55 protein-coding genes and 1 pseudogene (1 of these 56 cut by a window edge) are annotated in these 56,473 nt (G+C 72.1%); 18 read left to right on the top strand and 38 right to left on the bottom strand.

The window, feature by feature from the left end; all coding sequences use genetic code 11:
• A protein-coding gene (locus SZN_RS01635) for an Lrp/AsnC family transcriptional regulator (RefSeq protein ID WP_007490897.1) crosses the window boundary here: on the bottom strand, nt 1-64 show its beginning. 392 nt of this gene lie to the left of the window's left edge; only the first 64 of its 456 coding nucleotides appear in the window; its start codon is at nt 62-64; its stop codon lies off the left edge, out of view.
• Between the two features lie 162 nt (nt 65-226).
• Nucleotides 227-910 carry a UbiX family flavin prenyltransferase gene (locus tag SZN_RS01630; RefSeq protein ID WP_078508351.1) on the bottom strand — a complete coding sequence of 228 codons (684 nt, stop codon included), beginning with the start codon at nt 908-910 and terminating at the stop codon, nt 227-229.
• A gap of 87 nt (nt 911-997) precedes the next feature.
• Between SZN_RS01630 and SZN_RS01625 the strand changes: the two genes are divergently transcribed.
• Complete coding sequence (locus SZN_RS01625; RefSeq protein WP_007490893.1) at nt 998-1,630, top strand: rhomboid family intramembrane serine protease; 633 nt, start codon at nt 998-1,000, stop codon at nt 1,628-1,630.
• 29 nt (nt 1,631-1,659) lie between these two features.
• On the opposite strand, the gene mqnP is transcribed toward SZN_RS01625, so the two are convergent.
• The gene (mqnP, locus tag SZN_RS01620; protein WP_007490891.1) at nt 1,660-2,562 is read right to left on the bottom strand and encodes a menaquinone biosynthesis prenyltransferase MqnP; all 903 of its coding nucleotides are present in this window, start codon (nt 2,560-2,562) and stop codon (nt 1,660-1,662) included.
• Nucleotides 2,559-4,016, bottom strand: coding sequence for a menaquinone biosynthesis decarboxylase (locus SZN_RS01615; RefSeq protein WP_007490889.1), 1,458 nt, complete (start codon nt 4,014-4,016; stop codon nt 2,559-2,561). The genes mqnP and SZN_RS01615 overlap by 4 nt, the downstream gene beginning before the upstream one ends.
• A gap of 87 nt (nt 4,017-4,103) precedes the next feature.
• Between SZN_RS01615 and SZN_RS01610 the strand changes: the two genes are divergently transcribed.
• Nucleotides 4,104-4,415: a PLD nuclease N-terminal domain-containing protein gene (locus SZN_RS01610; RefSeq protein WP_007490887.1), complete on the top strand. Its 312-nt coding sequence runs from the start codon at nt 4,104-4,106 to the stop codon at nt 4,413-4,415.
• Nucleotides 4,416-4,588: 173 nt separating this feature from the next.
• Here the strand turns inward: SZN_RS01610 and SZN_RS01605 are convergent, their stop codons facing one another.
• Nucleotides 4,589-5,107: a hypothetical protein gene (locus SZN_RS01605; RefSeq protein ID WP_007490884.1), complete on the bottom strand. Its 519-nt coding sequence runs from the start codon at nt 5,105-5,107 to the stop codon at nt 4,589-4,591.
• A gap of 183 nt (nt 5,108-5,290) precedes the next feature.
• On the opposite strand from SZN_RS01605, the gene SZN_RS01600 reads away from it, so the two are divergent.
• Nucleotides 5,291-5,827: a DUF4240 domain-containing protein gene (locus tag SZN_RS01600; protein WP_007490881.1), complete on the top strand. Its 537-nt coding sequence runs from the start codon at nt 5,291-5,293 to the stop codon at nt 5,825-5,827.
• A 421-nt stretch (nt 5,828-6,248) separates the two neighbouring features.
• A complete protein-coding gene (locus SZN_RS01595; RefSeq protein WP_007490879.1) occupies nt 6,249-6,698 on the top strand; it encodes a nucleoside deaminase in 450 nt (149 codons plus the stop codon).
• Nucleotides 6,699-6,932: 234 nt separating this feature from the next.
• Here the strand turns inward: SZN_RS01595 and ccsB are convergent, their stop codons facing one another.
• The 7 genes from ccsB to hemL all read right to left on the bottom strand — a co-directional run bounded on the left by ccsB (nt 6,933) and on the right by hemL (nt 14,674).
• The gene (ccsB, locus tag SZN_RS01590; protein ID WP_007490877.1) at nt 6,933-8,033 is read right to left on the bottom strand and encodes a c-type cytochrome biogenesis protein CcsB; all 1,101 of its coding nucleotides are present in this window, start codon (nt 8,031-8,033) and stop codon (nt 6,933-6,935) included.
• Nucleotides 8,030-9,775 carry a cytochrome c biogenesis protein ResB gene (gene resB / locus SZN_RS01585; RefSeq protein WP_007490875.1) on the bottom strand — a complete coding sequence of 582 codons (1,746 nt, stop codon included), beginning with the start codon at nt 9,773-9,775 and terminating at the stop codon, nt 8,030-8,032. The genes ccsB and resB overlap by 4 nt, the downstream gene beginning before the upstream one ends.
• Nucleotides 9,776-9,778: 3 nt before the next feature.
• A complete protein-coding gene (locus tag SZN_RS01580) occupies nt 9,779-10,552 on the bottom strand; it encodes a cytochrome c biogenesis CcdA family protein (protein WP_007490873.1) in 774 nt (257 codons plus the stop codon).
• Between the two features lies 1 nt (nt 10,553).
• Nucleotides 10,554-11,156: a TlpA family protein disulfide reductase gene (locus tag SZN_RS01575; RefSeq protein ID WP_007490871.1), complete on the bottom strand. Its 603-nt coding sequence runs from the start codon at nt 11,154-11,156 to the stop codon at nt 10,554-10,556.
• A gap of 66 nt (nt 11,157-11,222) precedes the next feature.
• Entirely contained in the window at nt 11,223-12,527 is a 1,305-nt protein-coding gene (locus tag SZN_RS01570) for a polysaccharide deacetylase family protein (RefSeq protein ID WP_007490870.1), read from the bottom strand.
• A 111-nt stretch (nt 12,528-12,638) separates the two neighbouring features.
• Nucleotides 12,639-13,343 (bottom strand): histidine phosphatase family protein, encoded by a 705-nt coding sequence (locus tag SZN_RS01565; RefSeq protein WP_007490868.1) that lies wholly within the window; start codon nt 13,341-13,343, stop codon nt 12,639-12,641.
• Nucleotides 13,340-14,674: a glutamate-1-semialdehyde 2,1-aminomutase gene (gene hemL / locus SZN_RS01560; RefSeq protein ID WP_043727442.1), complete on the bottom strand. Its 1,335-nt coding sequence runs from the start codon at nt 14,672-14,674 to the stop codon at nt 13,340-13,342. The genes SZN_RS01565 and hemL overlap by 4 nt, the downstream gene beginning before the upstream one ends.
• Before the next feature lie 441 nt (nt 14,675-15,115).
• Here hemL and SZN_RS01550 point away from each other — a divergent pair, with 441 nt between their 5' ends.
• Complete coding sequence (locus tag SZN_RS01550) at nt 15,116-15,790, top strand: hypothetical protein (RefSeq protein WP_208865745.1); 675 nt, start codon at nt 15,116-15,118, stop codon at nt 15,788-15,790.
• Between the two features lie 454 nt (nt 15,791-16,244).
• Here SZN_RS01550 and SZN_RS01545 read toward each other — a convergent pair whose 3' ends face one another.
• Both SZN_RS01545 and SZN_RS01540 read right to left on the bottom strand, forming a co-directional pair.
• The gene (locus SZN_RS01545; protein WP_007490864.1) at nt 16,245-16,790 is read right to left on the bottom strand and encodes a flavoprotein; all 546 of its coding nucleotides are present in this window, start codon (nt 16,788-16,790) and stop codon (nt 16,245-16,247) included.
• Entirely contained in the window at nt 16,787-18,058 is a 1,272-nt protein-coding gene (locus SZN_RS01540) for a helix-turn-helix domain-containing protein (protein WP_208865744.1), read from the bottom strand. The genes SZN_RS01545 and SZN_RS01540 overlap by 4 nt, the downstream gene beginning before the upstream one ends.
• A 175-nt stretch (nt 18,059-18,233) precedes the next feature.
• On the opposite strand from SZN_RS01540, the gene SZN_RS01530 reads away from it, so the two are divergent.
• The 3 genes and pseudogenes from SZN_RS01530 (at nt 18,234) to SZN_RS41215 (ending at nt 19,524) form a co-directional block, all read left to right on the top strand.
• Nucleotides 18,234-18,677, top strand: coding sequence for an ATP-binding protein (locus tag SZN_RS01530; RefSeq protein ID WP_007490861.1), 444 nt, complete (start codon nt 18,234-18,236; stop codon nt 18,675-18,677).
• A gap of 293 nt (nt 18,678-18,970) precedes the next feature.
• Nucleotides 18,971-19,225 (top strand): annotated as a pseudogene (locus SZN_RS01525) (hypothetical protein); the annotation flags it as partial.
• Nucleotides 19,226-19,383: 158 nt separating this feature from the next.
• Nucleotides 19,384-19,524, top strand: coding sequence for a hypothetical protein (locus SZN_RS41215; protein WP_007490859.1), 141 nt, complete (start codon nt 19,384-19,386; stop codon nt 19,522-19,524).
• 313 nt (nt 19,525-19,837) lie between these two features.
• On the opposite strand, the gene SZN_RS01520 is transcribed toward SZN_RS41215, so the two are convergent.
• From SZN_RS01520 to SZN_RS01490, 7 genes are all read right to left on the bottom strand, one after another.
• Nucleotides 19,838-20,455 carry a DUF1349 domain-containing protein gene (locus SZN_RS01520; RefSeq protein WP_007490857.1) on the bottom strand — a complete coding sequence of 206 codons (618 nt, stop codon included), beginning with the start codon at nt 20,453-20,455 and terminating at the stop codon, nt 19,838-19,840.
• A gap of 82 nt (nt 20,456-20,537) precedes the next feature.
• Nucleotides 20,538-21,803 (bottom strand): ArgE/DapE family deacylase, encoded by a 1,266-nt coding sequence (locus SZN_RS01515; RefSeq protein WP_043727432.1) that lies wholly within the window; start codon nt 21,801-21,803, stop codon nt 20,538-20,540.
• A 285-nt stretch (nt 21,804-22,088) separates the two neighbouring features.
• Nucleotides 22,089-23,495, bottom strand: a complete 1,407-nt coding sequence (locus SZN_RS01510) for a sensor histidine kinase (protein WP_043727522.1) — start codon at nt 23,493-23,495, stop codon at nt 22,089-22,091.
• Nucleotides 23,496-23,603: 108 nt separating this feature from the next.
• A complete protein-coding gene (locus SZN_RS01505) occupies nt 23,604-24,383 on the bottom strand; it encodes a response regulator transcription factor (protein ID WP_007490851.1) in 780 nt (259 codons plus the stop codon).
• 74 nt (nt 24,384-24,457) lie between these two features.
• The gene (locus tag SZN_RS01500; RefSeq protein ID WP_007490849.1) at nt 24,458-25,114 is read right to left on the bottom strand and encodes a CE1759 family FMN reductase; all 657 of its coding nucleotides are present in this window, start codon (nt 25,112-25,114) and stop codon (nt 24,458-24,460) included.
• Complete coding sequence (locus tag SZN_RS01495; RefSeq protein WP_007490847.1) at nt 25,111-26,205, bottom strand: LLM class flavin-dependent oxidoreductase; 1,095 nt, start codon at nt 26,203-26,205, stop codon at nt 25,111-25,113. Before SZN_RS01495 ends, SZN_RS01500 begins: the two co-directional genes overlap by 4 nt.
• A gap of 303 nt (nt 26,206-26,508) precedes the next feature.
• The gene (locus SZN_RS01490) at nt 26,509-26,955 is read right to left on the bottom strand and encodes a TIGR03086 family metal-binding protein (protein WP_007490845.1); all 447 of its coding nucleotides are present in this window, start codon (nt 26,953-26,955) and stop codon (nt 26,509-26,511) included.
• Nucleotides 26,956-27,028: 73 nt separating this feature from the next.
• On the opposite strand from SZN_RS01490, the gene SZN_RS01485 reads away from it, so the two are divergent.
• Complete coding sequence (locus SZN_RS01485; RefSeq protein WP_007490843.1) at nt 27,029-27,805, top strand: SDR family NAD(P)-dependent oxidoreductase; 777 nt, start codon at nt 27,029-27,031, stop codon at nt 27,803-27,805.
• Between the two features lie 68 nt (nt 27,806-27,873).
• Here SZN_RS01485 and SZN_RS01480 read toward each other — a convergent pair whose 3' ends face one another.
• Nucleotides 27,874-29,067 (bottom strand): RtcB family protein, encoded by a 1,194-nt coding sequence (locus SZN_RS01480; RefSeq protein WP_007490842.1) that lies wholly within the window; start codon nt 29,065-29,067, stop codon nt 27,874-27,876.
• Nucleotides 29,068-29,285: 218 nt separating this feature from the next.
• Here SZN_RS01480 and SZN_RS01475 point away from each other — a divergent pair, with 218 nt between their 5' ends.
• From SZN_RS01475 to SZN_RS01465, 3 genes are all read left to right on the top strand, one after another.
• A complete protein-coding gene (locus SZN_RS01475; RefSeq protein ID WP_007490840.1) occupies nt 29,286-30,143 on the top strand; it encodes a hypothetical protein in 858 nt (285 codons plus the stop codon).
• A 137-nt stretch (nt 30,144-30,280) separates the two neighbouring features.
• A complete protein-coding gene (locus SZN_RS01470) occupies nt 30,281-31,168 on the top strand; it encodes a DUF3558 family protein (RefSeq protein ID WP_007490838.1) in 888 nt (295 codons plus the stop codon).
• 166 nt (nt 31,169-31,334) lie between these two features.
• Nucleotides 31,335-32,717, top strand: a complete 1,383-nt coding sequence (locus tag SZN_RS01465; protein ID WP_043727427.1) for a DUF2637 domain-containing protein — start codon at nt 31,335-31,337, stop codon at nt 32,715-32,717.
• 152 nt (nt 32,718-32,869) lie between these two features.
• Here the strand turns inward: SZN_RS01465 and lysS are convergent, their stop codons facing one another.
• Complete coding sequence (lysS, locus tag SZN_RS01460) at nt 32,870-34,609, bottom strand: lysine--tRNA ligase (protein ID WP_007490834.1); 1,740 nt, start codon at nt 34,607-34,609, stop codon at nt 32,870-32,872.
• A 144-nt stretch (nt 34,610-34,753) separates the two neighbouring features.
• Here lysS and argS point away from each other — a divergent pair, with 144 nt between their 5' ends.
• Both argS and SZN_RS01450 read left to right on the top strand, forming a co-directional pair.
• Entirely contained in the window at nt 34,754-36,508 is a 1,755-nt protein-coding gene (gene argS / locus SZN_RS01455) for an arginine--tRNA ligase (protein WP_007490832.1), read from the top strand.
• A 93-nt stretch (nt 36,509-36,601) separates the two neighbouring features.
• Entirely contained in the window at nt 36,602-37,381 is a 780-nt protein-coding gene (locus SZN_RS01450; protein WP_007490830.1) for a DUF4253 domain-containing protein, read from the top strand.
• 173 nt (nt 37,382-37,554) lie between these two features.
• Here the strand turns inward: SZN_RS01450 and SZN_RS01445 are convergent, their stop codons facing one another.
• Nucleotides 37,555-38,385 (bottom strand): arylamine N-acetyltransferase family protein, encoded by an 831-nt coding sequence (locus SZN_RS01445; protein ID WP_007490829.1) that lies wholly within the window; start codon nt 38,383-38,385, stop codon nt 37,555-37,557.
• Between the two features lie 188 nt (nt 38,386-38,573).
• On the opposite strand from SZN_RS01445, the gene SZN_RS01440 reads away from it, so the two are divergent.
• Entirely contained in the window at nt 38,574-38,804 is a 231-nt protein-coding gene (locus SZN_RS01440; protein WP_007490828.1) for a hypothetical protein, read from the top strand.
• A 16-nt stretch (nt 38,805-38,820) separates the two neighbouring features.
• On the opposite strand, the gene hemB is transcribed toward SZN_RS01440, so the two are convergent.
• From hemB to SZN_RS01410, 6 genes are all read right to left on the bottom strand, one after another.
• Nucleotides 38,821-39,816 (bottom strand): porphobilinogen synthase, encoded by a 996-nt coding sequence (gene hemB / locus SZN_RS01435; protein ID WP_007490827.1) that lies wholly within the window; start codon nt 39,814-39,816, stop codon nt 38,821-38,823.
• Between the two features lie 113 nt (nt 39,817-39,929).
• Nucleotides 39,930-41,633: a bifunctional uroporphyrinogen-III C-methyltransferase/uroporphyrinogen-III synthase gene (locus SZN_RS01430; RefSeq protein ID WP_007490826.1), complete on the bottom strand. Its 1,704-nt coding sequence runs from the start codon at nt 41,631-41,633 to the stop codon at nt 39,930-39,932.
• Entirely contained in the window at nt 41,630-42,589 is a 960-nt protein-coding gene (gene hemC / locus SZN_RS01425; RefSeq protein WP_007490825.1) for a hydroxymethylbilane synthase, read from the bottom strand. The genes SZN_RS01430 and hemC overlap by 4 nt, the downstream gene beginning before the upstream one ends.
• Nucleotides 42,586-44,301: a glutamyl-tRNA reductase gene (locus SZN_RS01420; RefSeq protein ID WP_007490824.1), complete on the bottom strand. Its 1,716-nt coding sequence runs from the start codon at nt 44,299-44,301 to the stop codon at nt 42,586-42,588. Before SZN_RS01420 ends, hemC begins: the two co-directional genes overlap by 4 nt.
• On the bottom strand, nt 44,298-45,074 hold the full coding sequence (locus SZN_RS01415; protein WP_043727421.1) for a redox-sensing transcriptional repressor Rex: 777 nt from the start codon (nt 45,072-45,074) through the stop codon (nt 44,298-44,300). Before SZN_RS01415 ends, SZN_RS01420 begins: the two co-directional genes overlap by 4 nt.
• Before the next feature lie 283 nt (nt 45,075-45,357).
• Nucleotides 45,358-45,645: a glutaredoxin family protein gene (locus SZN_RS01410; protein ID WP_078508350.1), complete on the bottom strand. Its 288-nt coding sequence runs from the start codon at nt 45,643-45,645 to the stop codon at nt 45,358-45,360.
• A gap of 120 nt (nt 45,646-45,765) precedes the next feature.
• On the opposite strand from SZN_RS01410, the gene SZN_RS01405 reads away from it, so the two are divergent.
• From SZN_RS01405 to SZN_RS01395, 3 genes are all read left to right on the top strand, one after another.
• Nucleotides 45,766-46,686: an HAD family hydrolase gene (locus SZN_RS01405; RefSeq protein ID WP_078508360.1), complete on the top strand. Its 921-nt coding sequence runs from the start codon at nt 45,766-45,768 to the stop codon at nt 46,684-46,686.
• A gap of 384 nt (nt 46,687-47,070) precedes the next feature.
• Nucleotides 47,071-47,844 carry an ECF subfamily RNA polymerase sigma factor, BldN family gene (locus SZN_RS01400; protein WP_007490817.1) on the top strand — a complete coding sequence of 258 codons (774 nt, stop codon included), beginning with the start codon at nt 47,071-47,073 and terminating at the stop codon, nt 47,842-47,844.
• 260 nt (nt 47,845-48,104) lie between these two features.
• Nucleotides 48,105-49,343, top strand: a complete 1,239-nt coding sequence (locus SZN_RS01395) for a DUF5667 domain-containing protein (protein ID WP_007490816.1) — start codon at nt 48,105-48,107, stop codon at nt 49,341-49,343.
• 78 nt (nt 49,344-49,421) lie between these two features.
• On the opposite strand, the gene SZN_RS01390 is transcribed toward SZN_RS01395, so the two are convergent.
• The 8 genes from SZN_RS01390 to SZN_RS01360 form a co-directional block, all read right to left on the bottom strand.
• Nucleotides 49,422-50,483: a lysophospholipid acyltransferase family protein gene (locus SZN_RS01390; protein WP_007490814.1), complete on the bottom strand. Its 1,062-nt coding sequence runs from the start codon at nt 50,481-50,483 to the stop codon at nt 49,422-49,424.
• A 14-nt stretch (nt 50,484-50,497) separates the two neighbouring features.
• Nucleotides 50,498-51,559 (bottom strand): NAD-dependent epimerase/dehydratase family protein, encoded by a 1,062-nt coding sequence (locus SZN_RS01385; protein ID WP_007490811.1) that lies wholly within the window; start codon nt 51,557-51,559, stop codon nt 50,498-50,500.
• A gap of 259 nt (nt 51,560-51,818) precedes the next feature.
• Entirely contained in the window at nt 51,819-51,917 is a 99-nt protein-coding gene (locus SZN_RS38030; RefSeq protein WP_003948845.1) for a 30S ribosomal protein bS22, read from the bottom strand.
• 156 nt (nt 51,918-52,073) lie between these two features.
• Nucleotides 52,074-52,286, bottom strand: coding sequence for a helix-turn-helix domain-containing protein (locus SZN_RS01380; RefSeq protein WP_004984898.1), 213 nt, complete (start codon nt 52,284-52,286; stop codon nt 52,074-52,076).
• A gap of 129 nt (nt 52,287-52,415) precedes the next feature.
• Nucleotides 52,416-53,231: a phosphatase gene (locus tag SZN_RS01375; RefSeq protein ID WP_043727414.1), complete on the bottom strand. Its 816-nt coding sequence runs from the start codon at nt 53,229-53,231 to the stop codon at nt 52,416-52,418.
• Between the two features lie 91 nt (nt 53,232-53,322).
• Nucleotides 53,323-54,495 (bottom strand): acetoin utilization protein AcuC, encoded by a 1,173-nt coding sequence (locus SZN_RS01370; protein ID WP_043727411.1) that lies wholly within the window; start codon nt 54,493-54,495, stop codon nt 53,323-53,325.
• Nucleotides 54,446-55,660 carry an MFS transporter gene (locus SZN_RS01365; RefSeq protein WP_043727406.1) on the bottom strand — a complete coding sequence of 405 codons (1,215 nt, stop codon included), beginning with the start codon at nt 55,658-55,660 and terminating at the stop codon, nt 54,446-54,448. The genes SZN_RS01370 and SZN_RS01365 overlap by 50 nt, the downstream gene beginning before the upstream one ends.
• Nucleotides 55,661-55,726: 66 nt before the next feature.
• Nucleotides 55,727-56,395, bottom strand: a complete 669-nt coding sequence (locus SZN_RS01360; protein ID WP_007490804.1) for an HAD family hydrolase — start codon at nt 56,393-56,395, stop codon at nt 55,727-55,729.
• Between the last annotated feature and the right edge of the window lie 78 nt (nt 56,396-56,473).

The raw sequence follows: 56,473 nt of genomic DNA, 5'->3' as shown, positions 1-56,473 counted from the left end.
CCGCGTAGGAGGCCCGGCCGTTCTCCCTCAGGGCCTGGATGAGCTGCCTGTCCACCGCGTCCATGCGATTCGAAGCCTTCCGCTGAAGAGGTCTGACGTTTTTCACGAAGTCGTGCCTGAAGTCGGTGCCTGAAGTGGTGCCTGAAGCGTTGGTGCCGAGGTGGTGCCGTGTTGGTGCCTGAAGTGGTGAGCGCCGGGGGTGGCGTGTGATGCGCCGGCGGGGCGCTCAGGTGGGGCGGGCGCCGCCGCCGAGTTCGCCCTTCCAGCGGCGGTACAGCCCGTGTTCCACCCCCGCCGCGTCGAGGACGCGTCCGGCCACGAAGTCCACCAGGTCCTGGATGTGGGTGGCCCCCGCGTAGAAGGCGGGCGAGGCGGGCAGGACGGTGGCGCCCGCGTCGTCCAGTGACACCAGGTGCCGCAGCGTCTGCCCGTTCAGAGGGGTCTCCCGTACGGCGACGACGAGCCGGCGCCCCTCCTTGAGGGTGACGCTCGCGGCCCGCTGCAGCAGGTCCTTGGACAGTCCGAGCGCGACACCGGCGACGCAGGCCGTGGAGGCGGGCACGATCAGCATGCCCCGGGTGGCGTACGACCCGGAGGACGGCCCGGCGGCGAGGTCCCCGGCGTTCCAGTACCGGACCCCGGCGAGGTCCGTCACGAAGGTGCCGGGCTTGCCGTCGGCGCCCCGCGCGAGCCACTCCCGCAGGTCGTCGCGCCAGTGGGCGTCCCGGAAGGAGATCCCGGTCTCGTCGAGCAGGGTGAGCCGCGAGGCCCGGCTGACGACCAGGTCGACGCTCTCCCCCGCGGCGAGGAGCCCGCGCAGCACCGCGGCGGCGTATGGGGTGCCGGAGGCGCCGGACACCCCTACGATCCAAGGCGTACGCGCCGTCTCCCCTGGCTTGGCTGGGTTCACGACTCCGAGCCTATCCGGCGGCGCGGGGCGGGAACCGACCAAGGGGGGTCAGGCGTTCTCCTTCCGGGACGAGCGGGACGGGTGGGGATGGCCATGGCGGATTCGTGGAGCACGCGGCGGGCGTGGACGCGCGGTGACCGCGCGCTGTCGGCGGCCAAGCTCATGCTGGGCTGGGTGGCGCTGCTGTGGCTGCTGGAAGCGGTGGACGCCGCCACCGGCAACGCGCTGGACGGCTTCGGCATCGTGCCGCGCACCCCGTCCGAGCTGGTGGACGTGGTCCCGGCCGCCTTCATCCACTTCGGCTTCGGCCATGTGGCGTCCAACACCGTGCCGTTGCTGGTCCTCGGCTTCCTCGCGGCGCTCGGCGGCATCCGCCGGTTCCTCGCCGTGTGCGCGCTGATAGTCGTGGCCGACGGTCTCGGCGTGTGGCTGCTGTCCCCCTCCGGCACCAACACCGCGGGCGCCTCCGGCCTGATCTTCGGCCTCTTCGGCTTCCTGCTGGTGACGGGGTTCGTGGAGCGCCGCCCGCTGGGGGTCCTGGTCGGTGTGCTGGTGGCCGCCGTGTGGGGCGGCTCGTTCCTCGCGGGCCTGGCGCCCACCCAGTCCGGCGTGAGCTGGCAGGGGCACCTGGTGGGCCTGGTGGCCGGGGTGGTGGCGGCGTTCGTCCTGCGCCGCCGCGACCCCGGGCCCGCAGCCGCGGGCGTGCTGCGGGCCCCGTAGCACCGCCCGCCGGGGAGCGGCGGGGCGCGCTACAGCGTGAGCCCGCGCACCATCAGGTCCAGCAGGGCGGACACGAACAGGGCGATGCCGATGAAGCCGTTGACGCTGAAGAACGCCCGGTTCAGGCGGGACAGGTCGTGGGGGCGCACGATCGAGTGCTCGTAGACGAAGGCGCCGGCGACGATGAGCAGTCCCAGCCAGAAGAAGGCGCCCGCGTCGGTGACGACGGCGTACCAGGTCAGCAGGGCCGTGGTGACGGCGTGACAGGCGCGGGCGCCCCAGATCGCCGCCGGGACGCCGAAGCGGGCCGGCACCGATCCGACGCCGACCTCGCGGTCGGCCTCCACGTCCTGGCAGGCGTAGATGAGGTCGAAGCCGCCGATCCAGATGCCGACGGCCAGGCCCAGGATCACCGCGTCCCAGGACCAGGTGCCGGTGACGGCCAGCCAGCCGCCGACCGGGCCCATGGCCTGGGCGAGTGCGAGGATGGCCTGCGGGAAGTTCGTGAACCGCTTGCCGTAGGGGTAGACCACCATCGGGATCACGGCGATCGGGGCCAGCGCCAGGCACAGCGGGTTCAGCAGGGCCGCCGAGCCGAGGAAGACCGCCAGGGCGATCAGGGCACCGGTCCAGGCGTGCCGTACGGACATCGCGCCGGTGACCAGCTCGCGCTGCGCGGTGCGCGGATTGCGGGCGTCGATCTCGCGGTCGATGATCCGGTTCACGGCCATCGCGAAGGTCCGCAGGCCCACCATGCAGACGGTGACCAGGAACAGCCGGACCCAGTGGACGTTCCCGTCCCACCGGAACATCGCGGTGAGCGCGGCGATGTAGGCGAAGGGCAGCGCGAACACCGAGTGCTCGATCATGACCAGCCGCAGGAACGCCCTGGTCCGTCCCGGCTGCGGGATCGCGGCGGAGGCGCTGATCACAGCCCGTACTCCTTCCAGCGGCGGTCGACCTTCGCCGCCGTGCCGGGGTCGGACTCCACCATGTCCGGCCAGCCGCCGTCGCGGGTGTAGCCCTCCTCGGGCCACTTCCTCGTCGCGTCGATGCCCGCCTTGCCGCCCCAGAACTGCTGGTAGGAGGCGTGGTCGAGATGGTCGACGGGTCCCTCGACGAGGGTGAGGTCGCGGCCGTAGTCGGTGTTGCCGAGCGCGCGCCAGGCGACCTCGTGCAGATCGTGGACGTCGCAGTCGGAGTCGACGACCACGATCAGCTTCGTCAGGGACATCATGTGCGCGCCCCAGATCGCGTGCATCGTCTTCTGCGCGTGCTTGGGGTACTTCTTGTCGATCGAGACGATCGCGCAGTTGTGGAAGCCGCCCGCCTCGGGCAGGTGGTAGTCCACGATGTCCGGGACGATGATCTTCAGCAGGGGCAGGAAGAAGCGTTCCGTCGCGCGGCCGAGGGGTCCGTCCTCCGTCGGCGGCCGGCCCACCACGATCGACTGGAGCAGGGGCCGGCGGCGCATCGTCACACAGTCGATCGTCAGGGCCGGGAACGGCTCCTGCGGGGTGTAGAAGCCGGTGTGGTCGCCGAAGGGGCCCTCCGGCAGCATCTCGCCGGGCTCCAGCCAGCCCTCCAGCACGACCTCCGCCTGCGCGGGCACCTGGAGCGGCACCGTCTTGCAGTCCACCATCTCGACGCGCCTGCCGGAGACGAACCCCGCGAACAGGTACTCGTCGATGTCGCCGGGCAGCGGGGCGGTGGAGGCGTAGGTCACGGCGGGCGGGCAGCCGAAGGCGATGGCGACGGGCAGCCGCTCGCCGCGGCGCGCGGCCACCTGGTAGTGGTTGCGGCTGTCCTTGTGGATCTGCCAGTGCATGCCGATGGTGCGCCTGTCGTGGCGCTGGAGGCGGTACAGGCCCAGGTTCCGGATGCCGGTCTCGGGGTCCTTGGTGTGCGTGAGGCCGAGGTTGAAGAAGGAGCCGCCGTCCTTGGGCCAGGTGAACAGGGCGGGCAGCTGCTCCAGGTCGACGTCGTCGCCCTGGAGGACGACCTCCTGCACGGGGGCGGCGGACGGCTTCACCTTCTTCGGCGGCACGTGCGTCATCGCGCCGAGCTTGCCGAACGCCTCGCGCACGCCGACGAACCCGTGCGGCAGCTCCGGCCGCAGCAGTCCGCCGATCTTGTCCGAGATGTCGCCGTAGGACTTCAGCCCCAGGGCCTTCAGCAGCCGCCGGTCGGTGCCGAAGACGTTCATCGCGAGGGGCATCGCCGAGCCCTTCACGTTCTCGAAGAGCAGCGCGGGGCCACCGGACTTCTGGACCCGGTCGACGATCTCCCCGACCTCCAGGTACGGATCGACCTCGACCTTGACGCGCTTGAGGTCGCCTTCACGTTCCAGTGCCCTGAGCAGGGACCGAAGATCGTCGTAAGCCATGGGTCCAGTATCCCCGAGCGGTTACCCTGGCCATTGACCCGGGGGTCCGTGCCCCCGGCCCGACGACTGATTGGCTGGAGAGGATCCATGCTGCGGGTGCTGATGTTCCTCGTGCCACTGGCGCTGAGCGTGTACGCGTTCATCGACTGCATCAGCACGAAGGAGGACGACATCCGCCACATGCCCAAGCCGCTGTGGGCGATCCTCGTCCTGGTGTTCCCGCTGGTCGGCTCGGTCTCCTGGCTGATCGCGGGCAAGCGGCGCAGTCCGGCCGCCGAGGGCTGGTCGGGGGTCCGGGACCGCCGGCGCCGGCAGTGGGTGGCGCCCGACGACAACCCCGAGTTCCTCAAGTCCCTCGACGAGGACGACGACGAGAAGAAGAAGCGCGACGACACCTGACGGGGCCGCCGGGCGGACGGGGTGGCGCCACGGCGGATCGCTCCGGCCCGTCGGGCGGACGGGCTGATCGCTCCGCCCGTCCCCCGGGGCGCCGCCGCGCCCCGCCGGTTCCGCCCCCGGCCCCCTCGCCGCGCCGCGCCGCGCGGCTCCCGAGTCAGGGGCGGGCGGGCGGCTCAGCCGCGGGCGAAGGCCGTCAGCGCGGCGAAGTCGACCTCGCCCAGGCCGAGTCGGGGGTCCACGCGCAGGAGCAGGGCGGGCCCGTCGTGGTGGGCGGCGACGAAGTCCCGGTCGGGCGGACCGAGTTCGTCGTCGACCCAGGCGAAGGCCCGTCCGGCGGCGTGGGCGACGAGATGGCGGGTCTTCCAGAAAGTGCCGTCGGGCCGGTCGTCGCACCGGGCGGGCAGGTCCACCACCGCCAGCTCGGGCAGTCCGAGGACCGGCGCTATGAAGGTGTTGGCCTCCGCGCCCCAGGTCGTGGCCCACACCAGCTCGTACCGCTCCCCCAGGCCCAGCAGCCGCCGGCCGTGGTCGGGATGGAGCCAGACCCGGAGGGGGCGCACCCGGTGCGCCGGGGTGTCGCCGTGCCGGGCGAGCCAGCCCGCGGGCTTCATCCGGTGGGTGGTGAAGCCGTCGGGGCGGCGCTCGGGTTTCGCGGCGTACGGGTTCAGCGGGCTTATGCGGGCATGAGACATGTCCATACCTCTCGGTGGCCGGGCAGAGAAGAAGACAGAGGGAACGGATCGTCCGCACCGTCAGGCACGGACGAGGTCGCCCGCGAGGTCGGCTGTCCTTGCGGGCGATCATGGGGGCGTGTGGTCGAGTCACGCCATTGAGGTCAGCGGGAATGTCAGACCCCGGTGCCATGCTGTGCGGTCATGGATCTCGAACAGTTCTGGAACCTTGTTGAACAGGCCCGCGGCAGAGCCACCGATGCAACAGATGCCGAGGACGTCGCAGGCCAGGCCACCGCACTACTGGCTGCCCACGAGCCCCAGCAGATCATCGATGCCCAGCAGATTCTGTGGGACCTGATGGCTGCCTCTTACCAAGCGCCCCTTTGGGCTGCGGCCTACCTCATCAACGGTGGATGCTCCGACGACGGCTTCGACTACTTCCGTGGTTGGCTGATCACTCAAGGCCGTACGGTTTTCGAGCAGGTCATCGCAGATGCCGACCAACTCGCCGACCTGCCCGTTGTCCGGGCGGTGGCAGCCGAGGGCATCGATCTGGAAAACGAGCAGACCCTGAGCATCGCCTGGGACGCCTACAAAGCAGCAACCGGTGACGAACTTCCCGGTGACGCCTTCACAATCGACTATCCCGCTCTCGATCCTGCCTGGAGCTTCGACTTCGAGGACGACAGCAAGATCGCCGCCAGACTGCCGCGCATCGCGGCGCTCTACCTGGGCTGAGGGAAGGAGATCATCATGGGCACCTGGGACACCGGTCCCTTCGACAACGACACAGCCGCATGAGGGGGCGCAACGGAAGGCCCCAGTTCTCCCAGTCAGCGGGGGAGAAGAAGGGCAGGATCACGCACGGCACGTTATGTGAGACGTAGCGGAGTGCAAGCGATAACAGCTGGATTATCACCCTTGCGAGTGAGACAGCGAGACACGCTCAAACCGCAAAGCCAAGCGGGCCGTCGACGTCGAGGTAGAGCAGGGGGCGCGGCACGGGACTGCTCCTCCCGGCGGAACGGGCACGAGGGTGTGGGGGTGAGCGTAACTCCGCGCCCCGCCCCAGGGCTTGGCTTTCGGCTCGTCCGGCCGCGCCGGGCGGCATACCCCCGTGCCGTTGCCCCCGTGCCCCGGTCCCCGCGAGAGTGGGCGCATGGATGCGACACAGGCACGCCGCTGGCTCGCCACCGCCGTCTCGGAGGCGCGGGCCGGTCTGGCCGAGGGCGGCATCCCCGTCGGTGCCGCGCTGTACGGGCCGGACGGCGCGCTGCTGGGCCGCGGCCGCAACCGGCGGGTGCAGGACGGCGACCCGTCCACGCACGCGGAGACGGCCGCCTTCCGGGCCGCGGGACGGCAGCGGTCGTACCGCGGCACGACCATGGTGACCACGCTCTCGCCCTGCTGGTACTGCTCCGGCCTGGTCCGGCAGTTCGGGATCTCCCGGGTGGTGATCGGCGAGGCCGTCACGTTCCGGGGCGGACACGACTGGCTGGCCGGGCACGGTGTGGAGATCGTGCTGCTCGACGACCCCGGATGCGTCGCCCTCATGCGGGACTTCACCGCGCGCCACCCCGACCTGTGGAACGAGGACATCGGGGAGTGAACCGGCCCGCGGCGGCGGACCCGGGGCCTCGCGCCCGACGGCGCCCGACGGCTCCCGCGGGCTCCCGCGGGCTCCCGCGGCGGACACCCGCTCCCGGGCGCGCGCCGGACCCCGCGCTCCGCGGAACGCACCTGCGACCACCCCTGACCTGGGGTTCCGCCCTCGGCGGCGGACGAGAGAGGCCGACTCCCGCGACGGTGGTCGCGAAGAGCCGGCCCCGGGGCGCGCGGCGGGTCAGACCCCGGCGTAGGAGTGCTTGCCGGAGACGAAGATGTTGACGCCGTAGTAGTTGAACAGCCAGCAGCCGAAGGCGATCAGGGCCAGGTAGGCGGCCTTGCGGCCCTTCCAGCCGGCCGTGGCGCGCGCGTGCAGGTAGCAGGCGTAGGCGACCCAGGTGATGAAGGACCAGGTCTCCTTGGGGTCCCAGCCCCAGTAGCGGCCCCAGGCGTCGCCCGCCCAGATCGCGCCCGCAACGATCGTGAACGTCCACAGCGGGAAGACGGCGGCGTTGACGCGGTAGGCGAACTTGTCGAGCGAGGCGGCGGCGGGCAGCCGGTCGAGGACCGAGCTCGCGAAGCGGCCGGGGGTGCCGCCGGAGGCGAGCTTGCTCTCGTAGCTGTCCCGGAACAGGTACAGGATCGTGGCGACGGCGCCGAGGTAGAACACCGCGCCGCACAGGATCGCCGTGGACACGTGGATGTACAGCCAGTACGAGTGGAGCGCGGGAACGAGCTGGTCGCTCGCGGTGTACAGCACGGTGACGGCGAGGCCGAGGTCGAGGAGGACCGAGGCGGTCAGGAACAGGCCGAGCCAGCGCACCTTCTTCTTCAGCGCGAGCAGCGTGAGGTACACGCCGACGGCGACCGTGGAGAAGGTCAGGTTGAACTCGTACATGTTGCCCCACGGCGCCCGCTGCACCGACAGGGCCCGGGTGAGCACACCGCCGAACTCGATCACGAAGGCGAGGGCGGTGAGGGAGATGGCGATCCGCCCGTAGAGGTCGCCCTGTGCGTCGCCGCCGTGCGCGCCGGGCCCGTCCGGGACGTCGCGCTGCCCGGCCGCGGACCGCACGACGACCTTCGGCCGCTCCAGTACGGCGGTGCCGCCGGCCTTCTTGACCGTGACGGCCGGGCCGGCGGAGGCGCCGGCCTTCGCCGGGGTGAGCGCGGCGGCCGTGCGGCCGACCTTGCTGCGGCCGCCGAGGAGCCACTCGGCGATGTGCGCGAAGAAGGCCAGGGCGTACACGGCCATCGAGGAGTAGATCAGCGTGTTGCTGATACTGGCCAGGTTCTCGTTGGTGGCTGCGGCCAGCTCGGTTGCGGCGGCGAGAGTCACTTCTCAGCCCCTTCGGCAGAGACGACGTGGGAGTCGGGGGTCCGGGCGGAGTCGTCGTTCTCGTCGCCGGGGGCGGCGGCTCCGGGAGCCTGGTCGTAGAGCGTACCGGCGAGGTCACCGAGTTCCTCGGGCACCTTGGCGGACTCGCTGCGGCCGAGGCCGGCCATCTCGACGACCGTGACACCGTCGGCGCCCCGCGTGGCCCGCACCCAGACCCGGCGGCGCTGGATGAACAGGGAGGCGGCCAGGCCGAAGATGGCGGCGCCCGCGCCGGTGAGCGCCCACGCGCTGCCGGGCTGTCGGGTGACCTGGAAGCCGGCCCACTCCTTGATGTCCTTCTCGAAGGTGATCGAGCCGGCGCCGCCGGGCAGCTGCATGGTCTGGCCCGGCCGCAGGTTCTTCCGCAGCTGCTTGCCCTTGGCGTCCTTGAACGCCGTGAGGTTCTTCTTGTCGAGCTGGTAGACGCTCTGCGGGATGCCGGAGTCCACGCCCAGGTCGCCGCGGTAGGCCGTCAGGTTCAGGATCGGGTTCAGCAGGGCGGGGAAGTCCGAGCTGACCTCGTTGCCCCTGACGTAGGTGGGCAGGAAGGCCGCCTGGAAGCCGAGCTGCTCGGGGCGGCCCTCGGGGTCGCGGTAGCCGTCCAGGACCTTGATCACGCCGGTGGAGGTGACGTTGCCGTCGAGCGGGAGCAGGGGCACGGCGTCGCGCAGCACGACCTCGCCGCGGGCGTCGCGGACGGTGAAGACGGGGGCGTAGCCGTGGCTGACCAGGTACAGCTTGGAATCGCCCACCACCAGCGGCTGGTTGACCTTGATGGTGGTGTCCCGCTCCTTGCCGTAGGCGCCCACGCTGTAGGTGAGGTCGGCCTGGAAGGTGCGCGGGGTGCCGCGGCTGGGTCCGGTCCGCTCGTAGGTGCCGTCGAACTCCTTCAGGGTGAAGCTGAAGGGGTCGAGTTCCTCCTGGTCGAAGAGGTTGCCGGACTTGAAGTCGTCGTACTGCGTGAGGGTGTTGGCGAAGCCGCCGCCCTCGACGATCAGCTTGTTGCCCTCCATCTTGAACAGCTGGCCCCAGGCGAACGCGGTCAGCAGCACGATCAGGGCGACGTGGAAGGCGAGGTTGCCGACCTCGCGCAGATAGCCCTTCTCGGCGGCGACGGCGTCCCCGGTGAGGTGGGCGCGGAAGCGGCGCTTCTTCAGCAGGGCGAGGGCGGCCTCGCGGACCTGCTCGGGCTCGGCGTCGGTGCGCCAGGTGGTGTAGGCGGGCAGCCGGGTCAGCCGGCGGGGCGCGGCCGGCGGCCGGCCGCGCAGCTGGCCGACGAACTGCCAGGTGCGCGGGACGATGCAGCCGATCAGGGAGATGAACAGCAGGAGGTAGATGGCGGAGAACCACACCGAGCTGTAGACCTCGAAGAGGCCGAGCCTGTCGTAGAGGGGGGCGAGGGTCCGGTGGATCCTGCGGAAGTCGTCGACCTTGGTCTGGTCGTTGCCGCTCTGCGGGATCAGCGAGCCGGGGATCGTGCCCAGGGAGAGCAGCAGGAGCAGCAGCAGGGCCACCCGCATCGAGGTGAGCTGGCGCCAGAACCAGCGGAGCCAGCCGACGACGCCGAGCGAGGGCAGGTGGGGCGCGTCCTCGGCGGGGGCGGTGGAGAGCTGGGACCCGGCGGCCCCCAGGTCCTGGTCCCGCTCCTGGTCGGGGCCCGCGGGGGCGGCCGCCGGGGCGGCCTTGTCGCTCGTGTCGCTCATGGATCAGATCCCCACAATGAAACCGTTTGACCAGACCTGCATCTGCTGCACCATGCGGTCCCAGATGCCGGTCAGCAGGAGCACACCGGTCAGGATCATCATGATGCCACCGACGCGCATGACCCAGACGTAGTGCCGCTTGACCCATGCGAACGCGCCGAGGGCCCTGCGGAAGGCCACGGCCGCCACGACGAACGGGATGCCGAGCCCCAGACAGTAGGCGACCGTCAGTATGGCGCCCCGGCCGGCACTGGCCTGCTGCATGGCGAGCGTCTGCACAGAGGCGAGCGTCGGGCCGATGCAGGGCGTCCAGCCGATGCCGAACAGCACGCCGAGCACGGGCGCGCCCGCCAGTCCGGTGGCGGGCCGCATGTGCAGGCGGAACTCCCGCTGGGTGAACCGGGGCAGCAGCCCCATGAAGAACACGCCCATGATGATCATGAGCACGCCCAGAATCCTGGACAGCAGGATCTTGTTGTCCTGGAGCGTCTGCCCGAAGTAGCCGAACAGGGCACCGCCGGAGACGAACACCGCGGTGAAGCCGAGCACGAACAGCGAGGCACCGGCGGCCATCCGGCCGCGTCGCGCCTCACCGAGGTCGGTGCCGCTGACGCCGGTGACGTACGACAGGTAGCCCGGCACGAGCGGCAGGACGCACGGGGAGAAGAAGGAGACGAGTCCGGCGAGCACGGCGATCGGCAGGGCCAGCAGGAGGGCGCCGCTGTAGACCGTGGTGTTGGGGTCGGTGACGGCGGCGAGTACGAACTGTGCGCTCACGTCACTTCTCCGCGAGGACGGGCTCGATCATGCTGCGCAGCTTCTCCTCGCTGAGCGCCTGGAGCGCGCGGGCGGCGATCTTGCCGTCGCGGTCGATGACCAGCGTGGAGGGGATCAGCTGCGGGTTGAGCGTGCCCTTCTTGAAGCGGAGCATCAGCTTGCCCGAGGGGTCGTACAGGCTGGGATAGGTGATGCCCCAGCGCTTCTCGAAGGCCAGCGCGGGGGTGGTGCTGGTGTCGCGCGTGTTGATGCCGACGAACTGCACGCCCTGGCCCTTGGTGTCCTGGTAGACCTTCTCGAAGTACTTGGCCTCCAGCCGGCACGGCCCGCACCACGATCCCCAGACGTTGACCACGAGGATCTTGCCCTTGAAGCGGTCGGTGCTGAGCTGTTCGCCTTCCAGCGTCTTGCCGGACAGCTCCGGCGCCGCGGTGCGCTTGCCCTGCGCGACCGTGGCGATGCCGTTGTTGCCGGTGACGAAGTTGGTGTCACCTCCTCCGCCGGACACACCGCCCGAACCGCACGCGGACAGGACCAGCGCGGCGACGGCGGCGCCGGCGGCAGCGAGCAGGGAGGTGCGGCTACGGACACGACGGGCACTCATGTGAAAAGTTTCGCATGTCTCATCAGGCGATCTTGCGCGCCCCCCTCCGGGGTGTGAACCCGCATTTCAGGCGGCGTTCCGCGCGCTTTCGGAGCCGCTCGCGGCCCCGTTCGTGAACGCCTTCCAGCCACCCTCCGGCCGCTCCCCCACCTCCAGGGAGCGCAACCTGTCGAGAATGTCCGGCTTCTGGACGTCCAGCCAGTCGACGAACTGCCGGAACGAGACAAGCCGTACGTCGCCGCCCTTCTCCCGCTCCCGCGCGATGTGCTTGACGGCCTCCTCGACGGCGTCCATGTAGATGCCGCCGTTCCACTGCTCGAAGTGGTTGCCTATGAAGAAGGGCGCGCGGTTCGTCTCGTACGCCCGCCTGAAGCCCTGGATGTATGCCTGCGCCGCCTGCCTGCGCCAGCCCGGGTAGTTGCCGCTGGGGGCGTTCGTGGAGTTCACCGACTGGTTGGCGAGCACGTTGTAGTCCATCGACAGGACCTCGAACCGGTGTCCGGGGAAAGGTATCTGCTGCAACGGCAGGTCCCACAGCCCCTGCTTCTTGTCCGGCCACACCTGGCGTCCGCCGGGCGAGGAGGCGTCGTAGCGCCAGCCCAGCTCCCGCGCGGCGGGCAGCAGGTTGTCCTGGCCGAGCAGGCAGGGCGTGCGGCCGCCGGCGAGTTCCTTGTCGTAGTCGAAGGGCAGCGAGGGCAGATCGGTCCACCCGCTGTTCGTGCGCCACTCCTTGACGAACGACGCGGCCTGGTCGATCTCGCTGCGCCACTGCCGCGGGGTCCAGCGGGCGACGCTGCCGGCGCCGCCGCAGAAGTGGCCGTTGAAGTGCGTGCCTATCTCGTGCCCGTCGAGCCAGGCGCGGCGCACGCCCTTCAGGGTCTCCTTGATGTGCTCGTCGGTGAGGTAGCCGATGTCGGAGGCGCCGCGCGGGTTGTTCGGCGGGTCGTAGAGCCGCTTCTTCGACTCGGGGAGCAGATAGACCCCCGAGAGGAAGAAGGTCATGTGGGCGCCCTGCTCCCGGGCGAGGTCGAGGAAGCGCGGGAAGAGGCCGTTGCCGACCTCGCCGGCTCCGTCCCAGGAGAAGACGACGAACTGGGGCGGCTCCTGGCCGGGCTCCAGCGGCTCGGGCCGGTCCGGCTGGTTGGGCTGCCTGCCGGTGTACGAGGTGGAGCCGTCGCCTATGGGGCGGGGGCGCGGGGGCCGCTTGCCGGGCTTGTCCTTCGCGCCGCCCTTGCCGCCCTCGCCGTCCGCGGAACCACCGGCGCTGCCGGGGCCGTCTGACGACGTGAGCGTGCCGCATCCGGCCAGGCCGAGGCCGGCGGCCGCTCCGGCCCCGAGTCCGATGGCTCCCCTTCGGCTGAAGTTGCGCATTGCTGCCCCGTCCGTCGTGCTGCTGAGGTGGTCACCCAGTCAGAGGGCACGACGAACGGGGAGGTTCCTGTGAATCAGCTGATGATGCGCAATAAATGTCACAAAAGAGCGCTAAGCGCCGAACGCCTTGCTCTTGCCCCGCACCGGCTTGGCCCCCGCGCGCAGATGCTCCGGCACGAGGTCGATCGCGGGCTCGGAGTAGCCCACCGACACGATCCGGTCGCCCTGGTACGTGAACGTCGTCAGCGAGGCGAGCGTGCACTGCCGCTTGCGCGGGTCGTGCCACAGCCTGCGCTTCTCGACATGGCTGCGCACGATCCAGACCGGCAGCTGATGGCTCACCAGGACGGCCTCGTGCCCGCGCGCGGCGTCCCTGGCCGCGTCCAGCGCGCCCGTCATACGGATGACCTGCTCGGCGTACGGCTCGCCCCAGGACGGCCGGAACGGGTTGACCAGGTGCTTCCAGTTCGCGGGCTTCTTCAGCGCGCCGTCGCCCACACCGAAGGTCTTGCCCTGGAAGACGTTGCCCGCCTCGATCAGCCGCGCGTCGGTGGCGAGGTCGAGGCCGTGCGCCTTGGCGATCGGCGTCGCGGTCTCCTGCGCGCGCTCCAGCGGGGAGGCCACGACATGGGTGATGTCCCGGGAGGACAGGTGCTCGGCGACCCGTTCGGCCATCTGCCGTCCCCGCTCGGACAGGTGGTAGCCGGCGAGCCGGCCGTAGAGGACGCCGTCCGGGTTCTCCACCTCGCCGTGCCGCATGAGGTGGACGACGGTGACGTCGTCGGCGCCGCTCTCGTTCAGGGGGGTCCCGCTCATGCCGCCGTCGCCTCCGCCGCCGCACGGGCCGCCGCCGGGAGGGCGTCGGCGATCCGCTGAAGGGCCCGCTCGTCGTGGGCCGTCGACACGAACCAGGACTCGAAGGACGAGGGCGGCAGGTACACGCCCTGCGCCAGCATCGAGTGGAAGAACGCGGTGAAGCGGAACGACTCCTGCCGCCTCGCGTCCTCGTAGGTGCGCACCTCGCGGTCGGTGAAGAACACCGAGAACATGGTGGAGGCGCTCTGCAGCCGGTGCGCGACGCCCTCCTTGGCGAGGGCCTCGGTGACGAGGTTCTGGACGCTCTGCGACACCGCGTCCAGCGTGCGGTAGGCGTCCTCGTCGAGGAGCCGCAGCTGGGCGAGGCCGGCGGCGGTGGCGACCGGGTTCCCGGAGAGGGTGCCGGCCTGGTAGACGGGTCCGGCCGGGGCGAGGTGGGCCATCACGTCGGCGCGGCCGCCGAACGCCGCGGCCGGGAAGCCGCCGCCCATCACCTTGCCGAAGGTCATCAGGTCCGGTACGACGCCGTCGACGCCGTACCAGCCGGCGCGGGAGGTCCGGAAGCCGGTCATGACCTCGTCGGAGAGGTAGAGGGCGCCGTTCTTGCGGCAGGCGTCCTTCAGCCCCTGGTTGAAGCCGGGCAGCGGCGGGACGACGCCCATGTTGCCGGGCGCGGCCTCGGTGATGACGCAGGCGATCTCGCCGGGGTGGCGGTGGAACGCCTCCTGGACGGCCTCCAGGTCGTTGTACGGCAGCACGATGGTGTCGCCGGCCTGCGCGCCCGTGACGCCGGGAGTGTCCGGCAGGGCGAAGGTGGCCACGCCGGACCCGGCCGCCGCGAGCAGCGAGTCGACGTGCCCGTGGTAGCAGCCGGCGAACTTGATCACCTTCGTCCGCCGGGTGAAGCCGCGGGCGAGCCGGATGGCGGACATGGTGGCCTCGGTGCCGCTGGAGACCAGCCGCACCTGCTCCAGCGGCCCGATCCGGCCGACCATCTCCTCGGCGAGCGCGACCTCGCCCTCGCCGGGGGTGCCGAAGGAGGTGCCGCGCGAGACGGCCTCCCGGACGGCGGCGAGCACGGCCGGGTGGGAGTGCCCGAGGATCATCGGACCCCAGGAGCAGACCAGGTCGACGTACTCGCGTCCGTCGGCGTCGGTCAGGTACGGGCCGCTGCCGGACACCATGAACCGGGGCGTACCGCCCACCGCGCGGAAGGCGCGCACGGGCGAGTTCACACCACCGGGCGTCACGGCGGCCGCACGGTCGAACAGGGCCTGCGAGGCAGGCGCATCGTATGGATAGGGCGTTCCTGTAGCGGGCGCTTCGCTCATGACCTGCGACTACTCCGACCTTCTCTGACCTTCTCCGACGATCTCGGACTCCGGTTGCCAGTGACTTCCTCAGGGTAGGCCAGCGGGCCGCGACGGCAGCGGCCCCCACGGACCAGCCGGCCCCGCCCCGTCTCTTCCGGCTCTCTTCCGGCTCTCTTCCGGCTCCCGTCCGGCTCCCTTCCGGCTCCCGTCCGGCTCCTCACCCCGCCGTCGTCCGGCCCCCTCGCCCCGCCGCCGTCCCGCCGTCACCGCCGCGCGATCTGCGAGACTGGTCGTGATACACACGGCTCATGCGGGGCGTGTTGGCCGAGGACCGGGGTGAACCTGCGGACAGGTGTTTCACCGCACGTTTCGGCGGGCGGCCGTGGGGGAGGTCACTGACACGATGATCGGGTTGCGCGGCGGGCGCCACGCGTCCCAGAAAAGCAGTCGGGTGGAGATATGCATCGCGGTGGCGGACTGGGCGAGGGGACTGATGACCTGGGTCCTCGACGTGCCCGGCGGGGAAAGCACCGGCGCGAGGCGGAAGATTCGAACGAAGCACGCCAGGAACACGTTGTACCAGGTATGCCAGATGCAACGGGTGCACCGGGTGTTCCGAGCGAGCACGAGCCGTTCGACCGGCGGATCGACAGCCAGGTCGACCGCCTGCGGGCGGAGAGCAGGAATGGTGGTCGGGTGGGGGTGACGTACAAGTACTTCGGCGCACCGGACGGCGCCACCGCGGCCCGCGTCCCGATCTCGATGCGCCCCGAGGAACTCGGCGGCGACGAACTCGGCATGAACGGCATGTTCACCAAGATCAAGCCGGAGACCATGGCCGCGATGGTCCTGACGGGCATCGAAGGCGTCCCCCTGCACAAGGTCCCGCCCCTGGAACTCGTCGTGCTGCACCCCGACTACGCGGTGGTCAAGCTCCCGATGACGGTGGTCGACCCGCTGCGGGGCATAGGAGAGGAAGCCGTGGGCGCGGCGGCCTTCATCTGGTCCACGGTCCCCGACCGCGGCGGCCCCCGGGACGCGTTCAACGTCTACCAACTGCTGCACGAGTGGCAGGACTTCAGCCACCGGCTGCATGAGGCGGGGCATCAGCCGTACTGCCTGGTGTGGCCCTGACCTGGGGTTTCACGGGATTCGGGCGGGGTCTTCGGACCTCGCCCTTCTGCGCGCCGGGGAGGGGCCGTCAGGCGGCCGGGGCGCGTTGAGGACACGTTGGTTTTGCTGGGGTGCTGATGTGCCCTGGGTTGCGGGCGGGTCGCCGGCGGGCCCTGACGCCGCTTGGAACGCACTCGCCACCGTGCTCGCCGAGGCAGAGGCAGAGGCAGAGGCAGCAGGACACAACGCAGCCACCGTCCTCGGCCAAGCGCTGCACCCACGTGCCCCGGACGACGCCCGCAGTCCCGCCCGCGCGCCGACCTGGTGTATCCGCCGCCTCGGCGAGCGCCACGTTCCCGGTCCATGGGCCCAGGCAGCCAGGGCTCACCGTGCCGTGCGACGGCCCAGCGTGCCGGTCCACCCCGCGGCAGCCACTACTCGGCCACCGCAGGGGTCACCGACGCGGCGGCGCTGATCAGGCCGGTGCGGACAGCTTGGGCGCGAGGAGTTCCAGGGCTTCCTCCCAGCGGTAGCGGTCGGCCCCGCCGCCGGCCTTTGGCCGGTGCGGTTCGTACGAGCCGATCAGGACGCCCATCTCGCGCAGCCGTTCCAGACTCTGGCGGTACGCGGGGTGGGCGGCCTGGGCCGAGTTCACGTACGGCAGGACGGCGACCGGGATGTCCATGGCGGGTGCTTCGCACAGGACGCCCAGGGCGAGATTGTCGGAGATCCCGGCGGCCCACTTGTTGACGGTGTTGAAGCTGGCCGGGGCGACCGCGATCGCATCCGCGGGTCGAGTCGGGCGCGGTTCACCTGGTGACCGCCATGCCGAGCGGATGGGGCGGCCGGTCTGCGCCTCAACCGCCTCCGCGTCGAGGAAGCCGAGTCCTTGGGGGGTGGCGATGACACCGACGTCCCAGTGCCGTTCCTGTGCTGCGGTGATCAGTTTGCCGACGTCGTCGGCGACCCCGGCCGCGCAGACCACGATCTGTAGGAACGGCTTCTCGGGCTGATCGCTCACGCGGGCACTCCCAGTTGGCGGCTGAAGTGATGCAGCTCGGGCAGTGCCCGGCGACGGTCGCGGGCTGCCATGTCGGCGACCAGTTCGCGTACGGCCGGGCGGCGGATGTCCTGTGCCGCGCCGCTCTCGGCGATACGCAGGGCCTGGTAGCCCTCGGCGAGCCTGCCCTGCTGACTGTAGGCGCGGGCGGTCTCCACCCACAGCGCGGCCCGGCGCTCGGGGACAGGAATGTGCCGCCGCATGAGCGGCCGTGCGGTTTCCAGGGCGATGCCGGCGTCACCGAAGGAGACGGCTGCGCTGATCTCGTGGAGTGCGACGTTGGCGGGACTGAAGTTCGCCCATGCGTCGGGCCGGTCGAAGGAGACGTAGCGAGCGACTTCCTTGGCTTCGGTGAGGAAGTCCCGGGTGGTGTCGCGGTCACCGTTTCTGCTGGCGGCGGTCGCCCCGCGGAGCAACAGCAGACCGACCGCTGCCAGGTACCGGGGCGGGCGCTGGTCGTAGGAGCCGGTGAGCTGGTCGGCAGTGTGGCGGACCATGTTCACGGCCTGGGCCGTGTGCTTCTCCCGCACGAGGACGTGAGCGTGGACGCGAACACTGGCGGCGAGGACGACAGGGTCTCCGGACCGTTCCGCCTCGGCCATGGCCCGACCGGCCGCGAGCCAGGCGTTGCCCTGATCGGCCCGCTTCAGCAACAGGCTTACCGACGTCTGGTAGGCGGTCGCAAGCAGCCCGGACACCTCCGCCGAGCCGGATGAGCCTCCGGCGGCCTGACGCAGGTCGGCGATCAGACCCGGCAGGGTCTGCTCCAGTTCCGCGTAGTCACACGTGCAGAACATCCGGCGTACGGCCCGTGCCCGGTCCCGCAGCTCGTCGAGGCCCAGGGCTTGACCGGTCGCCGCGGGGCTCGTGCCTGGCAACAGGACTTGGATCAGGTCGTGATGTGCCGCGCTCGACGACGGCGGAGCCGCGAGCGCGGCGACACTCGCGGCAAGGAAGGTACGGCGGTGCATGTCCTCTGTTCCGGGCTCGGCGGGGCTGGCATCAGAAACAGCGGCGAGGCCGAGACGTTGCGGCGGAATCTCCAGCACCTGCGCGATCTCGCGCAGCACTCGCACGTCCTCGGTACCTCTGCCGCTCTCCAGGCGGCTCACCTTCGACTGGTGATATCCAAGCGCGGCGGCAACGTCCCTCTGCGAGCGCCGCTGTAACACGCGTGCCTGACGGATCACTCCGCCTATCCGTCTCGCTTCACTCTGTGCCTCGGCCATCTGTGCCACGGCCCCTTCTGCCGTCGCCGATCCTGCCTGCTCAACCGAGAGTAACCGAGCGGCATTTGGCAGTGATGCAGCTCCTGCATAAGTGATGCATCCCCGGCACACCGACTGGTTCCGCCTACCTCCGGAGCGGTTGCGTGGAGTGGTCGAACCGACCAGGAGGCCGCTCGTGGAAGCGCATCACATCCGGATTCCCGTCTCCGGCACGCCAGCTGCCGCAGCGTCCGCGCGCCGGCAGCTCGCGGACGGGATACGGGCTTTCGGCACCTTCCTCGGCCCCGAACTCCTGGACGCGGCAGAGCTCGTGGCCGCAGAGCTCATCGCGAACGCGGTCCGGCACGCGAACGGCGGCCCGATCACGGCCGGCGCCTGCCTGAGCGACAAGGGACTGCGGATCGAGGTGAACGACGCCAACCCCGCAGTCCCACAGGTCGGCTTGTCGGATGTGGACGCGGAAGGCGGACGGGGGCTGTTCCTCGTCGCGGCACTCGCGGACCGCCACGGCTTCGATCCGCTTCCGCCCGGCAAACGCTGCTGGGCCGAGTTCCAGGTCAGCACCCCACTACCCACCGCATCACACCTGCCCCTGCAGAGAAGAGGAGTTGGCCGTTGACAGTCTTCGGGCCTCGCCCTTTTGCGTGCCGGGGAGGGGCCGTCAGGCGGCCGTGACGCATTGAGGGCACAGTGGTTTTACTGGGGGTGCTGATGTGCCCTGGGTTGCGGGCGGGCCGCCGCCGTCTTCCGCTTCCCGCGTCGACTGCCGGTTCCGTTTCCGTGAAGGCGTTGTCGATCGCCGGTGCGTGGGCCTCGGTTGCCAGTCGTCCGTCGCCGTACCAGCCGCTGAGTTGCTGCCGCCACGTGATCCCGGCACGCTGCATCTCCGCGCGGATCTCGCCGAGAGCCAGTCCGGAGTGGCATCACTCCACGTACGACGCGCTGATGTCCCGCGCGAGCGACGTGCATGAAACCGGCATGACCGCCTCCGACTCCGCAGCACACATGACCGGTTCTGAGATCCTCGTGGGGATCACCGACGAGTTGGTCGCCGTATGGGACGGGAAACCGGCGTGGGGACACGGCGGCACGGCAGACGTGGTGGCGTACGCCGAGCGGAACGGCGTGCCCGTCCGGGTGCTGTGGCCGAAAGGTGCCGCACGCTGACAGGCACTCAGTACGGCTTCGAGCAGAGCTACTCGGCCGCTCCTGCCTGCTCCTCTGCGCCCGCTTGAAGCCGGATGCGACCTCAGAGCGCCCGCCGGACCCTCCGGACAGACCTCGATCCGATACGGCAAGGCACTGTGCGCGAGGGACACCGACCCGTGGACATCGCATACAAGGCATCGTCCGTGCCGGCCGTGGCGGCCGAAGTCGCCCTGGCCGCCGTGCTGGTCTTCCAGATCTGGCGCCGGCAGCGCCACGGGAGCACGCGGCCTCTGCTTTCACCGGAGGTGACGCGCTGACCGGCGCCGCGTTGTTCGGTGGCACGACGGCTGTCACGGCGCTGATCGCTCGCGGGTGGAGCGGCGCGCCGACGACGGACGCTCTGCTGTACGCGGTGACCTTCGGAATCGTCACGGCAGCACTCACGACCCGCCTGCGTCGGGGGGCAGGGTGAAGCCCGAGCACGCACGCATCGCCTCCGTCATTCCACTCGGGTTCGGTGTCCTGGCGGGGCTGGCCGGCGGCTGGTCCGGGGCCCGGCATCCGGTGGGGCGGGATGTGCACGTACCGCCCCACCGGTGTGGACGCCCGGCAGCCCGCCCTTCGCCCCCCTCAGTCCCCCCGGTCCTCCCCGTCCTCCCCCTCGTGCAGGGCCGTGTCCGCCGGGCCCTGGGTGACGTGGGTGAAGCGGACTTGCAGGCCGTCGCGTTCGGGGGAGCAGCAGAAGGGGCCGGCGGTCGCGGTCGCGTCCGGGGCGAGGGGCGCCAGCCGGACCAGCCGCCAGGGCCCGTCCTCGCAGCGGGCGCGGATCGTCACCGCGTCCCCGGTGCGGCTGGCCCGCACGGTGACGGCGCGCCCCTGCCACTCGGGCACCGGTGCCACCGACCAGTCCGAGACCCCGCGGGTGACGACCGCGCCCAGCTGGGGCAGCCCGTCGGACATCTCGACGCCGGCCTTGATCCAGGTCTCGGCGTCGACGCGGATCATCAGGCCGGCCTGGTCGTAGAGCGCCTCGAAGTCCACGACGAAGGTGACCTCGGTGGCGCTGTCCGGTGGGAAGGCGCGCAGCAGGGCGTGGCCGTCGTCGCGCACGAAGCCGTAGGCGGTCGTACGCCAGAAGTCGCTGTGGCCGCGGGCGGTGACGAGCAGGCCGTCGCCGTCGACGCGTGTGCGCGGGGGTTCGTTGAGCCAGGTGCCGTCCTGCCAGGCGACCGTGTCCGGTCGGTCCACGTGCCCCTCCCTCACCGTCGTTGCCGTGGGCCGTTGATCATCCTGGTGGTCCCCGGCCCGCCGGGCAACCACCGCCCGCCGCTCACCTGGTGCCGACCGTGCGCAGGACCGTGACGGCCAGCGTCCTCGCGACCCGCGCCACCTCGGCGAGCGAGACCTGCTCGCGCGCGCTGTGCGCCACCCGGATGTCGCCGGGCCCGAACTGCAGGGTGGGGATGCCGGCCCCGGCGTACAGCCGCAGGTCGCTGCCGTACGGCGCCCCGCACTCGGGCACGCCGGGGGCTCCCCCGGCGTCGGCGTGGGCCGTGCGGATCACCTGCGGCAGCGGGTGCCCCTCGGGCAGCCGGCCGCTGGCGAACCGCCCGCCGGGCCAGGTCACTTCGGCCGGGTGGGCGCGCAGCCAGGGTTCGGCCTCGCACGCCTCGGCGACACAGCGCTCGAACGCGGCGCGCGCGTCGGCCGGGTCCTCCCCGAGCCGTACGCCGAGCCGTCCCTCGGCGACGAGCAGGTCGGGCACGCTGCTGGCCCAGTCCCCGGCGCGCACGGTTCCCACGGACAGGGCGTAGGGCAGCGGGTGCCCGGCCATCAGCGGATGCGGGTCGCGGTTGCGCTCGGCCTCCAGCCGGGCCAGCGCCCGGTGCAGCGGCAGGTACCCGTCGATGGCGCTGACGCCCTGGTCCCTGGCGCTGCCGTGCGCCGCCTCGCCCGGTACGGTGATACGGAAGGTCAGCGCTCCGGCGTTGGCGGTGACGAGTGCCCCGGCGGTCGGCTCGGCGATGACGCAGACGTCCCCGCGGTGGCCGCGCCGCAGCGTGCCGAAGGCGCCGAGGCCGCCGTCCTCCTCCCCCACCACGAAGTGCACGCCGATCCGGCCGCGCAGCCGCACCCCGGCGGCGCGTACGGCGCCGAGCGCGGCGAGGTGGGCGACGAGTCCGGCCTTCATGTCGCAGGCGCCCCGCCCGTGCACGAGGTCCCCGTTCACCCGGGGCACGAAGGGGTCCCCGGCCCAGGCCGCGAGGTCTCCGGGCGGCACGACGTCCACGTGCCCCTGGAGGACGAACGTGGGCCCGTCACCGCCGTCGGGCGTCACCGCGGCGAGCCCCCAGCCCTCCTCGCGCGGGGCCTCGCTCCCCGGGAACTCCGGGTCCGAGCGCAGCGCGTCCAGGTCCATGGACCACAGGTCGACGTCCAGCCCGAGCCGTTCCAGCCGCCCCGCGAGCAGATGCTGAAGCTCCGACTCGGCCGCGCTCCCGGTCACGCTGGGCACCGCGATCAGTTCCAGCAGCGTACGGCCGATCCCGGCCTCGTCGACCGCGTCCAGGACCGCGCTCTCCACACCACTCAGCAAGCCCCGCTCCTCCCCTGCACCACCACCCCCGCCCGCCCGACGGGACCACACTCCCAGGGCCCCCGCAAGCACCCCGACGAACCCGTCCCCGCACACGCACCGGCGCGCACCGGCACGCACGTGCGGCGAAAGGCGGCGGGGCTGGGGGCCGGACGGCCCCGCACCCCACCCCGCCCCGCGAGAGCCGCACAGTGCCCGCCCCCAACCGCCTCCCCCCGGCCCCTCAGCCGATCCCCCGCTGCCCCCCGCCGCCGCCCCCTCGGCAGATCCCCCGCTTCCCCCCGCCTACCCCTCGGCCGATCCCCCCACCGTGAACCCGATGGCGGTCCCCCCGCCCGCCCGCCGAAAGGCGAACGGAGCCCCGCCGTGGGCGAGAGCCACCTCGCGCACGATCGACAGCCCCAGCCCCGACCCCGGCAGCGACCGCGCGTCGGCGGCGCGGTAGAACCGGTCGAAGACGCGGATCAGATCCTCCTCGTCGATCCCGGGCCCCCGGTCGAGGACTTCGACGCGTACGGTTCCGGCGGCGCCGCCCCCGGTGACGCAGATCTCGACCGCAGCGGTGCCGCCCCGGTCGAACTTGGCGGCGTTCTCCACGAGGTTGGTGAGGGCGCGCTGAAGCATCCCGGCCCGCCCGTCGGTCGTGGTGTCCCCGCTCGCACGGACCACGATCCGCCGTCCGGTACGCCGCCGCGCGAGCCCGGCGACGTCCTCCGCGATCTCGGCGATGTCCACCGGCTGGGCGGGCCCGGTGTCGGACTGCCCGGCGGCGAGGTCGACCAACTCGTTGACGAGATCGGTCAGTTCACGGGCCTCCTGGCCGAGGTCGGCGACCAGTTCCTCCCGTGCCCCGGGCGGGAGTTCGTCGATGCGGCGCAGCAGGGAGATGTTGGTCCGCAGCGAGGTGAGCGGGGTGCGCAGCTCGTGCCCGGCGTCCTGGACCAGCCGGCGCTGGTCCTCCTCGGACTGGGCCAGCCGTCCCAGCATCCGGTCGAAGGCGCGGCCGAGCCGGCCGACCTCGTCGTAGCCGGTGACGGGCACCTGGATGCCGAGGCGCCGGGTGCGGGCGACGTCCTCGGCGGCGCCGGTGAGGACGACGAGGCGGCGGGTGATGCGCCGGGCCAGCCACCAGCCGAAGATCCCGGCGAGCAGGACGACGGCCGCCATCAGCAGCAGGGTCCGCCGCTGGAGCGCCCGCAGCAGGTCCTCGGTGTCGCTGAACTCCTGCGCCACCTGCACGGCACCCCGGCCGCCGCCGAAGGCGACGGTGGCCACGCGGTACACGTCCGGGCCCACGTCGACGTCCTTGTGCTGCACGGCCCGCCCGGCCGTCGCCTCGGCGGCGGTCCGCCGGTCGGCGGCGACGACGGGCAGTCCCGGCCGCCCCGGGTCGACGATCGCGCCGTCGGGGCCCAGCACCTGCACGTCGGTGCGGGCGGGGCGGACGAGGTCGTGGCCGGGCGCCGAGGAGGAGAAGTCCTCGGGGCCCATGGACCGCCGCCGCACCTCGCTGCGCAGATCCTGGACGACCTCGCCGAACACGGTCTCCTGGTCGACGCGCACCAGCCGGGCGGCGGCGGTGTAGGACAGCAGCCCGACCAGCACGGTCACGGCGGCGGTCACGGCGGCGAAGGACACGGCGAAGGTGGTGCGCAGCGAGACCAGCCCGGCCCGCCGCCGCCCGGTCAGCAGCCGCGCCGCGAAGGCCCGTGCGGTGACCGTGCGCGCCGCGAACGCCCGTGCCAGGGACGCCCGTACCGTGAGCGGGCGGGCGGCACGGCGGCGGGGCGGGCCGGCCACTCAGTCCTCCCGGAGCACGTAACCCACCCCGCGGACCGTGTGGATCAGCTGCGGGGCGCCCGGCCCGTCGAGCTTGCGGCGCAGATAGCCGACGTAGACGGCGAGGTTCTTGGAGCCGGGGCCGAAGTCGTAGCCCCAGATGCGGTCGTAGATGGTGGCGTGGTCGAGGACGATGCCGGCGTTGCGGGCGAGCAGTTCCAGGAGTTCGAACTCGGTGCGGGTCAGCTCCAGTTCCCGCTCGCCCCGCCAGACCCGCCGGGCCTGCGTGTCCATGCGCAGCCCGGCCGCCTCGACCACCCGGCCGGGGGCGCCGGGCACGGCCCGTGGCGGCGGACCGGCGGAAGGCGAAGGCGAAGGAGGAGAAGGCGAAGGTGGAGGTGGAGGAGAAGGCGGAGCGGGAGCGGCGGCGCTCTCGCCGGTGCGCCGCAGCAGCGCGCGGAGCCGGGCGAAGACCTCCTCGACGTCGAAGGGCTTCACCACGTAGTCGTCGGCGCCCGCGTCCAGACCGGCGACGCGGTCCTGGGTCTCCACGAGCGCCGTGAGCATCAGGATGGGGGTGCGGTCGCCCTCGGCGCGCAGCACCCGGCACACCTGGAGCCCGTCGATGCCGGGCATCATCACGTCGAGCACGAGGACGTCGGGCGGGGTGCGGTGGGCCTGCGCCAGCGCCTCGACACCGTCGGCGACCGCGGTGACCCGGTAGCCCTCCAGCGTCAGCGCGCGCTCCAGCGCGTTGCGGATGGCGCGGTCGTCCTCGGCGAGCAGAACTGTCTGGGACACGGGGCCAGTCTGCCAAGGCCGCCCGGTGTCCCGGCGTGCGGAGCCGGACACCGTGCGGGCTTCTTACCGGCCTCTCACCCGGCCGGCCGCAGCGCCGCGAGCTGCTCGGCGAACGGCACCACCTCGGGCTGTGCGGCCCTGGCGGCGGGCCGTCCGGCCATCAGCGCGGCCAGCTCACCTGCCGCCCGCGCGATCCGCCCGTCCAGCCCCTGCGCGCCCCAGTCCTCGGAGGCGGCGTACACGCCGGTCGGCGCGACCACGGCCCGCAGGTACGCGAACAGGGGGCGCAGGGCGTGCTCCAGGACGAGCGAGTGCCGGGCGGTGCCGCCGGTCGCGGCGATCAGCACCGGCAGGCCCGCCAGCGCGTCCTTCTCGATCACGTCGAAGAACGACTTGAACAGTCCGCTGTAGGAGGCGGAGAACACCGGTGTGACGACGATCAGGCCGTCCGCCGAGGTCACGGCGTCGATCGCGGCGGACAGCGCGCGGCCGGGGAAGCCGTTGGTGAGGTGGTGCGCGATCTCCACGGCGAGCGCGCGCAGTTCGACGACCTCGACGGTCACGCCGGCCGCTTCAACCGCATCAGCCGCACTGGCCGCACCAGTCGCACCGACCGCACCAGCCGCACCAGCCGCTTCGACCCGCGCGCGGACCGACGCCGCGAGCCGGTCGCCCAGCAGCCGGGTGGAGGACGGGACGCTCAGTCCCGCGGACACGACGACGAGCCTCATACGGTGCTCACCTCCTCGGTGCCCTTGCGGGCCAGCAGCGACGCGTGGGTGGGCGCGTCCGGCACCCCGGCCGGACGCCGGGCGGCGAACTCCTCGCGCAGCACCGGCACGACCTCCTCGCCGAGCAGGTCGAGCTGCTCCAGGACCGTCTTGAGCGGCAGCCCGGCGTGGTCCATCAGGAACAGCTGGCGCTGGTAGTCGCCCGCGTACTCGCGGAAGGCCAGCGTCTTCTCGATCACCTGCTGCGGGGAGCCGACCGTCAGCGGGGTCTGCTCGGTGAAGTCCTCCAGCGAGGGGCCGTGCCCGTAGACGGGCGCGTTGTCGAAGTAGGGGCGGAACTCGCGCACCGCGTCCTGGGAGTTCTTCCGCATGAAGACCTGGCCGCCGAGCCCGACGATCGCCTGCTCGGCCGTGCCGTGCCCGTAGTGGGCGTAGCGGCTGCGGTACAGCTCGACCATGCGCTTGGTGTGGTCGGCCGGCCAGAAGATGTTGTTGTGGAAGAAGCCGTCGCCGTAGTAGGCGGCCTGCTCGGCGATCTCCGGGGAGCGGATGGAGCCGTGCCAGACGAACGGCGGCACCCCGTCCAGCGGGCGCGGCGTGGACGTGAAGCCCTGGAGGGGGGTACGGAACTTGCCCTCCCAGGTCACGACGTCCTCGCGCCAGAGCCGGTGCAGCAGGGCGTAGTTCTCGACGGCGAGGTTGATGCCCTGCCGGATGTCCTTGCCGAACCAGGGGTAGACCGGCCCGGTGTTGCCGCGGCCCGTCATCAGGTCCATGCGGCCGTCGGCCAGGTGCTGGAGCATCGCGAAGTCCTCGGCGATCTTCACCGGGTCGTTCGTGGTGATCAGCGTGGTCGAGGTGGACAGCACCAGCCGCTCGGTGCGCGCCGCGATGTAGCCGAGCATGGTGGTCGGCGACGACGGGACGAACGGCGGGTTGTGGTGCTCACCGGTCGCGAAGACGTCCAGGCCGACCTCCTCGGCCTTCAGCGCGATGGCGACCATGGCCTTGATGCGGTCGCGCTCGGTCGGCGTACGCCCCGTCGTGGGGTCCGGCGTGACGTCGCCGACGCTGAAGATCCCGAACTGCATGGTCGCTCACCCTCCAGGTTGTTTACCCTTCAACTATACCGGAGAACGAAGACCGTCCACGCCCTATTCCCCGCCCTACTCCCCCCCTCCGCACCCCGCCCGGCCCGCACCCGCACCCACCCGCACCCACCCGCGCCCGCGCCTCGCGGGGCCGTGCCACAGAGGCCACACTCGCCACACCCGCCACACGCACCGCACCCGGCACCCCCACCGGCCCGCGCTCCCCCCGGTCACGTCCCTGCGGTCACGTCCCTACCGGTCGCGTCCCTGCGGTCACGTCCCTACCGATCGCGTCCCTACCGGTCACGCCCCTACCGATCGCGTTACTGCGGTCACATCCCTTCCGGTGCGCGCGAGCAGCCGCTCGAACCCCGAGGCCCCCGCCCGCTCGGGCACCGGCTCCCCGAAGACGCCCATCTTCCGGGCCGTGGGCGCCAGCTCCGCCACCGCCGCCGTCAGCTCCGCGACGACCGCCTCGTCGGCACCGGGATCGCCCTGGCCCGTCGCCCGCGCCAGGTCCCATCCGTGCACGGTCAGATCCAGCAGCGCCATGGAGCCGACGAGCCGCGCGGGCAGGTCCATCCCGCCGGTCCTGCCCTCCTCCGCGCCGGGCGCGGACCAGGCCGCCACCAGCAGGTCCGCCTCGGCCGCGAACCGCTCCCGCCAGTCCGGCCCGGCGGCCACCGCGTCCGGCGTCCCCCCGAAGTCGGACGACTCCTTCGCCGCCAGCCGCTGGAACTGCGCGACCATCTGGAAGAGGGCGCCGGCCGTCCGCCTATCCTGGCCGGACGGTCCCCGCCCCACCCACGCACCAGGAGCAGCCATGTCCACCGCCGCGCCGTCCGCCGCCTCCCGCATCGCCGTCGTGACCGGTGCGAGCAGCGGCATCGGGGCCGCCACGGCCAGGCAACTCGCCGCGGCCGGCTACCGCGTGGTCCTCACCGCCCGCCGCAAGGACCGCGTCGAGCGGCTCGCCGAGGAGATCCAGGCCGCGGGCCACGCGGCCACCGCCTACCCGCTGGACGTCACGGACCGCGCCGCGGTGGACGAGTTCGCCACGGCCTTCCGGACCATCGGCGTCCTCGTCAACAACGCGGGCGGCGCGCTGGGCGCCGACCCGGTGGCCACCGGCGACCCGGCCGACTGGCGCACGATGTACGAGACGAACGTCCTCGGCACCCTGAACCTCACCCAGGCCCTGCTGCCCGCCCTGGAGGCGAGCGGCGACGGCACGGTCGTCGTGGTCTCCTCCACGGCCGCCCACTCCACCTACGAGGGCGGCGCCGGCTACGTCGCCGCCAAGCACGGCGCCCATGTCCTCGCCGAGACGCTGCGCCTGGAGATCGTGGGCCGCCCGGTGCGCGTGGTCGAGGTCGCGCCCGGCATGGTGCGCACCGAGGAGTTCGCCCTGACCCGCTTCGGCGGCGACGCCGACAAGGCCGCCAAGGTCTACGCGGGCGTGGCCGAGCCGCTGACCGCCGACGACGTCGCCGACACCATCACCTGGGCGGTCACCCGCCCGAGCCACGTCAACATCGACCTGCTGGTCGTCCGCCCCCGTGCCCAGGCATCCAACACGAAGGTGCACCGGGAGCTCTGAAGGACGCCCCGGGGCGCACGGGGGCGGGAGGCGGGCCCGCGTACGGCCGGGCCCGCCTCCCGCCCCGCTCAGCCCTTCACGCAGACGACCTGCTTCAGCTTGGCCACGACCTCCACGAGGTCCCGCTGCCGGTCGATGACCTGCTCGATCGGCTTGTAGGCGCCCGGGATCTCGTCCACGACACCGGAGTCCTTGCGGCACTCCACGCCCCGCGTCTGCTCCTCCAGGTCCCTGGTCGTGAAGCGGCGCTTGGCCGCGCTGCGGCTCATGCGCCGACCCGCGCCGTGGGACGCGGAGTTGAAGGACTTCTCGTTGCCGAGGCCCTTCACGATGTACGAACCGGTGCCCATGGAGCCCGGGATGATGCCGAACTCGCCGGAGCCGGCCCGGATCGCGCCCTTGCGGGTGACGAGCAGGTCCATCCCGTCGTAGCGCTCCTCGGCCACGTAGTTGTGGTGCGCGCTGATCTCCGCCTCGAAGGCCGGCCCGGCCTTCTTGAACTCCCGCCGGACCACGTCCTTCAGGAGCGCCATCATGATCGACCGGTTGTACCTGGCGTACTCCTGCGCCCAGAACAGGTCGTTGCGGTACGCCGCCATCTGCGGGGTGTCCGCCACGAAGACGGCGAGGTCGCGGTCGACCAGGCCCTGGTTGTGCGGCAGCCCGCGGGCGATGCCGATGTGGTGCTCGGCCAGCTCCTTGCCGATGTTGCGGGAACCGGAGTGCAGCATCAGCCAGACGGCACCGGCCGTGTCGGTGCAGACCTCCACGAAGTGGTTGCCCGAGCCGAGCGAGCCCATCTGCCGGCCCGCGCGCTCCTGACGGAACCTCACCGCCTCGGCGACCCCGTCGAACCGCCCCCAGAAGTGGTCCCATCCGGCCTGCGGGAAGCCGTGCAGCCGGCCCGGGTCGACCGGGTCGTCGTGCATCCCGCGCCCGACCGGGATGGCCTGCTCGATCTTCGAGCGCAGCCGGGACAGGTCCCCCGGCAGGTCGTCGGCCGTCAGGGAGGTCCGGACCGCCGACATCCCGCAGCCGATGTCCACGCCCACCGCCGCGGGGCACACGGCGTCCCGCATCGCGATGACGGACCCGACGGTCGCGCCCTTGCCGTAGTGCACGTCCGGCATCACGGCGAGGCCCTCGATCCACGGCAGGGTCGCGACGTTCCGCAGCTGCTGGAGCGCGGACTGCTCGATCGTCGCCGGGTCGGCCCACAGACGGATGGGTACCTTCGCGCCCGGCATCTCCACGTACGACATATCGCCCTCGATCCCCTGGAAAACCTACACACGTCGTCAATCGCAAAACCGGCGCCAGGGTCGAAGAAAAGGGACAGCGGACCGGCGTCCACGGCAGTGCGTGCGATACACATTGTCTCCAGGGGGCGCCCCCGCGCGGCAAGCGAATAACCAGCGGGGACACTGGAGATCCGAACAGACGCGCCCACCCACCCCGCACCGTCGAGAGGAGCCTGACCGTGCAGCGGAAGGCCTACGTTTCCGGCGTCGCCGCCCTCCTCGCGGCCCTGCTGGCCGGCTGCACCGGCAGCTCCGACGACAGCGGCACGACCGACGACGCCAATCCGGGCGACGCGGGCACCGCCACCGCGACCGCCGAGCCCGGCCGCTACCAGACCCTGCCCGAGGCGTGCGGGGCGGTGGGCCAGGAGGCGCTCGACTCGCTGCTGCCCGGCATCCGGCGGCTCACCGACGACGAGCAGCGCGAGAAGGCGTACGAGGGCACACCGACGCTGACCTACGACACCGACCGCAAGGTCGGCTGCCGCTGGAAGGTGGAGTCGGCGCAGGCCACCGACCTCCTCCTCGTGGACCTGGAGCGCGTGGTGTCGTACGACAGGGCGGTCAGCGACGACACGCAGGCGCAGGAGCTGTTCGCGACGCGCCGGGAGGCGGCCGACCTTCCGGCGCCCGCGAGTTCGGCGGGCGGGAGCGCCGGGGACTCGCCGTCGCCGTCGTCCTCGGCGTCCTCCTCGGCGTCCGCGCCGGGTTCGTCCTCGGCGTCCCCTCCGGAGTCCCCGTCCGGGTCCGCCGCCTCGTCCTCCGGCTCCCCCGGCACGGGCGCCACCCCCGCGGCGCTCCAGCCGCGCGTGCTGGACGACCTCGGCGACGAGGCGTTCCTCGACGACGAGCTCGGCGGCTCCGGTTCGACGGCCCAGCAGCGCAAGGTGACTGTGGCGTTCCGCACGTCCAACGTCATCGTGACGATCGCGTACGACGAGCAGCCCGCGACCCTCGGCGCGGTTCCGGACAGCGAGGAAATGCAGGACAGGGCCCGGAAACTGGCCGCGCGACTGGCGGACGCGCTGAGCGACTAGGGCCTGCCGCACGCCCTGTTGCGCCCGTGTGCGACGTAATCGAAACGAGACCACACAGCTTCTTCACCGCGTACCGTGGCCCCTCGGACCCCGATCCGACCGCAGGAACCACGAATGCAGTCATGAGTGAAGGAACCATGCAGCGAGCAGCAGAGCGAGACCAGCATGACCGGCGTGACCAGCGCGAGCAGCGGGCCAAGGGCCTGCGCCGCGCCCTTGTCTGCGCGGCCGCCGTCCCCGTGATGCTGGTGGCGGCGGGATGCTCCTCGGACTCCGGTTCGGGCGACAAGGCCGCCGACGCCGGCAGCGGCGGCACGCCGTCGGCGCAGAAGACTTCGGCGCAGCCGTCGCCGACCGTGCAGGCGGCCGCCTACGCGGCCCTGCCCGACGCGTGCAAGGTGCTGCCGAAGAAGACGCTGGAGGACCTGGCGCCGAAGGCCGAGTCCGGCAAGAAGGGCTCGTCGGACGACCCGTCGACGCGTGCCTCCTGCTCCTGGAGCAGCCTGGACAACAACGGTGTGAAGGGCTCGCAGTTCCGCTGGCTCAACATCTCCCTGCTGCGCTTCGAGTCGGACTCCGCGCGCGGCTCGGGCGAGAAGCTGGCGCAGGAGTACTACGACACGCAGGTGAGCGACGCCCGTTCGGTGCCCGGGGCCAAGAACACGAAGGCCGATCCGGTCACCGGCGTGGGCTCGGCGGCGACGGCCGTGCGCTACGACCTGAAGAAGAAGGAAGGCGCCTTCAAGCAGGAGACGGTGGTGGCCCGCGCCGAGAACGTGGTCATCACGCTCGACTACAACGGCGCCGGTCTGGCCGGGGAGAAGACGCCGAGCGCGGAGGCGCTGGACAAGCTCGCCCGCGTGGCGGCGAAGGAGGCGGCGGCCTCGGTCGCGCGCGCCAACGGCGGGGCCGGCGCGGGCACACCGGGCGGCGCCCCCTCGAAGTCCGCGTCGGCGGACCCGTCGAAGAAGGCGCCGGCCTCCAAGTCGGCCTCCCCGTCCCCCTCTGCGCCGAAGAAGAGCTGACTGTCACACCTGTCGCCCCGCTGCGTCACAACCAGCAGCTCAGCCAGGCTTGTTGAACGAGCCCGGCCCCGGTCCGGGGCCGGGCTCGGGCCGTACAGGCGAACGCACCCCGCACAGATGTGCCACCCTGTTGCGCGCAACAACACGCAAGGGGAGGGGAGTACGGGTGGCCGCCCAACCAGAGCTGACTCGGACACACCGCGTTCTCATCGGCGTGGTCGTGTTCGGCGCCGTGATCATCGCCGGCATCGGCTTCGCCGGTTCCTACGCCGCCGTGCGCGAGCTGGCCCTCCAGAAGGGCTTCGGGAACTTCAGCTACGTCTTCCCGATCGGCATCGACGCGGGCATCTGCGTCCTGCTGGCGCTGGATCTGCTGCTGACGTGGATTCGTATCCCGTTCCCGCTGCTGCGCCAGACCGCGTGGCTGCTGACGGCCGCGACGATCGCCTTCAACGGCGCGGCGGCCTGGCCCGACCCGCTGGGCGTGGGCATGCACGCCGTGATCCCGGTGCTGTTCGTGGTGTCGGTGGAGGCGGCCCGCCACGCGATCGGCCGGATGGCCGACATCACGGCCGACAAGCACATGGAGGGCGTGCGCATGACGCGCTGGCTGCTCTCCCCCGTGCCGACGTTCCTGCTGTGGCGCCGGATGAAGCTGTGGGAGCTGCGCTCCTACGAGCAGGTCATCAAGCTGGAGCAGGAGCGCCTGGTGTACCAGGCGCGGCTGCGCTCGCGCTTCGGCCGGGCGTGGCGGCGCAAGGCCCCGGTGGAGTCGCTGATGCCGCTGCGGCTGGCCCGCTACGGCGTCCCCCTGGCGCAGACGGCCCCGGCGGGCCTCGCGGCGGCGGGCATCGAGCCGGCGGTGCTTCCGGCGGTGAACGCCCAGCAGGCGCTGGACGCGGCGCCCGTGGCGGAGACCGTGGCGGAGACCGTGGCGGAGGCCGCGCCCGTCGCGGAGACCGTGCCCGTCGCGGCACCGGCGACCGCGCCCGCCGGTCCGCTGCCCTTCCCGCAGCAGCGCACGGCGTCCCCGGGCGAGCAGCGCCCCGAACTGGTCGGCGGCCCCGCCCCCGCCCCCGCCCCCGCCCCCGCGCAGGACGCCCCGGTGCAGGACTGGTTCAACACCCCGCGCCGGGTGGGCGAGTACCACGGCTCCTACAACCCCTCGTACGACCCCCAGGAGCACTACGAGGAGTGGTACCAGGAGCAGGTCCGGGCGGAGCAGTACCAGGACCAGTACCAGGAGGAGCCCCCCGTCCGGGAGCCGTCCCCGGAGGACACCGGGACCTTCCCGATCCCGGTGACCGGCAACCGCACCCGCCGGCTGGGCGGGGGAGGCGGCCCGCCGGAGCGTCCGGAGCCGGCGGAGGAGGAGTTCTACCAGGTGTTCCGGCAGTCGATCGACGGCAGCTACCCGACGCCGCGGGTCCTGGGCGACAACATCCAGGCCACGTACGGCAAGACGCTGAGCCCCAGCGAGCTGAAGACCCTCGCCGAGCGCTTCCAGAACCGCCACTCGGCGGAGCTGGAGGAGGACCACATCGCCTGAGGGCGCACGCCCCGTGCCCCCGCCCGGGGCCGCGCACCCCGCGTCGTCCCGGAGGCGACACGCCGCGCCCCCGGCACGCGGAAGGGGCCCTCCGCACGGAGGGCCCCTTCTTCAGGTCTTCAGGTCTTGAGCTCTTCAGTGTCCGGCGCCCGTCACGGACCGAGCAGCAGCCGCACCCGCTCCTGCCCCACCGCCAGCAGCAGCGTCGGCAGGCGCGGACCGGTGTCCCGGCTGACCAGCAGGCGGTACAGCAGGGCGAAGAACGTCCGCTGCGCCGTCTTGATCTCGGCCGGCAGCTCCTTGGGCGTGGCGTCCGCGGAGAATCCGGCCTGCACCTTGGGCACCCCGTACACGAGGTGGGTGAGCCCGTCGAGCGACCAGTGCCCGGCGAGTCCGTCGAGCAGCAGCCGCAGGGACTCCCGGGACGCCTCGTCGAGGGACTTCAGCAGCTCGCCGTCGGGCTCCTCGCGCACGACGGTGCGCTGGTCGGCGGGGACCTGGGTGTTGATCCACGCCTCGGCCTTGTCGAACCGCGGGCGGGCCTCGTCCAGCGAGGCGAGCGGGTTCTCCGGGTCGAGCTCGGAGAGGATCCGCAGCGCCTGGTCCTGGTGCCCGGCGGTGATGTCCGCGACGGACGCGAGCGTCCGGTACGGCAACGGGCGGGCGGTGCGCGGCAGTTCACCGGCGGCGGTGCGCACGGCACGGGAGTGCGCGGCGGCGTCGGCCGGCAGCGCGGAGCCGTCGGCGACCTTCGCGTCGAGCTTGTCCCACTCGTCGTAGAGCCGCTGGATCTCCTGGTCGAAGGCGATCTTGAAGGACTGGTTGGGGCGGCGGCGGGCGTAGAGCCAGCGCAGCAGCTGCGGCTCCATGATCTTCAGCGCGTCGGAGGGCGTGGGCACGCCACCGCGCGAGGAGGACATCTTGGCCATGCCGCTGATGCCGACGAAGGCGTACATCGGGCCGATGGGCCGCTCGCCGCCGAAGATCCCGACGATCTGCCCGCCGACCTGGAAGGACGACCCGGGCGAGGAGTGGTCGACACCGCTGGGCTCGAACACGACGCCCTCGTACGCCCACCGCATGGGCCAGTCGACCTTCCAGACCAGCTTGCCGCGGTTGAACTCGTTGAGGCGGACGGTCTCGGAGAAGCCGCACGCGTCGCAGGTGTACGTCAGCTCGGTGGTGTCGTCGTCGTACGAGGTGACCGTCGTCAGGTCCTTCTCGCAGTTGCCGCAGAACGGCTTGTACGGGAAGTACCCGCCCGCGCCGGAGGAGCCGTCGTCCTCGGCGGCGGCGCCCGAGCCCTCCGCGGCCTCCAGCTCGGCCTCGTCGACCTGCTTCTGCTGCTGCTTGGCGGGCTTGGGCCTGGTCCGGTACTGGGCGAGCACGGCGTCGATGTCGGCGCGGTGCCTCATGGCGTGCAGGATCTGCTCGCGGTAGGCGCCGGCGGTGTACTGCGCCGTCTGGCTGATCCCGTCGAACGCGACGCCCAGTTCGGTGAGCGCCTCGACCATGGCGGCCTTGAAGTGCTCGGCCCAGTTCGGGAAGGACGAGCCCTTCGGCGCCGGGACCGAGGTCAGCGGCTTGCCGATGTGCTCTGCCCACGACTCGTCGACCCCGGCGACACCGGCCGGCACCTTGCGGTAGCGGTCGAAGTCGTCCCAGGAGATCAGATGCCGGACCTGGTGCCCGCGCCGCCGGATCTCGTCGGCGACCAGGTGCGGGGTCATGACCTCGCGCAGGTTGCCGAGGTGGACGGGTCCGGAGGGGGAGAGCCCCGACGCGACGACGACCGGTTTGCCCGGGGCCCGACGCTCCGACTCCTCGATGACCTCATCCGCGAAACGGGAGACCCAGTCGGTGGTCTCGGTGCTCTGAGCCACGATCGGCACGTCCTTCTTTCTCCGGGGCAGCCGTACGGTCGGCGGCCGGCGCACCATTCTCCCAGACGGCGTCCCGCCCGGGAAAACCGCTTTACCCCCCATGGGATACTGACCGTGTCCATCGATCCTCACGAGGAGAACGGCATCCATCCCATGACCTCGGTCACGTCGCTCACCGCTCACGTCCAGCAGCGTCTCGCGGACGCCCTGTCGGCCGCCCGGCCGCAGGCCGACGCCGACCCGCTGCTGCGCCGCAGCGACCGGGCCGACTTCCAGGCCAACGGGATCCTGGCACTCGCCAAGCAGAGCAGGGCGAACCCGCGGGAGCTGGCGGCGGAGGTCGTCGGCCACATCGTCACCGGTGACGTGATCGCCGACGTCGAGGTCTCCGGCCCCGGGTTCCTCAACATCACCGTCGCCGACCGGGCGATCACCGCGAACCTCGCCGCGCGGCACGCCGACGGCGAGCGTCTGGGCGTCCCCCTGAAGCGGGACGCGGGCATCACGGTCGTCGACTACGCCCAGCCGAACGTGGCCAAGGAGATGCACGTCGGCCATCTGCGGTCGGCGGTCATCGGCGACGCGCTGCGCGGCATGCTCGACTTCACCGGCGAGACGACGATCGGCCGGCACCACATCGGCGACTGGGGCACCCAGTTCGGCATGCTCATCCAGTACCTGTTCGAGCACCCCGGCGAGCTGGCCCCCGCGGCCGAGGTCGACGGCGAGCAGGCGATGAGCAACCTGAACCGGGTGTACAAGGCGTCGCGTGCGGTCTTCGACACCGACGAGGAGTTCAAGGAGCGGGCCCGCAAGCGGGTCGTCGCCCTGCAGTCCGGCGACAAGGAGACCCTCGAACTGTGGCAGCAGTTCGTGGACGAGTCGAAGGTCTACTTCTCCTCCGTCTTCGAGAAGCTGGACATGGAGATCCGCGACGAGGAGATCGTCGGCGAGTCCGCGTACAACGAGGGCATGCCCGAGACCGCCCGGCTCCTGGAGGAGAAGGGCGTCGCGGTGCGCTCCGAGGGCGCGCTCGTGGTCTTCTTCGACGACATCCGCGGCAAGGACGACCAGCCGGTGCCGCTGATCGTGCAGAAGGCCGACGGCGGCTTCGGCTACGCGGCCTCCGACCTGACCGCCATCCGCAACCGCGTCCTCGACCTGCACGCGACGACCCTGCTGTACGTGGTGGACGTCCGCCAGTCGCTGCACTTCCGGATGGTCTTCGAGACGGCCCGCCGGGCCGGCTGGCTGAACGACGGCGTCACCGCGCACAACATGGGCTACGGCACGGTGCTCGGCGCGGACGGCAAGCCGTTCAAGACCCGTGAGGGCGAGACCGTCCGGCTGGAGGACCTGCTGGACGAGGCGGTCCAGCGGGCGGCCGGGGTGGTCCGGGAGAAGGCCCGGGACCTCACCGAGGACGAGATCCGGGAGCGGGCCGCGCAGGTCGGCATCGGCGCCGTGAAGTACGCGGACCTGTCGACGTCGCCGAACCGCGACTACAAGTTCGACCTCGACCAGATGGTCTCGCTGAACGGCGACACCTCCGTCTACCTCCAGTACGCCTACGCCCGGATCCAGTCGATCCTGCGCAAGGCGGGCGACACCGGACCGCTCGCCCACCCGGAACTCGAACTGCACCCCGCGGAAAGGGCGTTGGGCCTGCACCTGGACGCGTTCGGGGACACGGTCTTCGAGGCGGCCGCGGAGTACGCCCCGCACAGGCTGGCGGCGTACCTGTACCAACTGGCCTCGCTGTACACCTCGTTCTACGACAAGTGCCCGGTGCTGAAGGCCGAGACGCCCGAGCAGGTGGAGAACCGCCTGTTCCTGTGCGACCTGACGGCCCGGACACTGCACCGCGGCATGGCCCTGCTGGGCATCCGCACACCCGAGCGCCTCTGACCGGGGCCGGGCCCGTCCGCCCCGGGGGGAAGGACGGGCCCGAACCGGCTCACGCGCCGCCCGTTGTCGGTGCCACCCCTTAAAGTCACCGGCATGGCGACACTCCCGAACGCGCTTCCGAGGCTGGCCGCCCTCGGACTGCCGCTCCCGCCCGGCCGGTTGGTCGACGCGACGGCCGACGGACCGTGGCACGAGCCACTGCTGTGGCTCGCGGACGAGCCGGCGAAGCCCGGCGCCTGGTCCGCACTGGCCCCGGCCCTCCGCACGGCCGGCCTGCTGCCGGTCCTCATCGAGGCGGACGGCCCCCACGGCGGCCCGGACACCTGGGACCTGATGCCGGGAGCGATGTCCTACCCGGGCGACCACGACCCGGACGAGGTGCTCGCCGAGCTCTGGGAGGAGTACGCCGCCGGGGAGAGCGGCGAGGACTGGCCGGGGCGGGCCGAGAGCGCCCCCGAGGACCTCGCCGGCCTGCCGGACACGACCGCCGCCGACATCGCGGACTCCCTGCTCGCCGCGGGCAGCCTGCTCCGGGAGCCCCGGCTCGCCCTGGTACCGGCCCGCCGCAGCGCGGACGTCCCGGCGGTGATCGGCTGGGGCGGCCCGGCCAACCACGAGGGGGACACCGCCCGCCTGTGCGCGGTGCTCCGCTCCTGGGAGGACCGCTTCGGCATACGGGTGGTGGCACTCGGCTTCGACCACCTGCTGGTCTCGGTGGCGTCCCCGTCGGCCACCCCGGCACAGGCCGAGGCGATCGCCGCCGAGCACTTCGCGTTCTGCCCGGACAACATCCTCCAGAGCGGCGACGACGTCCGCGCCTACGCCGAGACCCGACTCCTCGGCCAACCGGCCTGGCACTTCTGGTGGGACTAGGTCCTGTCTGGAGTTCCCCGTCGTCGCCCGAAGGGCGGCCTCGCGACGTCTGGTGTGGTGCATCGGCGTGCGGCCGGATCGTCCTCGTACTGGATGTACTTGGATGATTCGGCTCCGTGCGTCGAGGTGCCGTGCCAGGCGTCGCGAGGCAGACGGGGAACTCCAGACAGGGCCTAGGGCAGCAGCCGCATCCCGGCGGGCGTGTCGATCCCGAACTCCTCGGCCAGCAGAAGCCGCGCCCGCTCCTCCCCCGTCACCGTCCGCTCCAGGACGCTCCCGTCCGCACGGGTCTCGGTGAGCAGGGCGCCGTGCAGCAGCAGATGGCGTTCGGCGCTGAGGTGCCGGACGAACAGGCGCTGGGTGAAGGGTGAGCGCGGATTCGTGGCGATGTGCCAGTTGACGACCTCGAAGTCGGGCTGCTCGAACGGCTCCAGGGTGAAGGCGTACTGCCCCTCCCACCGGTCCGTCGCCCGGTCGTGGGCCTGGAGCAGCCACAGCGGCAGCGGCCCGTCGTGCGGGACGTGGACCAGCCGGTGCCGCCGTCCGGCGCCCTGGAACTCGGCGCCCACGGTGAGCGGCACCGGCTCCAGCAGGGCACCGAGCGCGCCGAATCCGACGTCCGCGAGGTAGGGCCGCGCGTCGCCGGGGACCCGCACGAGCAGCGCCATGTGGGTGCGCGGACGGCTCTCGATACGGTCGGCCCCCACGACGACCCGGGCGCCCAGCCGGGCCACCCCGAAGCCCAGCTCCTCCAGGGCGCAGGCGAACAGGGTGTTGTGCTCGTAGCAGTAGCCGCCGCGCCGACCGCGCACCAGCTTGGCCATCAGATCGGCCGGAGCGAGCGAGGGGGCGACACGGCGCAGGGCGTCCAGGTTCTCGAAGGGGATGCCCCGCAGGTGCGCCAGATGCACACCCCGCAGAGTCGCCGCATCAGCCGCCCGCTCCCCCTCCCACCCGATCCGCCCCAAGTACGCGTCGAGCTCGAACCCCGGAGTGTCGAACATGGCCCCACCCTAAAAGGAACACCCCGCCCCGTCCCACAACGCCTCCCCGAACCAGGAGATCTCCGCAGCTCAGAGCCCGTCCCACGACGGGGCCGTCCCGAATCCACCGGCCAGGACTGGCCCAGCGGCCAGATGATCGAGCAGGCTGGTGCGCACCCCGGAACCCCAGCCAAGGAGAGGGCCGCACCATGTCCGCGTCCGCACCCCCCGTCCCGCGCCGCCGCGCCCGGCTGCTGACCGCCGCGCTGCTGGCGGCCGCCGCACTCGCGCTCACCGGGTGCGAGGACGGCAAGGGCCTGCGCGACGAGGGCCCGTCGACCCCGACCAGCCCCACCGTCACACCGCCCGCGCCCCCCACGGCCAACCCGGCCGACCCGGCCACCACCCGCACCACCCCGCGGTCCACCGCCGCGAGGTGAGCGGCCCCGACTCCCGTCAGCGGCCCAGCTTCCGCGCGGCCTCCGTGGCCCAGTACGTGAGGATCGTGCGCGCCCCGGCCCGCTTGATGCCGGTCAGCGCCTCGAAGATCGCCCGGTCCCGGTCGATCCAGCCCTTCTCGGCGGCGGCCTCGATCATGGAGTACTCACCGGAGATCTGATACGCGACGACGGGCACGTCCACCGCGTCGGCGACCCGGGCCAGGATGTCGAGGTAGGGCCCGGCCGGCTTGACCATCACCATGTCGGCGCCCTCCTCCAGATCGAGCGCCAGCTCGCGCAGCGACTCCCGCGCGTTGGCCGGGTCCTGCTGATAGGTCCTGCGGTCGCCGCGCAGCGAGGAGCCGACGGCCTCCCGGAAGGGCCCGTAGAAGGCGGAGGCGTACTTGACGGTGTAGGCGAGGATCGCCACGTCCTCGCGCCCGATCTGGTCGAGCGCGTCGCGGACGACGCCGATCTGCCCGTCCATCATCCCGCTGGGTCCCACGACGTGGGCCCCGGCGTCGGCCTGGACCTGGGCCATCTCGGCGTACCGCTCCAGCGTGGCGTCGTTGTCGACGCGCCCGTGCTCGTCCAGCACACCGCAGTGCCCGTGGTCGGTGGTCTCGTCCAGGCACAGGTCGGACATGACGAGGAGGTCGTCGCCGACCTCGGCCCGCACGTCCCGCAGCGCGACCTGGAGGATGCCGTCGGGGTCGGTGCCCGGGGTGCCGTACGCGTCCTTCTTGCCCTCCTCGGGCACGCCGAAGAGCATGATCCCGGAGACCCCGGCCTCCACGGCCTCCAGCGCCGCCTTCTTCAGGCTGTCCCGCGTGTGCTGGACCACGCCCGGCATGGAGCTGATCGGCACCGGCTCGCGGACCCCCTCGCGCACGAACGCCGGGAGGATGAAGTCGGCCGGGTGCAACCGGGTCTCGGCGACCATGCGCCGCATGACGGGGGTGGTCCGCAGACGCCGGGGCCGCGTACCGGGGAAGGATCCGTACGTCGTCATGCCGTCTACGCTACGCCCGCCCCGGCAGCCCCTTTGCCGACGCGGAGTCGGGACGGGCCCGCCCCCGGATCGTCCGGAGGCGGGCCCGCCCGCGCCGTTTCGTACGGCTGTGCTCAGGTCGCGCGGCGCCGCCGGGCTCCCGGCCTGCGCTCGCTCGGCCGGGTCACCGCGTCCCCGGCGTCCAGCGCGGCGGTGCGGCGCCGCGTGCCGAAGTCGGCCAGCGCCTCGGCCAGCCTCAGCACGGACGGCTCGGGGGCCATGACGTCCACCCGCAGCCCGTGCTCCTCGGCGGTCTTGGCGGTCGCCGGACCGATGCAGGCGATCACCGTCACGTTGTGCGGCTTGCCGGCGATGCCGACGAGGTTGCGCACGGTGGAGGAGGAGGTGAAGAGCACCGCGTCGAAGCCGCCGCCCTTGATCGCCTCCCGGGTCTCCGCCGGAGGCGGCGAGGCCCGCACGGTCCGGTAGGCGGTGACGTCGTCGACCTCCCAGCCCAGCTCGATGAGCCCGGCGACCAGGGTCTCGGTGGCGATGTCGGCCCGCGGCAGGAACACCCGGTCGATCGGGTCGAACACCGGGTCGTAGGGCGGCCAGTCCTCCAGCAGCCCGGCGGCCGACTGCTCGCCGCTCGGCACGAGGTCGGGCTTCACGCCGAAGGCGATGAGCGCCCCGGCCGTCTGCTCGCCCACCGCGGCGACCTTGATCCCCGCGAAGGCGCGGGCGTCGAGCCCGTACTCCTCGAACTTCTCCCGCACCGCCTTGACGGCGTTGACGGAGGTGAAGGCGATCCACTCGTAGCGGCCGGTCACCAGTCCCTTGACGGCCCGCTCCATCTGCTGCGGCGTGCGCGGCGGCTCGACGGCGATCGTGGGCACCTCGTGCGGTACGGCGCCGTAGGACCGCAGCTGGTCGGAGAGCGAGGCCGCCTGCTCCTTCGTGCGCGGCACGAGGACCTTCCAGCCGAACAGCGGCTTGGACTCGAACCACGAGAGCTGGTCGCGCTGGGCGGGTGCGGAACGCTCACCGACCACGGCTATCACCGGCCGCGCGCCCTCGGGCGAGGGCAGCACCTTGGCCTGCTTCAGCGTCTGGGCGATGGTGCCCAGGGTCGCCGTCCAGGTCCGCTGGCGGGTGGTGGTGCCGGCGACGGTGACCGTCATCGGGGTGTCGGGCTTGCGGCCCGCGGAGACCAGCTCACCGGCCGCCGCGGCGACGCAGTCCAGCGTCGTGGAGACGACGACGGTGCCGTCGGACGCCCCGACCTCGGTCCAGCAGCGGTCCGAGGCGGTCCGCGCGTCGACGAACCGCACGTCCGTGCCCTGGGCGTCGCGCAGCGGCACCCCGGCGTAGGCGGGCACCCCCACCGCGGCCGCCACCCCGGGCACGACCTCGAACGGCACACCGGCCGCGGCGCACGCCAGCATCTCCTCGGCGGCGTACGCGTCGAGCCCGGGATCCCCGGACACCGCGCGCACGACCCGCCTGCCGCCCCTCGCGGCCTCCATGACAAGATGTGCGGCATCCCGCACCGCGGGTGACCCAGCGCTCCTTGACGCGCCGTCAACCGGCGTCGGCCGGGGCGTGTTCGTGCCCGGAAGCGGGTCCGGCGCCGGACCGGCCTCCGTGTCCACGAGCGAGACGCCGGGCCGCGCGTGCGTCCGGACGACGTCGAGCACCTCGTGCTCGGCGACGAGGACGTCCGCGTGCGCCAGCGCCTCGACGGCGCGCAGGGTCAGCAGTCCCGGATCCCCGGGTCCGGCACCCAGGAAGGTGACGTGCCCGTGTTCGAGGCCGGCGGGAAGAGTGGTGGGGCTCACTGTGCTCGCTCCCCCATCAGACCGGCCGCGCCCTGGGCAAGCATCTCGGAGGCGAGTTCGCGACCGAGCGTCAGCGCTCGGTCGTGCGTCTCGGGCACGGGACCGGTGGTGGACAGCTGCACCATCCGCGTGCCGTCGGTCGTGCCGACGACGCCGCGCAGGCGCATTTCCTTGACAACCTGCCCGCCGACCAGGATGTCGGCCAGCGCGCCCACGGGGGCGGAGCAGCCGGCTTCCAGGGCGGCGAGCAGGGACCGCTCGGCGGTGACGGCGATCCGTGTGAACGGGTCGTCGAGTTCACCGAGCGCGGCGACGAGGTCCGCGTTGCCCGCGGAGCACTCGACCGCCAGGGCCCCCTGGCCGGGGGCGGGCAGAACTGTGTCGACCGACAGGAAGTCGGTCACCTCGTCGAGGCGGCCGATGCGGCTCAGGCCGGCCGCGGCCAGCACCACCGCGTCGAGCCCGCCGTCGCGCACGTACCGGATCCGGGTGTCGACGTTGCCGCGGATCGGGACCATCTCGATGTCGAGGCCGTGGCCGCGCGCGTACGCGTTCAGCTGCGCCGTCCGGCGCGGTGAACCGGTGCCGACGCGCGCGCCGCGCGGCAGGTCGGTGAGCTTCAGGGCCTCGCGGGCGACGATCACGTCGCGCGGGTCCTCCCGCTCGGGGACGGCCGCCAGGGCCAGCTCCTCGGGCTGCGTGGTGGGCAGATCCTTCAGCGAGTGCACGGCGAAGTCGATCTCGCCGCCGAGCAGGGCGTCGCGCAGGGCGGTGACGAACACGCCGGTGCCGCCGATCTGCGCCAGCGCCTCGCGCGAGACGTCGCCGTACGTGGTGATCTCGACGAGTTCGACGGGGCGCCCGGTCGTCCGGCTCACGGCGTCGGCGACCTGCCCCGACTGGGCCATGGCGAGCCGACTGCGCCGGGTGCCGAGCCGTAGTGCCTGCTGGGTCATCGTGGGTCTCGGTTCTTCTCGGTACCGTCCTCGGCCCGGGAGACGGCGGCCACCGTGTCCTGGTCGAGGTCGAACAGGGTCCGCAGGGCGTCCGCGTACCCGGCGCCGCCGGGCTCGGCCGCGAGCTGCTTGACCCGGACGGTCGGGGCGTGCAGCAGCTTGTCGACCACGCGCCGGACGGTCTGCGTGATCTCGCCGCGGTGCTTGTCGTCGAGGGCCGGGAGCCGGCCCTCCAGCCGGGCGATCTCGTTCGCCACGACGTCCGCGGCCATCGCGCGCAGCGCGACGACGGTCGGCGTGATGTGCGCGGCCCGCAGCGCCGCCCCGAAGGCGGCGACCTCGTCGGCGACGATACGGCGGACCTGGTCGACGTCGGCCGCCATGGGGGCGTCCGCGGAGGCTTCCGCGAGGGACTCGATGTCGACCAGCCGCACTCCGGCCAGCCGGTGCACGGCCGCGTCGACGTCGCGCGGCATGGCGAGGTCGAGCAGGGCGAGGACCGGCTCGGGGCGCGGCGTCTCGGCGGCCGGCTCGGGCTTGCGCCGCTCGGGGACGCGGCCGACGGTGGCGGCGGTCGCGGCGAGCGCGGTGATCAGGTCGGCGTCGGTCTCGGGGCCGCGGCGGGCCGCCTCGCGGCGGTCGACGGCGCCGCCGGCCGCCCACGCCGCGTGCTGCTCCAGGGCGGCCGCGTCCAGGCCGGCGACGGCGGCCTCCCCGTGCACGGAAAAACCTCCCTGCACGGTGGTGGCGGTGAGGTCCAGCGGGCAGTTCTCGTCGGCGGCAGGCGGCAGCACCCGGCGGGTTCCGGTGTCCTCGGCGCTCGTGCGGGCGGCGGGAGCCTTCTCCGCGGGACGGGCGGCGGAGCGGCCGCCGCGGCCCTCGACGGCGGCGGCGATGTCCTCGGCGGTGAGGACGAGACCCGTCGCACCGGTGCAGGAGACGGCGATGTCGGCACGTGTCAGCTCGACCGGTACCGCGTCCATCGGTACCGCGCGGGCGGGCACGTCCGTGTCGTCGCCCTCGCTGATGATCTCGGCGAGGCGCTCGGCGCGGTCCGGGGTGCGGTTGGCGATGACCACCTCGGCGACACCGGCCCGCGCGAGGGTGGCGGCGGCCAGGGAGGACATCGATCCGGCGCCGATGACCAGCGCCTTCCGGCCGCGGGCCCAGGTCGCGACGTCCGCGCCGTCGGCGAGCTGCTGCAGGCCGAAGGTGACCAGGGACTGCCCGGCGCGGTCGATGCCGGTCTCGAAGTGGGCGCGCTTGCCGACCCGCAGGGCCTGCTGGAACAGGTCGTTCAGCAGGCGTCCGGCGCTGTGCAGCTCCTGGGCCCTGGCGAGGGAGTCCTTGATCTGGCCGAGGATCTGCCCCTCGCCGACGACCATCGAGTCCAGTCCGCAGGCCACCGAGAAGAGATGGTGGACGGCCCGGTCCTCGTAGTGGACGTAGAGGTACGGCGTGAGCTCGTCGAGGCCCACCCCGCTGTGCTGGGCGAGCAGCGTGGACAGCTCGGCGACACCGGCGTGGAACTTGTCCACGTCGGCGTACAGCTCGATGCGGTTGCAGGTGGCCAGCACGGCGGCCTCGGTGGCCGGCTCGGCGGCGACGGTGTCCTGCACCAGCTTGACCTGGGCGTCCGCGCTCAGCGCGGCGCGCTCCAGGACGCTGACCGGGGCGCTGCGGTGGCTCAGCCCCACGACGAGCAGACTCATGCCGGCATCACCGCGGGTACGTCCCCGTCCGGTCCCTGGTCGGCGGAGGCGTCGGAGCCGGTGCCGGTACGGCGTGCGGCGGCCGGTCCGGCGCCGTCGGCGTGGGCCTCCTCGCCCGCCTTGCGCTGCTCGTGGAACGCGAGGATCTGCAGCTCGATGGAGAGGTCGACCTTGCGCACGTCGACGCCGTCGGGGACGGTCAGCACGGTCGGCGCGAAGTTCAGGATGGACGTGACGCCGGCGCCCACGAGCCGGTCGCAGACGGCCTGGGCGGCTCCGGCGGGGGTGGCGATGACGCCGATGGACACGCCGTTGTCCTGGATGATCCTCTCCAGTTCGTCGGCGTGCTGCACGGGGATGCCCGCGACGGGCTTGCCGGCCATGGCCGGGTCGGCGTCGATGAGGGCCGCGACGCGGAAGCCGCGGGAGGCGAACCCGCCGTAGTTGGCGAGGGCGGCGCCGAGGTTTCCGATGCCGACGATCACTACCGGCCAGTCCTGGGTGAGGCCGAGTTCACGGGAGATCTGGTACACGAGATACTCGACGTCGTAGCCCACCCCGCGGGTCCCGTAGGAGCCGAGGTAGGAGAAGTCCTTGCGCAGCTTCGCGGAGTTGACCCCGGCGGCGGCGGCGAGTTCCTCGGAGGAGACGGTGGGCACCGAGCGCTCCGAGAGCGCCGTGAGGGCTCGGAGGTACAGCGGAAGCCGGGCGACGGTGGCCTCGGGAATGCCTCGGCTGCGGGTCGCCGGTCGGTGTGTTCGGCCAGTTGCCACGGTGCTCCTGCGGGTAGAGCGGGGCTGTAGGCGGTCACACGTCCCTAGATGACCGCCCCGTCGCCTAGAGGCTATGTCTTTGTGAACGCGTGCACAAAGATGGTGTCCGATTTGCCCGCCCAACGTGACCGGGCTCACGCACACCCGGCGCAGACGTGCGGAACTGGCGCACACGCACCATCGTTCCTCAACTCTTGGGGGCAAAACCGCACACTCTCCTCAACGATGCCCGCCCCCGAGACCAAGTCGCCGTCGATCCTAAGCCGATTTTCGCGCGGTTGGACTACTCGGTCAGTGCTTTGCGGAGGCGGTCCTCGTTCACCCGCCAGAAGGTGTGCTGGGCCCCGTCGACGAGGACGACCGGGATCTGCTCCCAGTACTGGTCGTGGAGTCGGGGGTCCTGCGTGATGTCCTTCCACACCCAGGGCACCCCGGCCTGCGCGCACACCCGCTCCACCACCCGCTGTGCGTCATCACACAGGTGGCAGTCCGGTTTGCCGATGAGCGTCACGAGCCGGTCCTGCGGCGGTCTTGCCGGGGCGCGGCGGAAGAGGGGACTCATGCCGGCCATTGTCCCGCCCCGGCGGACGCGCGGCCGGGCGCACCCCTTAACCGACCGGTCGCGGAGAGTTCACAGCCTTCGAACCTCTCGGCTCCGGGACCACCGAACAGAATGGCTATGCTCACGGTCATGGCCGCTCTTGGATGGCTCACTCCCCGTAGGCGTTCCGCCACGGCGCGGAGCGTGTTGGCTGGCGAGGCCTCGGCGGAGGCAGCGCGCAAGTCGTCACAGGAGGCGACGGAGGTCTCCCGGGCCGCGCCGGTCTTCCCGGTGCTCGGCGACGAGGAGGCCGCCGCGTTCTTCGACCTGGACAACACCGTGATGCAGGGTGCCGCCCTCTTCCACTTCGGGCGCGGGCTGTACAAGCGGAAGTTCTTCGAGACCCGCGAGCTCGCCAGGTTCGCCTGGCAGCAGGCGTGGTTCCGGCTGGCCGGCGTCGAGGACCCCGAGCACATGCAGGAGGCGCGCGAGTCGGCGCTGTCGATCGTGCAGGGCCACCGCGTCGCGGAGCTCCAGTCGATCGGCGAGGAGATCTACGACGAGTACATGGCCGAGCGGATCTGGCCGGGCACGCGTGCGCTGGCGCAGGCCCATCTGGACGCGGGCCAGAAGGTGTGGCTGGTGACCGCCGCCCCGGTGGAGATCGCCACGGTGATCGCCCGCCGCCTCGGCCTGACCGGCGCCCTCGGCACGGTCACGGAGTCGGTGGACGGGGTCTACACGGGCAAGCTCGTCGGCGAGCCCCTGCACGGCCCGGCGAAGGCGGAGGCGGTGCGCGCGCTGGCCGCGGCGGAGGGCCTGGACCTCGGCCGCTGCGCGGCGTACAGCGACTCGCACAACGACATCCCGATGCTCTCGCTGGTCGGCCACCCCTACGCCATCAACCCGGACGCCAAGCTGCGCAAGCACGCCCGCCGGCTGGACTGGCGGCTGCGCGACTACCGCACCGGCCGCAAGGCCGCGAAGGTCGGCATCCCGGCCGCGGCGGGGGTCGGCGCGGTGGCCGGCGGCACGGCCGCGGCGATCGCCATGCACCGGCGCCGCCGGTAGTACGCCCGCTCCCACCGCCGTCAGCCCGTCCGACCTCTGGGGACGGGCTGACGCCGTGTGGTGACCACGCCCGGGTGCACCGCCCGAAACGCGTCCACTACCCCCGTAACCCCCTGTCCAGTCAGGTTGGCTGGACACGGCCACAAGACGCCCCGGAGTAAGCCGGAACACGAACATATTCGTTCAACAAACGCTCACTCTTAGCCACTTGATCGACCGTCATTCGGTTACAGAAGAGACGCAATCGATGATTTGAGCAACTGGGCGTAGCAGGGCCTGTACGAAGCGTTATTCTCCTCAGACGCATTCCGGCACCTCTCCTTCGTCACGACGGGTGAAAGGTTCCGCACTGCACGTGATGGAAGCTCTGCCTCTGGGAGTCCCGTGTACCCACACGTCGGGGTTGACGCCTCGGGCCTGGCTACGCTGCGCGCATCGGTCCACGACCTGTTGCGCGGCTTCGTCCCCACCGCGTCCGCCGTCCCCGCCCTCGCCGTAACCGCCGTACCCGTCGGCCCGTGCTACGCACTCGCCGAGAGCGGCGCCGCCGTCGGCAGACGGGGACGCCCGACCGGCGCGGCCACCGCGCGCCGCCCCGCCGCGGACAGCGACGGCGGCCGCATGATGGACCTGGTGGAACGGGCGCAGGCCGGCGAGGCCGACGCCTTCGGACGGCTCTACGACCAGTACAGCGACACCGTCTACCGCTACATCTACTACCGGGTCGGAGGGAAGGCCACCGCCGAGGACCTCACCAGTGAGACCTTTCTGCGGGCCCTGCGCCGCATCGGCACCTTCACCTGGCAGGGCCGCGACTTCGGCGCCTGGCTCGTCACCATCGCCCGCAACCTGGTCGCGGACCACTTCAAGTCCAGCCGCTTCCGGCTGGAGGTGACCACCGGCGAGATGCTCGACGCCAACGAGGTCGAGCGCTCCCCCGAGGACTCCGTCCTCGAATCCCTCTCCAACGCCGCCCTCCTCGAAGCCGTACGACGGCTCAACCCCCAGCAGCAGGAGTGCGTCACCCTCCGGTTCCTCCAGGGCCTCTCCGTCGCCGAGACCGCCCGGGTCATGGGCAAGAACGAGGGCGCGATCAAGACCCTCCAGTACCGCGCCGTGCGCACCCTGGCCCGACTGCTCCCGGACGACGTGCGCTGAGCCCGCCCCCCAACCCCCCCACCACACGCCGACACTCTCCGCGACGGTCAACTCACCCTTAGTGAAAGTCGGTTGACTTCGCGGTCCGTTCGCCTTTCGTCCGTAACCCAAGTGCCGCGCCGCTCGTTGTGCGGGATGCAGGCTCCCTGTGGTCACTCCCTGACCCACTTCGATCACCCGATCGTGTGGATTCGATCAGGGGGTGCAACCCTCAGGACCCCCTGGGGAGTCGACCGTCATGACGAGAGGAGGTGCCGCCCGTGATCGCGAACGTATCGGCGCACCGGCGGGCGAACGCCTTCGCCCAGTCCCTGGAGGAGCGGACCGACCCGGGCCCGGCGGCCGAGGAGGCCGGGCAGCCCGATGGACCGGCACCGCCACCGGCTGCCGCGGAGCAGTCCGAGCAGGGGCGGCTGCTGGCGCTCGCCACGAGTCTCGGCGAGCTGCCCAGGCCGGAGCTCGACCCCGAGGTCAAGGTCGTCCATCGCGCCCAGCTCGTGGCCGCGATGGAGGCCATGCTCCGGGAGGGCACCGCGGGAGGCGAGGCGGGTCCGGCACTGCCCGGACAGCGTGCCGAGCGGGGCAGGGGCGCGCACCGGGCGACCCACCTGGGCAAGCTGCGGCCGCGCTCGCGGCTGGCCAAGGGCCTGACCGCGGGCGGGCTCAGCGTGGGAGTCGCCGCGGGCGCCTTCGGCGGAGTGGCCGCCGCGAGCAGCGACGCGCTGCCCGGTGACTCCCTCTACGGCCTGAAGCGCGGCATCGAGGACTTCAAGCTCAACGTCCTGGCCGACGGCGAGGACGAGCGCGGGCGCACCTATCTCGACCAGGCGTCCATCCGCCTGAGCGAGGCCCGCCGGCTGATGGAGCGCGGCCGCGGCGGGCAACTCGACCACGAGTCGCTCACCGAGATCCGCCGCGCCCTGTCCGGCATGCAGCACGACGCCGCGGAGGGGCACCGCCTGCTGCGCGAGGCGTACCAGCGCGACCCCGGCAGCCTCGCGCCCATCCAGGCCCTCTCCACCTTCTCCCGCTCGCACCGCCAGGCATGGGGCAGCCTGCGCGAGCGACTGCCCCTCCAGCTCGTTGACGTCAGCGACCGGGTGTCGTCGGTCTTCGACGCCATAGACGACGAGGTCGCCCCGCTGCGCTCGCTCCTGCCGAAGTCCCCGCAGCCCGGCGGCGACGGCAAGGGCCGCGGCGGCTCCGGCACGGATTCCACCGGTACGTCCGGCACCGGCCGGTCGGCACACCCCAGTGCCGGCGGCTCGTCCGACGGCAAGCGCTCCAGCGGCCCCAGCAAGTCGGCCGAGGGCTCCGCGGGCGACGGCGGCGGCCTGCTCGGCGGGAACACCGGGGGTCTGCTCGACCCGCCGAAGGCCACCGGCAGCACCGGCGCCTCACCGTCGCCCTCCCCGAGCAGCGAACCCGCGGTCACCCTTCCGCCCCTGCTCCCGGGCCTGCTGCCCGGCCTCGGCATCGAGGGCGAGGACGCGGGCTGACCCCACGGGACCGGCCGTACGACGGTGGGGGCGCCCCCGATGGGGCGCCCCCACCGTCGTACCCGCGGGCGGACGTCGTCAGAAGAAGACCGACCGCCGCTGCACCAGCAGCTTGTAGAGCGTGTGCTGGATCTGCTCCCGCACCTGGTCGGTCAGGTTGAACATCAGCATCGGGTCCTCGGCCGCCTCCGGCGGATAGCCGTCCGTGTGGATCGGATCGCCGAACTGGATCGTCCACTTCGTGGGCAGCGGCACCGCGCCCAGCGGACCGAGCCAGGGGAAGGTCGGCGTCAGCGGGAAGTACGGGATTCCGAGCACCCGGGCCAGCGTCCTGGCGTTGCCGATCATCGGGTAGATCTCCTCGGCCCCGACGATCGAGCACGGGATGATCGGCGTGCGCCGCCGCAGCGCGGTGGAGACGAAGCCGCCGCGGCCGAAGCGCTGGAGCTTGTAGCGCTCCCCGAAGGGTTTGCCGATGCCCTTGAAGCCCTCCGGCATCACCCCGACCAACTCGCCCTGCCCGAGCAGCCGGTCGGCGTCCTCCGCGCAGGCCAGGGTGTGCCCCAGCTTGCGGGCGAGTTCGTTGACGACCGGCAGCATGAAGACCAGGTCCGCCGCGAGGAGGCGCAGATGCCGGTCCGCCGGATGGTGGTCGTGCACGGCGACCTGCATCATCAGGCCGTCCAGCGGCAGCGTCCCGGAGTGGTTGGCGACGATCAGCGCCCCGCCCTCGGACGGGATGTTCTCCACGCCCTTCACCTCGACCCGGAAGTACTTCTCGTACAGCGGGCGCAGCAGGGACATCAGGACCTGGTCGGTGAGCTCCTCGTCGTAGCCGAAGTCGTCGACCTCGTAGTCCCCGGTGAGTCGGCGGCGCAGGAAGGACAGTCCGCTCGCGACACGCCGCTCCAGACCGCCTCCGTCGTCGTCCCGGGGCACCGCGGGGCGCTGCTCCTCCTCATGTGTCACAGGAACATCATCCTGCGCGCGGGGCCGTCCCGGCAGCGGCTGGACCTCGCCCACCTGCGCGGATTCACCGGTTGTGCGCCGGCTCCCCGTACCGCGCCGCCGCGACGGGCGCTGCGCGGCGCTCCCACGGGAGCGGTCGTCGTCGAACGGAATGACCTTGGCGTCCGCCATCGTTGATGCGCTCCTCAGTTGGCGCTCTGCGTCGGGAGGTGACCGCCGCCCAGGGCGGGCAGCGCGGCGATCCGGTCGACGGCCCCCGCGAGGGCCTCCGGCGGCAGCAGGCCCGCTCCCCGGCTGCGCGCGAACTCCGCGAAGGTCTCCGCCGTCGTGTGCTCCGGCCGGAATCCGAGGGTCTCCCGCATCTGGACCGTGGACACGACCCGGCCGTGGGTGAGCAACCGGATCTGCTCGGGCGAGAAGTCCGACATCCCCAGCGTACGCACCAGGGAGCCCGCCCAGGTCACGGCGGGCAGCAGCAGCGGCACGGTGGGGCGGCCCAGCCGCCGGGAGCACTGCGACAGCAGCAGCACGCCGTCGCCGGCGATGTTGAAGGTGCCGCTGTTGAGCGTGCCGCGCGCGGGCTCGTGCGAGGCGATGCGCAGCACCTCGATCACGTCGTCCTCGTGCACGAACTGCAACCGGGGGTCGTAGCCGAACACGGTCGGCAGCACCGGCAGCGAGAAGTACGAGGCGAGCGGGGTGTCGGCGGCGGGGCCGAGGATGTTGGCGAAGCGCAGCACGCACACGGCGACGTCGGGCCGCCGCCGGGCGAACCCGCGCACATAGCCCTCGACCTCGACGGCGTCCTTCGCGAAGCCGCCGCTGGGCAGGGACTTGGGCGGGGTGGTCTCGGTGAAGACGGCCGGGTCGCGGGGCGCCGACCCGTAGACGTTCGTGCTGGACTTCACCACGAGCCGCTGCACGGTGGGCGACTTCTGGCAGGCGCCGAGCAGCTGCATCGTCCCGATGACGTTGGTCTCCTTGACCGTGGTCCGGCTGCCGCTGCCGAGCGCCATGCCGGTCACGTCCATGTGGACGACCGTGTCGGCGCCGCTCTCCGCCAGTACCCGGGCGATGGTGGGCTGGCCGATGTCGGCCTGGATGAAGTCGGCGCCGCCCAGGTGGTGTTCGGGCGTGACCGCGTCCACGGCGACCACCCGGTCCACCTGCGGGTCCCGCTGGATCCGTCGTACGAATCGGCCGCCCAGTTGGCGGGCCGCTCCGGTCACGAGCACGACCTTGCCCAAGATCAGCGCCTTCCTTCCAGCCCTCGCACCCAAGCCGGGTTCCCCGTGTGCGGCCAACTTAGCGGGTCGGTGTCGCGCTGTGGCGGCCGCCCGATGCGAGACGTGACGGGAACGGCCCGCGTAGGACCAGACGGCGCAGTCCCGCCGGCTGTGCGTACGCACGGCGGCCGGTCCCTCGGCGCGTCCGGCCGCCACATACGCGTGGCCCCCCACCGGTTGCGGTGGGGGGCCACGGACACGCCGACGTGCGCGGCGTCGCCTACTTCTTGTTGCGACGCTGAACGCGCGTGCGCTTGAGCAGCTTGCGGTGCTTCTTCTTGGCCATCCGCTTGCGCCGCTTCTTGATAACAGAGCCCACGACTACCCTCGCTCACTTCTCATCACTCGGTGTTTGGGCGCCATGGGCCCACACGACCTACGAGGGGCTAGCCTACCCGTCCGAGCGCTGAGGTCGTAATCGAGGAGGCGGAGGGTAGCCCCGACGAGCCCTGAGGGCACCCTCCGCCCACGGCCGTCAGGCGGTTTCCACCCCCACGTAACTCTCGCGGAGGTACTCGTGAACCGCTTGCTCGGGGACACGGAAGGACCGCCCCACCCGGATCGCGGGCAGATGACCGCTGTGCACCAGCCGGTACACGGTCATCTTCGACACTCGCATCACCGAGGCGACCTCCGCCACGGTAAGGAACTGAACCTCGTTCAGAGGCCTCTCGCCAGCTGCAGCCATGACACACCTGAACCTTCCGCACTCGACGGCCACCGGCTTCCCCTCCCGGTGACTCTTCGTCGTTGCGTGCTCACTCCCCAATGTAGGTGCGGGTGATGCGAGTGGGGAAGAGGGGATGGCATCGGCGTCTTACTGTGACAGACACGCCCGTTTGAGTACGTAGCGGGTAAGCGGTCGGTAGTAAGCGGACCGCGCAGCGTCATCGAGGGGAACGGCGACGGACACGGAGCCCTCGGCCTCGCCCACGAAGAGCGCGGGATCGTTCGTGTCGGCCGGCCCCATGGCGTCGAACCCCAGCTGACCTGCCCCGCAGACCCAGCCGTGGTCCCCGATCACCAGCGCGGGCAGCGGCCCGCCGGCCTCCGCCGCGGCCGCCAGCGCGAGACGGACCGGGAGCGGTGAGTGCGTGTGTGCGCCGGGCTCACCACGGGGGCGGGCGGCGCCGGGTTCTCGCACCAACCCGACTCCCCGTACGTAGACGAGGTGGTGCGTACGTAGGCCGAACCGGGTCGTTATGTCGACACGGCGACCATACGCGGGGGTGAGGACGGCACATCCCGCCGACGACAGGGCGTCCGCGAGAGCGGCGTAGAAACCGAGCAGCCGATGGGGGTGCCCGGTGCCGATCAGCACCGGCTCGCCACGCTGTGCGGCGGCCCCGAGCCGATCGGCGAAGGCATCCAAGGCGGTCAAAGTCAGCTCAGGATCGATCACATCTTGACCGGACACACACCCCAAGTCGGCTGAAACACCGCACTTCTCGGCCATCAGCGCAAGCAGATCCCGCAGCCGCCACGCCCGTTCGGGATCGAGCCCGATCAGCACCCGGGGGTCCCGGGCCGCGAACAGCCGGTAGCTGCGCAGGCTCCGCTCACGAGAAGTATCCACGCTCCCGGCCAGCCGGGCGGCAAGAAGATGCGCCCGCAGGGCTTCGCGACCCACCACACGTCCGATGCTGCCGGACGGACCGCCGCAGGGGGACGGCACGGGAGGAACACCCCACGGTCGGGCTAACACCGGCCGTGCGGTCCCCCGCCTACGCCAGCAGCCCCCGCAGCGGGAACACCGCCTTCCGCGTCGCCAGCACCGCCTGGTCCAGCCGGTCCGCGGGGTCGTACCCCGTCTCCCACGCCTCCCACGTCACGGGCCACCGCCCGTCGGTCATCCGCCGCGGCCCCGACTGCCGGGTCCGCGCGTACACTTCCTGCCGCCACGCCTCCGGGATCACCGCCTCGGGGTCGACCGGCCGCCCCGCGGCGATCGCCACCAGATGCGTCCACGACCGCGGGACGACCTCCACCACCGCGTATCCGCCCCCGCCCAGCGCGATCCACCGGCCGTCGGCGTACGCGTGCGCCAGTTCGTGGCAGGCCACCTGCACCGCCCGTTGCGCGTCCAGCGACACCGCGAGATGGGCCAGCGGATCCTCGAAGTGCGTGTCCGCCCCGTGCTGGGTCACCAGGACCTGCGGCCGGAAGTCGGCGAGCAGCTCCGGCACCACGGCGTGGAAGGCCCGCAGCCAGCCCGCGTCCCCGGTCCCCGCCGGCAGCGCCACGTTCACGGCGGACCCCTCGGCACGCCCGGCCCCGGTCTCCTCCGGCCACCCGGTCTGCGGGAACAGCGTCCGGGGATGCTCGTGCAGCGAGATCGTCAGCACCCGCGGGTCCTCCCAGAACGCCGCCTGCACCCCGTCCCCGTGATGCACGTCGACGTCCACGTAGGCGACCCGCTCCGCCCCCAGCTCCAGCAGCCGCGCGATGGCCAGCGAGGCGTCGTTGTAGACGCAGAACCCCGAGGCCCCGCCCGGCATCGCGTGATGCAGACCGCCCGCGAAGTTGACCGCGTGCAGCGCGCTCCCGCGCCAGACGGCCTCGGCCGCCCCGACCGACTGCCCGGCGATCAGCGCGGACGCCCCGTGCATCCCCGCGAACGCCGGATCGTCGACCGTCCCGATCCCGTACGACTGGTCGGCCGCCCGGGGCTCCGCCGAGGCCGCCTTCACGGCCTCGATGTAGTCCTGCCGGTGCACAAGCCGCAGGGTCGACTCGCCCGCGGGCTGCGCCGCGACGACGTCCAGGTCCTTGTCCAGCCCGAAGGCGTCGACAAGGCTCCTGGTCAGACCGAGTCTCACCGGGTCCATGGGGTGGTCCCGGCCGAAGTCATAGCCCGTTACTGCCTCGTCCCACATCAGCTGTGCGCGGCCGCTCATGTCCGCCACCGTATAGGTCCGGCGCGGTGCCGAACGAGCGGGCGTACACGAGCGTCACCAGCACCAACACCATGGGCACCACCATCGCCCCGCGATAGCTCCACGCGTCGCCCAGCGCCCCCACCAACGGCGAACCGATCAGGAAGCCCACGTAGTTGAAGACGTTGAGCCGCGCGACGGCCGCGTCCGAGGCACCGGGGAACAGCCGCCCGGCCGCCGCGAACGTCTGCGGCACCAGCACGCACAACCCCAGCCCCAGCAACGTGAATCCCAGCATCCCCACCCACGCGCCCGGCGCGGTGGCCACCACCGCGAACCCGAGCGCCGCCACCAGGGCTCCCGCCCGCACCACGGCCACGGCCCCGAACCGGCGCACCCCGAAGTCCCCGATGGCCCGCCCCAGCAGCGTCGTCACCATGTAGACGTTGTAGGGAACGGTCGCCAGCTGCTCGGAACCGCCGAGCACGTCCTGCAGGTACTTGGCGCTCCAGTTGGAGACGGTCGAGTCCCCGATGTACGCGAAGGTCATCACGAGACACAGCGGCAGCAGCGCCTTGAAGACGACGCCCTGCTCACCGGCGGTCGTCTCCGCCGCCGCGGCGGTCCCGTCCCCGTCGACGTACCAGCGGCTCGCCACCAGCGCCGCCGGCACCAGCACCACCACGACCGGCAGATACGACACCGCCAGCGCGAGACTCCAGTGCGCGCCCACCCACGCCAGCGAGGCTCCCACGATCCCGCCGAGGCTGTACGCGGCATGGAAGCTGAGCATGATGCTGCGCCCGTACGCCCGCTGGAGGCTCACCCCGAGCATGTTCATCGAGGCGTCGAGAGCGCCCACGGCCAGCCCGAACACGGCGAGCGCGACGGCCAGTTCGACCATCCGCCGCCCGGCCCCGACCCCGAGCAGCGCCAGGAGCACGACGGGCTGGGACCATCGCAGTACCCGGCTCGGCGGCACCCGCCGCACCAGCCGCTCGGTCGCCACGCTCCCGGCCCCGGCCAGGATCGGCACCGCGGCCAGGAAGGCGGGCAGCAGCGCGTCGGAGACCCCGTACCGGTCCTGGATCGCCGGAATACGGGTCACGAGCAGGGCGAAGGCGACACCCTGGGCGAAGAATCCGAACGCCAGCGAGGCCCTGCCGCGCCGCAGCACATCAGTCATGGCGGCGAGCGTAAGGCCCAGCCGTACCCGTGGGTAGATCCAGCCAAAGGTGAATGTGCCTCAAGTTCACCCGGTCCCGGGCTCGCCGGTCGAGAGGAGCAGGTCGGTCAACTCCGCCATGTCGGCGAAGAGTCGGGTGGCACCGCTCAGCTTCCCGGCCGGCGTCATCGCGGTGAACCCGTACACGTCCATTCCGGCCGCGACGCCCGCCCGCACCCCGAGCGGACTGTCCTCCACGACGACGCACCGCTGCGGTGCCACCCCCATCCGCTCGGCCGCGTACAGGAACAGATCGGGCGCCGGCTTGCCGCGTCCCACGTCCTGTGCGCTGAAGATCCGTCCCTCGTCGAAGAACCGCCGCAGCCCGGTGGTGCGATGGCCGACCCTGATCCGCTCATGGCTTCCGGACGAGGCCACGCAGTACGGCACCCCGTCCCCGGCCAGCTTCTCCAGCACTCCGACGACCCCGTCGACGGCCTTCAACTCCCGCTCGAAGGCGGCGAACACCCGGGCGTGGAAGACGTCGTCGAAGTCCGCCGGCAGCCGCTGCCCCGACCGCTCCCGCACCAGGTCGTGAATCCGGTGCATCGCCGACCCCATGTAGTCCCGGACGGAGTCCTCGTACGACGTCGGGTGCCCCAGCTCCGTGAGGTACGCGGCGAGGAGCCGATTGGAGATCGGCTCGCTGTCGACCAGCACACCGTCGTTGTCGAAGATCACGAGGTCATAGCGCATACCCAAAAGCCTATGCGGTCCCTGAAACGCAGAAAGCCCCCGGCCGGTATCCCCGGGCCGGGGGCTTTCTCAATGATT

This window comes from Streptomyces zinciresistens K42, from assembly GCF_000225525.1.
Lineage (GTDB): Bacteria > Actinomycetota > Actinomycetes > Streptomycetales > Streptomycetaceae > Streptomyces > Streptomyces zinciresistens.
The sequence above is the reverse complement of the archived record's forward strand: the minus strand, read 5'-3'. Positions and strand labels throughout refer to the sequence as shown.

Coding starts and splice junctions, on each gene's coding strand:
- SZN_RS01625 (WP_007490893.1), top strand. CDS start 998: ATGGCCATGGCGGATTCGTGGAGCACGCGGCGGGCGTGGACGCGCGGT.
- SZN_RS01615 (WP_007490889.1), bottom strand. CDS start 4,016: ATGGCTTACGACGATCTTCGGTCCCTGCTCAGGGCACTGGAACGTGAA.
- SZN_RS01610 (WP_007490887.1), top strand. CDS start 4,104: ATGCTGCGGGTGCTGATGTTCCTCGTGCCACTGGCGCTGAGCGTGTAC.
- SZN_RS01605 (WP_007490884.1), bottom strand. CDS start 5,107: ATGTCTCATGCCCGCATAAGCCCGCTGAACCCGTACGCCGCGAAACCC.
- SZN_RS01600 (WP_007490881.1), top strand. CDS start 5,291: ATGGATCTCGAACAGTTCTGGAACCTTGTTGAACAGGCCCGCGGCAGA.
- SZN_RS01595 (WP_007490879.1), top strand. CDS start 6,249: ATGGATGCGACACAGGCACGCCGCTGGCTCGCCACCGCCGTCTCGGAG.
- resB (WP_007490875.1), bottom strand. CDS start 9,775: ATGAGCGACACGAGCGACAAGGCCGCCCCGGCGGCCGCCCCCGCGGGC.
- SZN_RS01575 (WP_007490871.1), bottom strand. CDS start 11,156: ATGAGTGCCCGTCGTGTCCGTAGCCGCACCTCCCTGCTCGCTGCCGCC.
- SZN_RS01570 (WP_007490870.1), bottom strand. CDS start 12,527: ATGCGCAACTTCAGCCGAAGGGGAGCCATCGGACTCGGGGCCGGAGCG.
- SZN_RS01565 (WP_007490868.1), bottom strand. CDS start 13,343: ATGAGCGGGACCCCCCTGAACGAGAGCGGCGCCGACGACGTCACCGTC.
- hemL (WP_043727442.1), bottom strand. CDS start 14,674: ATGAGCGAAGCGCCCGCTACAGGAACGCCCTATCCATACGATGCGCCT.
- SZN_RS01550 (WP_208865745.1), top strand. CDS start 15,116: ATGCATCGCGGTGGCGGACTGGGCGAGGGGACTGATGACCTGGGTCCT.
- SZN_RS01540 (WP_208865744.1), bottom strand. CDS start 18,058: ATGGCCGAGGCACAGAGTGAAGCGAGACGGATAGGCGGAGTGATCCGT.
- SZN_RS01500 (WP_007490849.1), bottom strand. CDS start 25,114: ATGAGGCTCGTCGTCGTGTCCGCGGGACTGAGCGTCCCGTCCTCCACC.
- SZN_RS01495 (WP_007490847.1), bottom strand. CDS start 26,205: ATGCAGTTCGGGATCTTCAGCGTCGGCGACGTCACGCCGGACCCCACG.
- SZN_RS01490 (WP_007490845.1), bottom strand. CDS start 26,955: ATGGTCGCGCAGTTCCAGCGGCTGGCGGCGAAGGAGTCGTCCGACTTC.
- SZN_RS01485 (WP_007490843.1), top strand. CDS start 27,029: ATGTCCACCGCCGCGCCGTCCGCCGCCTCCCGCATCGCCGTCGTGACC.
- SZN_RS01480 (WP_007490842.1), bottom strand. CDS start 29,067: ATGTCGTACGTGGAGATGCCGGGCGCGAAGGTACCCATCCGTCTGTGG.
- SZN_RS01470 (WP_007490838.1), top strand. CDS start 30,281: ATGCAGCGAGCAGCAGAGCGAGACCAGCATGACCGGCGTGACCAGCGC.
- argS (WP_007490832.1), top strand. CDS start 34,754: ATGACCTCGGTCACGTCGCTCACCGCTCACGTCCAGCAGCGTCTCGCG.
- SZN_RS01450 (WP_007490830.1), top strand. CDS start 36,602: ATGGCGACACTCCCGAACGCGCTTCCGAGGCTGGCCGCCCTCGGACTG.
- SZN_RS01445 (WP_007490829.1), bottom strand. CDS start 38,385: ATGTTCGACACTCCGGGGTTCGAGCTCGACGCGTACTTGGGGCGGATC.
- SZN_RS01440 (WP_007490828.1), top strand. CDS start 38,574: ATGTCCGCGTCCGCACCCCCCGTCCCGCGCCGCCGCGCCCGGCTGCTG.
- hemB (WP_007490827.1), bottom strand. CDS start 39,816: ATGACGACGTACGGATCCTTCCCCGGTACGCGGCCCCGGCGTCTGCGG.
- hemC (WP_007490825.1), bottom strand. CDS start 42,589: ATGACCCAGCAGGCACTACGGCTCGGCACCCGGCGCAGTCGGCTCGCC.
- SZN_RS01420 (WP_007490824.1), bottom strand. CDS start 44,301: ATGAGTCTGCTCGTCGTGGGGCTGAGCCACCGCAGCGCCCCGGTCAGC.
- SZN_RS01410 (WP_078508350.1), bottom strand. CDS start 45,645: ATGGCCGGCATGAGTCCCCTCTTCCGCCGCGCCCCGGCAAGACCGCCG.
- SZN_RS01405 (WP_078508360.1), top strand. CDS start 45,766: ATGGCCGCTCTTGGATGGCTCACTCCCCGTAGGCGTTCCGCCACGGCG.
- SZN_RS01390 (WP_007490814.1), bottom strand. CDS start 50,483: ATGGCGGACGCCAAGGTCATTCCGTTCGACGACGACCGCTCCCGTGGG.
- SZN_RS01380 (WP_004984898.1), bottom strand. CDS start 52,286: ATGGCTGCAGCTGGCGAGAGGCCTCTGAACGAGGTTCAGTTCCTTACC.
- SZN_RS01370 (WP_043727411.1), bottom strand. CDS start 54,495: ATGAGCGGCCGCGCACAGCTGATGTGGGACGAGGCAGTAACGGGCTAT.
- SZN_RS01365 (WP_043727406.1), bottom strand. CDS start 55,660: ATGACTGATGTGCTGCGGCGCGGCAGGGCCTCGCTGGCGTTCGGATTC.
- SZN_RS01360 (WP_007490804.1), bottom strand. CDS start 56,395: ATGCGCTATGACCTCGTGATCTTCGACAACGACGGTGTGCTGGTCGAC.